General features: G+C 75.0%; 54 protein-coding genes and 2 pseudogenes (1 of these 56 only partly in view). 31 read left to right on the top strand and 25 right to left on the bottom strand.

Annotation, left to right across the window (positions count from 1 at the left end):
* Positions 1 to 191, bottom strand: partial view of a hypothetical protein gene (locus ACVMYR_RS31525; protein WP_043968703.1) — the 5' portion only. 346 nt of this gene lie to the left of the window's left edge; 191 of the gene's 537 nt are visible here — the first part of the coding sequence; its start codon is at positions 189 to 191; the stop codon falls past the left edge of the window.
* 189 nt (positions 192 to 380) lie between these two features.
* Between ACVMYR_RS31525 and ACVMYR_RS31520 the strand changes: the two genes are divergently transcribed.
* The 4 genes from ACVMYR_RS31520 (at position 381) to ACVMYR_RS31505 (ending at position 6,029) form a co-directional block, all read left to right on the top strand.
* A complete protein-coding gene (locus ACVMYR_RS31520; RefSeq protein ID WP_077939913.1) occupies positions 381 to 1,505 on the top strand; it encodes a baeRF2 domain-containing protein in 1,125 nt (374 codons plus the stop codon).
* On the top strand, positions 1,498 to 3,258 hold the full coding sequence (locus tag ACVMYR_RS31515) for a thiamine pyrophosphate-binding protein (protein WP_077939914.1): 1,761 nt from the start codon (positions 1,498 to 1,500) through the stop codon (positions 3,256 to 3,258). The genes ACVMYR_RS31520 and ACVMYR_RS31515 overlap by 8 nt, the downstream gene beginning before the upstream one ends.
* A 286-nt stretch (positions 3,259 to 3,544) precedes the next feature.
* Complete coding sequence (locus ACVMYR_RS31510; protein ID WP_457123535.1) at positions 3,545 to 4,897, top strand: hypothetical protein; 1,353 nt, start codon at positions 3,545 to 3,547, stop codon at positions 4,895 to 4,897.
* Between the two features lie 277 nt (positions 4,898 to 5,174).
* Positions 5,175 to 6,029, top strand: coding sequence for a SigB/SigF/SigG family RNA polymerase sigma factor (locus ACVMYR_RS31505; RefSeq protein WP_074473317.1), 855 nt, complete (start codon positions 5,175 to 5,177; stop codon positions 6,027 to 6,029).
* A 75-nt stretch (positions 6,030 to 6,104) separates the two neighbouring features.
* On the opposite strand, the gene ctaD is transcribed toward ACVMYR_RS31505, so the two are convergent.
* The 5 genes from ctaD to ACVMYR_RS31480 all read right to left on the bottom strand — a co-directional run bounded on the left by ctaD (position 6,105) and on the right by ACVMYR_RS31480 (position 11,976).
* Positions 6,105 to 8,108, bottom strand: a complete 2,004-nt coding sequence (gene ctaD, locus ACVMYR_RS31500; RefSeq protein WP_457123526.1) for an aa3-type cytochrome oxidase subunit I — start codon at positions 8,106 to 8,108, stop codon at positions 6,105 to 6,107.
* A 161-nt stretch (positions 8,109 to 8,269) separates the two neighbouring features.
* On the bottom strand, positions 8,270 to 9,001 hold the full coding sequence (locus ACVMYR_RS31495) for an ATP-binding protein (RefSeq protein ID WP_091284175.1): 732 nt from the start codon (positions 8,999 to 9,001) through the stop codon (positions 8,270 to 8,272).
* Positions 9,002 to 9,078: 77 nt separating this feature from the next.
* Positions 9,079 to 9,531 (bottom strand): DUF4383 domain-containing protein, encoded by a 453-nt coding sequence (locus ACVMYR_RS31490; protein WP_043969536.1) that lies wholly within the window; start codon positions 9,529 to 9,531, stop codon positions 9,079 to 9,081.
* 188 nt (positions 9,532 to 9,719) lie between these two features.
* Positions 9,720 to 10,874 carry a glycosyltransferase gene (locus ACVMYR_RS31485; protein ID WP_353901730.1) on the bottom strand — a complete coding sequence of 385 codons (1,155 nt, stop codon included), beginning with the start codon at positions 10,872 to 10,874 and terminating at the stop codon, positions 9,720 to 9,722.
* Between the two features lie 121 nt (positions 10,875 to 10,995).
* On the bottom strand, positions 10,996 to 11,976 hold the full coding sequence (locus ACVMYR_RS31480) for a glucosyl-3-phosphoglycerate synthase (RefSeq protein ID WP_228986841.1): 981 nt from the start codon (positions 11,974 to 11,976) through the stop codon (positions 10,996 to 10,998).
* Between the two features lie 229 nt (positions 11,977 to 12,205).
* Here ACVMYR_RS31480 and ACVMYR_RS31475 point away from each other — a divergent pair, with 229 nt between their 5' ends.
* The 6 genes from ACVMYR_RS31475 (at position 12,206) to ACVMYR_RS31450 (ending at position 18,969) form a co-directional block, all read left to right on the top strand.
* Positions 12,206 to 13,231 (top strand): Gfo/Idh/MocA family protein, encoded by a 1,026-nt coding sequence (locus ACVMYR_RS31475; RefSeq protein WP_077939930.1) that lies wholly within the window; start codon positions 12,206 to 12,208, stop codon positions 13,229 to 13,231.
* Positions 13,224 to 14,312 (top strand): zinc-binding dehydrogenase, encoded by a 1,089-nt coding sequence (locus ACVMYR_RS31470; protein WP_457123525.1) that lies wholly within the window; start codon positions 13,224 to 13,226, stop codon positions 14,310 to 14,312. Before ACVMYR_RS31475 ends, ACVMYR_RS31470 begins: the two co-directional genes overlap by 8 nt.
* Before the next feature lie 43 nt (positions 14,313 to 14,355).
* Complete coding sequence (secA2, locus tag ACVMYR_RS31465; protein WP_077939920.1) at positions 14,356 to 16,650, top strand: accessory Sec system translocase SecA2; 2,295 nt, start codon at positions 14,356 to 14,358, stop codon at positions 16,648 to 16,650.
* Positions 16,651 to 16,793: 143 nt separating this feature from the next.
* Positions 16,794 to 17,534: a GAF and ANTAR domain-containing protein gene (locus ACVMYR_RS31460; RefSeq protein WP_457123534.1), complete on the top strand. Its 741-nt coding sequence runs from the start codon at positions 16,794 to 16,796 to the stop codon at positions 17,532 to 17,534.
* A gap of 128 nt (positions 17,535 to 17,662) precedes the next feature.
* The gene (locus ACVMYR_RS31455) at positions 17,663 to 18,163 is read left to right on the top strand and encodes a DUF2231 domain-containing protein (protein ID WP_457123524.1); all 501 of its coding nucleotides are present in this window, start codon (positions 17,663 to 17,665) and stop codon (positions 18,161 to 18,163) included.
* A gap of 44 nt (positions 18,164 to 18,207) precedes the next feature.
* Positions 18,208 to 18,969, top strand: a complete 762-nt coding sequence (locus ACVMYR_RS31450; protein WP_396788485.1) for a class I SAM-dependent methyltransferase — start codon at positions 18,208 to 18,210, stop codon at positions 18,967 to 18,969.
* A gap of 88 nt (positions 18,970 to 19,057) precedes the next feature.
* Here the strand turns inward: ACVMYR_RS31450 and ACVMYR_RS31445 are convergent, their stop codons facing one another.
* Positions 19,058 to 19,984 carry a DUF3500 domain-containing protein gene (locus ACVMYR_RS31445; RefSeq protein WP_091284161.1) on the bottom strand — a complete coding sequence of 309 codons (927 nt, stop codon included), beginning with the start codon at positions 19,982 to 19,984 and terminating at the stop codon, positions 19,058 to 19,060.
* A 117-nt stretch (positions 19,985 to 20,101) separates the two neighbouring features.
* Between ACVMYR_RS31445 and ACVMYR_RS31440 the strand changes: the two genes are divergently transcribed.
* The 8 genes from ACVMYR_RS31440 to ACVMYR_RS31405 all read left to right on the top strand — a co-directional run bounded on the left by ACVMYR_RS31440 (position 20,102) and on the right by ACVMYR_RS31405 (position 25,528).
* Positions 20,102 to 20,485 (top strand): cupin domain-containing protein, encoded by a 384-nt coding sequence (locus ACVMYR_RS31440; protein WP_043968725.1) that lies wholly within the window; start codon positions 20,102 to 20,104, stop codon positions 20,483 to 20,485.
* Positions 20,486 to 20,599: 114 nt separating this feature from the next.
* Positions 20,600 to 21,061, top strand: a complete 462-nt coding sequence (locus tag ACVMYR_RS31435) for a cysteine dioxygenase (protein WP_077939925.1) — start codon at positions 20,600 to 20,602, stop codon at positions 21,059 to 21,061.
* 38 nt (positions 21,062 to 21,099) lie between these two features.
* Positions 21,100 to 21,597, top strand: coding sequence for a rhodanese-like domain-containing protein (locus tag ACVMYR_RS31430; protein WP_091284157.1), 498 nt, complete (start codon positions 21,100 to 21,102; stop codon positions 21,595 to 21,597).
* Between the two features lie 52 nt (positions 21,598 to 21,649).
* Entirely contained in the window at positions 21,650 to 22,357 is a 708-nt protein-coding gene (locus ACVMYR_RS31425; RefSeq protein WP_091284154.1) for a winged helix-turn-helix domain-containing protein, read from the top strand.
* Positions 22,358 to 22,688: 331 nt separating this feature from the next.
* Entirely contained in the window at positions 22,689 to 23,294 is a 606-nt protein-coding gene (locus ACVMYR_RS31420) for a winged helix-turn-helix domain-containing protein (RefSeq protein WP_043968732.1), read from the top strand.
* 80 nt (positions 23,295 to 23,374) lie between these two features.
* Entirely contained in the window at positions 23,375 to 24,013 is a 639-nt protein-coding gene (locus ACVMYR_RS31415; protein WP_077939933.1) for a nucleoside/nucleotide kinase family protein, read from the top strand.
* A 190-nt stretch (positions 24,014 to 24,203) separates the two neighbouring features.
* The gene (locus ACVMYR_RS31410; RefSeq protein WP_043968735.1) at positions 24,204 to 24,602 is read left to right on the top strand and encodes a TraR/DksA family transcriptional regulator; all 399 of its coding nucleotides are present in this window, start codon (positions 24,204 to 24,206) and stop codon (positions 24,600 to 24,602) included.
* 50 nt (positions 24,603 to 24,652) lie between these two features.
* On the top strand, positions 24,653 to 25,528 hold the full coding sequence (locus tag ACVMYR_RS31405) for a DUF72 domain-containing protein (protein ID WP_457123523.1): 876 nt from the start codon (positions 24,653 to 24,655) through the stop codon (positions 25,526 to 25,528).
* Positions 25,529 to 25,744: 216 nt separating this feature from the next.
* Here the strand turns inward: ACVMYR_RS31405 and ACVMYR_RS31400 are convergent, their stop codons facing one another.
* Both ACVMYR_RS31400 and ACVMYR_RS31395 read right to left on the bottom strand, forming a co-directional pair.
* A complete protein-coding gene (locus ACVMYR_RS31400; protein ID WP_457123522.1) occupies positions 25,745 to 25,996 on the bottom strand; it encodes a hypothetical protein in 252 nt (83 codons plus the stop codon).
* A 69-nt stretch (positions 25,997 to 26,065) separates the two neighbouring features.
* Positions 26,066 to 26,308 carry a hypothetical protein gene (locus tag ACVMYR_RS31395; protein ID WP_457123521.1) on the bottom strand — a complete coding sequence of 81 codons (243 nt, stop codon included), beginning with the start codon at positions 26,306 to 26,308 and terminating at the stop codon, positions 26,066 to 26,068.
* Positions 26,309 to 26,470: 162 nt separating this feature from the next.
* Between ACVMYR_RS31395 and ACVMYR_RS31390 the strand changes: the two genes are divergently transcribed.
* Positions 26,471 to 27,100 (top strand): hypothetical protein, encoded by a 630-nt coding sequence (locus ACVMYR_RS31390; protein ID WP_457123520.1) that lies wholly within the window; start codon positions 26,471 to 26,473, stop codon positions 27,098 to 27,100.
* An 11-nt stretch (positions 27,101 to 27,111) separates the two neighbouring features.
* On the opposite strand, the gene ACVMYR_RS31385 is transcribed toward ACVMYR_RS31390, so the two are convergent.
* The 4 genes from ACVMYR_RS31385 to ACVMYR_RS31370 are packed head-to-tail and all read right to left on the bottom strand — an operon-like array spanning position 27,112 to position 30,572.
* Positions 27,112 to 27,822 carry an ABC transporter permease subunit gene (locus ACVMYR_RS31385; protein ID WP_077939938.1) on the bottom strand — a complete coding sequence of 237 codons (711 nt, stop codon included), beginning with the start codon at positions 27,820 to 27,822 and terminating at the stop codon, positions 27,112 to 27,114.
* A 5-nt stretch (positions 27,823 to 27,827) separates the two neighbouring features.
* Positions 27,828 to 28,787, bottom strand: a complete 960-nt coding sequence (locus ACVMYR_RS31380; RefSeq protein WP_457123519.1) for an ABC transporter ATP-binding protein — start codon at positions 28,785 to 28,787, stop codon at positions 27,828 to 27,830.
* Complete coding sequence (locus ACVMYR_RS31375) at positions 28,784 to 29,665, bottom strand: ABC transporter permease (RefSeq protein WP_077939940.1); 882 nt, start codon at positions 29,663 to 29,665, stop codon at positions 28,784 to 28,786. Before ACVMYR_RS31375 ends, ACVMYR_RS31380 begins: the two co-directional genes overlap by 4 nt.
* On the bottom strand, positions 29,658 to 30,572 hold the full coding sequence (locus ACVMYR_RS31370) for an ABC transporter ATP-binding protein (RefSeq protein ID WP_077939941.1): 915 nt from the start codon (positions 30,570 to 30,572) through the stop codon (positions 29,658 to 29,660). Before ACVMYR_RS31370 ends, ACVMYR_RS31375 begins: the two co-directional genes overlap by 8 nt.
* 194 nt (positions 30,573 to 30,766) lie before the next feature.
* Between ACVMYR_RS31370 and ACVMYR_RS31365 the strand changes: the two genes are divergently transcribed.
* Both ACVMYR_RS31365 and ACVMYR_RS31360 read left to right on the top strand, forming a co-directional pair.
* Complete coding sequence (locus ACVMYR_RS31365) at positions 30,767 to 31,444, top strand: hypothetical protein (RefSeq protein WP_431897527.1); 678 nt, start codon at positions 30,767 to 30,769, stop codon at positions 31,442 to 31,444.
* 341 nt (positions 31,445 to 31,785) lie between these two features.
* Positions 31,786 to 32,214, top strand: a complete 429-nt coding sequence (locus tag ACVMYR_RS31360) for a DUF2267 domain-containing protein (protein ID WP_077939943.1) — start codon at positions 31,786 to 31,788, stop codon at positions 32,212 to 32,214.
* 222 nt (positions 32,215 to 32,436) lie between these two features.
* On the opposite strand, the pseudogene ACVMYR_RS31355 reads toward ACVMYR_RS31360, so the two are convergent.
* A pseudogene (locus tag ACVMYR_RS31355) lies at positions 32,437 to 33,510 on the bottom strand (MFS transporter); the annotation flags it as partial.
* 234 nt (positions 33,511 to 33,744) lie between these two features.
* Here ACVMYR_RS31355 and ACVMYR_RS31350 point away from each other — a divergent pair.
* The 3 genes from ACVMYR_RS31350 (at position 33,745) to ACVMYR_RS31340 (ending at position 36,973) form a co-directional block, all read left to right on the top strand.
* Positions 33,745 to 35,232 carry an endo-1,4-beta-xylanase gene (locus ACVMYR_RS31350; protein ID WP_228986833.1) on the top strand — a complete coding sequence of 496 codons (1,488 nt, stop codon included), beginning with the start codon at positions 33,745 to 33,747 and terminating at the stop codon, positions 35,230 to 35,232.
* 154 nt (positions 35,233 to 35,386) lie between these two features.
* A complete protein-coding gene (locus ACVMYR_RS31345) occupies positions 35,387 to 35,692 on the top strand; it encodes a hypothetical protein (protein WP_077939946.1) in 306 nt (101 codons plus the stop codon).
* 9 nt (positions 35,693 to 35,701) lie between these two features.
* The gene (locus ACVMYR_RS31340; protein WP_457123518.1) at positions 35,702 to 36,973 is read left to right on the top strand and encodes a cupin domain-containing protein; all 1,272 of its coding nucleotides are present in this window, start codon (positions 35,702 to 35,704) and stop codon (positions 36,971 to 36,973) included.
* Between the two features lie 82 nt (positions 36,974 to 37,055).
* Here ACVMYR_RS31340 and ACVMYR_RS31335 read toward each other — a convergent pair whose 3' ends face one another.
* From ACVMYR_RS31335 to ACVMYR_RS31315, 5 genes are all read right to left on the bottom strand, one after another.
* Positions 37,056 to 37,721, bottom strand: coding sequence for a hypothetical protein (locus ACVMYR_RS31335; RefSeq protein WP_457123517.1), 666 nt, complete (start codon positions 37,719 to 37,721; stop codon positions 37,056 to 37,058).
* Positions 37,718 to 40,402 carry an FtsK/SpoIIIE domain-containing protein gene (locus tag ACVMYR_RS31330; RefSeq protein WP_077939949.1) on the bottom strand — a complete coding sequence of 895 codons (2,685 nt, stop codon included), beginning with the start codon at positions 40,400 to 40,402 and terminating at the stop codon, positions 37,718 to 37,720. The genes ACVMYR_RS31335 and ACVMYR_RS31330 overlap by 4 nt, the downstream gene beginning before the upstream one ends.
* The gene (locus tag ACVMYR_RS31325; RefSeq protein WP_457123516.1) at positions 40,395 to 41,438 is read right to left on the bottom strand and encodes a hypothetical protein; all 1,044 of its coding nucleotides are present in this window, start codon (positions 41,436 to 41,438) and stop codon (positions 40,395 to 40,397) included. Before ACVMYR_RS31325 ends, ACVMYR_RS31330 begins: the two co-directional genes overlap by 8 nt.
* Before the next feature lie 8 nt (positions 41,439 to 41,446).
* On the bottom strand, positions 41,447 to 41,707 hold the full coding sequence (locus ACVMYR_RS31320; RefSeq protein ID WP_007076395.1) for a hypothetical protein: 261 nt from the start codon (positions 41,705 to 41,707) through the stop codon (positions 41,447 to 41,449).
* Positions 41,708 to 41,979: 272 nt separating this feature from the next.
* Positions 41,980 to 42,357, bottom strand: coding sequence for a PIN domain-containing protein (locus ACVMYR_RS31315; protein ID WP_043968756.1), 378 nt, complete (start codon positions 42,355 to 42,357; stop codon positions 41,980 to 41,982).
* Between the two features lie 231 nt (positions 42,358 to 42,588).
* Between ACVMYR_RS31315 and ACVMYR_RS31310 the strand changes: the two genes are divergently transcribed.
* Genes ACVMYR_RS31310 through ACVMYR_RS31300 form a run of 3 tightly spaced genes read left to right on the top strand, consistent with a single transcriptional unit; the run spans position 42,589 to position 45,685 of the window.
* Entirely contained in the window at positions 42,589 to 45,144 is a 2,556-nt protein-coding gene (locus tag ACVMYR_RS31310; RefSeq protein WP_077939950.1) for an ATP-dependent Clp protease ATP-binding subunit, read from the top strand.
* 17 nt (positions 45,145 to 45,161) lie between these two features.
* A complete protein-coding gene (locus tag ACVMYR_RS31305) occupies positions 45,162 to 45,335 on the top strand; it encodes a hypothetical protein (RefSeq protein ID WP_158229503.1) in 174 nt (57 codons plus the stop codon).
* Complete coding sequence (locus ACVMYR_RS31300) at positions 45,335 to 45,685, top strand: DUF3140 domain-containing protein (RefSeq protein ID WP_043968760.1); 351 nt, start codon at positions 45,335 to 45,337, stop codon at positions 45,683 to 45,685. Before ACVMYR_RS31305 ends, ACVMYR_RS31300 begins: the two co-directional genes overlap by 1 nt.
* 98 nt (positions 45,686 to 45,783) lie before the next feature.
* On the opposite strand, the gene ACVMYR_RS31295 is transcribed toward ACVMYR_RS31300, so the two are convergent.
* The 3 genes from ACVMYR_RS31295 to ACVMYR_RS31285 all read right to left on the bottom strand — a co-directional run bounded on the left by ACVMYR_RS31295 (position 45,784) and on the right by ACVMYR_RS31285 (position 47,791).
* The gene (locus tag ACVMYR_RS31295; RefSeq protein WP_077939951.1) at positions 45,784 to 46,020 is read right to left on the bottom strand and encodes a hypothetical protein; all 237 of its coding nucleotides are present in this window, start codon (positions 46,018 to 46,020) and stop codon (positions 45,784 to 45,786) included.
* Between the two features lie 19 nt (positions 46,021 to 46,039).
* Positions 46,040 to 47,053, bottom strand: coding sequence for a LysR family transcriptional regulator (locus tag ACVMYR_RS31290; protein ID WP_091284119.1), 1,014 nt, complete (start codon positions 47,051 to 47,053; stop codon positions 46,040 to 46,042).
* A 123-nt stretch (positions 47,054 to 47,176) separates the two neighbouring features.
* A complete protein-coding gene (locus tag ACVMYR_RS31285; RefSeq protein WP_457123515.1) occupies positions 47,177 to 47,791 on the bottom strand; it encodes a hemerythrin domain-containing protein in 615 nt (204 codons plus the stop codon).
* A 195-nt stretch (positions 47,792 to 47,986) separates the two neighbouring features.
* Between ACVMYR_RS31285 and ACVMYR_RS31280 the strand changes: the two genes are divergently transcribed.
* Both ACVMYR_RS31280 and ACVMYR_RS31275 read left to right on the top strand, forming a co-directional pair.
* Complete coding sequence (locus tag ACVMYR_RS31280; RefSeq protein WP_077939954.1) at positions 47,987 to 49,315, top strand: M20/M25/M40 family metallo-hydrolase; 1,329 nt, start codon at positions 47,987 to 47,989, stop codon at positions 49,313 to 49,315.
* Positions 49,316 to 49,375: 60 nt separating this feature from the next.
* The gene (locus tag ACVMYR_RS31275) at positions 49,376 to 50,056 is read left to right on the top strand and encodes a hypothetical protein (RefSeq protein ID WP_077939955.1); all 681 of its coding nucleotides are present in this window, start codon (positions 49,376 to 49,378) and stop codon (positions 50,054 to 50,056) included.
* A 66-nt stretch (positions 50,057 to 50,122) separates the two neighbouring features.
* Here ACVMYR_RS31275 and ACVMYR_RS31270 read toward each other — a convergent pair whose 3' ends face one another.
* Both ACVMYR_RS31270 and ACVMYR_RS31265 read right to left on the bottom strand, forming a co-directional pair.
* A complete protein-coding gene (locus ACVMYR_RS31270; protein ID WP_043969542.1) occupies positions 50,123 to 50,314 on the bottom strand; it encodes a DUF5703 family protein in 192 nt (63 codons plus the stop codon).
* A 91-nt stretch (positions 50,315 to 50,405) separates the two neighbouring features.
* Positions 50,406 to 51,377, bottom strand: a complete 972-nt coding sequence (locus tag ACVMYR_RS31265; protein WP_457123514.1) for an aldo/keto reductase — start codon at positions 51,375 to 51,377, stop codon at positions 50,406 to 50,408.
* A 183-nt stretch (positions 51,378 to 51,560) separates the two neighbouring features.
* Between ACVMYR_RS31265 and ACVMYR_RS31260 the strand changes: the two genes are divergently transcribed.
* Together ACVMYR_RS31260 and ACVMYR_RS31255 are read left to right on the top strand one after the other, a co-directional pair.
* Entirely contained in the window at positions 51,561 to 52,613 is a 1,053-nt protein-coding gene (locus ACVMYR_RS31260) for an LLM class F420-dependent oxidoreductase (protein ID WP_077939956.1), read from the top strand.
* The gene (locus tag ACVMYR_RS31255; protein ID WP_077939957.1) at positions 52,610 to 53,446 is read left to right on the top strand and encodes an undecaprenyl-diphosphate phosphatase; all 837 of its coding nucleotides are present in this window, start codon (positions 52,610 to 52,612) and stop codon (positions 53,444 to 53,446) included. Before ACVMYR_RS31260 ends, ACVMYR_RS31255 begins: the two co-directional genes overlap by 4 nt.
* A gap of 139 nt (positions 53,447 to 53,585) precedes the next feature.
* Here the strand turns inward: ACVMYR_RS31255 and ACVMYR_RS31250 are convergent.
* Positions 53,586 to 53,787, bottom strand: a pseudogene (locus ACVMYR_RS31250) (hypothetical protein); the annotation flags it as partial.

Below are 53,787 nucleotides of genomic sequence, written 5' to 3'. Positions count from 1 at the left end.
CCGCTGGACAGCAGCGAACGGAACGCCAGCAGCAGCAGCCCCATCACGCTGGCGGCCGTCACCACGGCGACGAGCACGGGCTGGCCGATCTTCAGCTCACGCGGATAGCCGTCGAGCAACCGGACGACGCGGCCGGTGACGATCCGCTGCGTCGGGCGAGCGATCCGCCGGTAGTCGAGGTCGCCGTCCATTGTCCACCACCGAGAGTCGTTCACCACGGAGAGTCCGATTCGCTGCACCGATCGTATCCGGCGGCGCGGCCGAACGACATGAATGAACGCGAGTCATGTTCGTGGCGCGCTTGCGTACGGGGCCGCCGGGTGAGGTGACAAGGCGACCGGCGCGGGTATGCGGGGGGCCGAGCCGGAAAGGGGTCGAGCATGCAGCTGTCCTTCCTGCGCCCGCTCTACGACCGTCCCGGGCCGTGGTGCTCGGTCTACCTGGACGCCTCCCGGGACACCCACGACGCCCGACCCGCGCTGGACCTGCGCTGGCGGGCCCTCAAGGGGCGACTGCTGGAGCAGGGCGCCGACGCGCCGACCGTGGACGCCGTCGAACGGGTCGTCCGCGGCCACGACCCGATGGCGGGCGACTACGGCATCGCCGTGTTCGCCACCCGGGGCCGCGCGGTGCTCACCGAGTACCTGTCCGCCCCGCCGCTGCGGGACCTGGCGACCGTGTCGGAGCTGCCGCACACCATGCCGCTGCTCGCCCAGCGCGGTGAACAGGTCGCCTGGGTGCGAGTGCTGGCCGACCGCAGGGGCGCGGACGCCGTGGCCGTCAGCGCCGGCGGGGTGCCCCGCCGCGCCCACGTCACCGGGCGGGAGGACTTTCCGCTGCGCCGCGTCAGCCCGGGCGGCTGGTCGCAGTCGCGCTACCAGCGGGCCGCCATGGAGGCCTGGCACCACAACGCCGGCGACGCGGCGGCGGCCACCGTGGAGCTGGCCGAGAAGGTCGGCGCGGAGGTGGTGGTGGTCGCCGGCGACGTGCGGGCCACCGGCATGATCGCCGCCCAGCTACCGGAGCGCTGGCAGGACGTGCTGGTGCGTACCGACGCCGGGTCGCGGCACGCCGGGGCGGACCCGGCGCTGATGGACGACGTCACCGTGCAGACCATCGCCGAGGTGGCCGACCAGCGGGTCACCGCGACGCTGGACCGCTTCGGCGTGCAGGAGGACGTCGGGGCGGGCCTCGACGCGGTCGTGTCGGCGCTGCGCCGCAACCAGGTCGACACGATGCTGATCGTGGACGACCCGTCGTCGACGGCGCAGCTGTGGGTCGGCCCCGAGCCGACCGACATCGCCATCGACCCGGGCCAGCTCACCGCCGTGTCGGTGGCCGACCCCCGGCGGGTACGCGCCGACGCGGCCCTGGTGCGGGCGCTCGTCGGCACCGACGCCGAGCTGACCGTGCTCGCGCCGGACGAGGCGCCCGAGCTGACCGACGGGGTGGGCGCGGTGCTGCGCTACGTCGACGCCGGCACCCCCGGCCGGTCACATGGCTGAGCGTACGGTCGCCGACCTGGTGGTGGAGCGGCTACGGGCGTGGCGGGTGCCGCGCGCCTTCGGGTGCCCGGGGGCCGCCGTCGCCCCGCTCGTCGCCGCCCTGGACCGTGCGGGCGGGGACCCGGAGTTCGTCCCCGCCCGGCACGAGGAGACGGCCTCGTTCATGGCCAGCGGGCACGCCAAGTTCACCGGCGAGATCGGGGTCTGCCTGGCCACCCAGGGCCCGAGCGCCGTGCACCTGCTCAACGGCCTGTACGACGCCAAGCTGGACAGCAAGCCGGTGGTGGCGATCGTCGGCGAGGACATCGGCGGCCCGCTCGGCGGCGCCCACGAGGAGATCGGCCTGAGCCGCCTCTTCGGCGACGTCTGCAACCAGTTCGTCCGCTACGCGCGCGCCCCCGCTCAGGTGCCCGCCGTGCTGGACCAGGCGTTCCGCACCGCCGCCGCCACCCGCAGCCCCACCTGCGTGGTGCTGCCCCGCGAGTTGCAGGTGGCCCCGGTGCCCGACCTGGTCCCGCAGTTCGCCGGGGTGATGTCGGCGACGCCGGGGGAGCCCCTGGCGCGGGTGCTGCCGCACGACGCCGACCTGGCCGCCGCCGCGTCGGTGCTCGGCATCGGCGACCGGGTGGCGATCCTGGTCGGGCAGGGCGGCCACGGCGCGGGCGACGAGATCGTGGCGCTGGCCGACCGGCTCGGCGCGGGGGTGGCCGCCAGCCTGCTCGGCAAGCCGGTGCTCGACGAGCGGCTGCCCTTCCATGCCGGGGTGCTCGGCGAGGTGGGCACCACCGCAGCGGCCCAGCTCATGGGCGGCTGCGACACCCTGCTGCTGGTCGGCACCAACGATCCGTGGACCGACTACTATCCGCTGCCCGGCCAGGTCCGCACCGTCCAGATCGACATTGACGGCCGGCGGATCGGCAACCGTTACCCGGTGGACGTGCCGCTGGTCGGCGACGCCACCGAGACACTGCGGGCCCTGCTGACCCGCGTTGCGGACCGGCCCCGGCGGGCGTGGCGGGAGACGGTGGAGGCGTCGGTGGACCGGTGGCGGCAGGCGGCGGCGGCCCGCGCCGCCGAGCCCGCCGGGCCGGTCAACCCGCAGCTCGTGCTGCACGAGCTGTCCGCCCGGCTGCCCCGGGAGGCGGCCGTCGCCGTCGACGTCGGCTCGGTCGTCTACTGGTACGCCCGGCATCTGGAGCTGCCGCCCGGCGTCACCGCCCACCTCTGCGGCACCCTCGGGTCGACCGGCTGCGCCCTGCCGTACGCGGTGGCGGCGAAGCTCGCCCGCCCCGACCGGCCGGTGCTCGCTCTCGCCGGCGACGGCGCGATGCAGCTCAACGGGCTGGCCGAGCTGATCACGGTGGCCCACCACTGGCGGGAGTGGTCGGATCCCCGGCTGGTCGTGCTGGTGCTCAACAACCGCGACAACTCCGGGGTGGGCGACGGCCGCCCGCCGGCCGGCGTGGCCGACCGGCGCCCCGACGTCCCGTACGCCGGTTGGGCCCGCCTGCTCGGCCTGCACGGGGTCCGGGTGGATCGGCCGGAGCTGGTCGGCGCGGCGTGGGACGAGGTCCTCGCGGCGGACCGGCCGAGCGTGCTGGAGGCCGTGGTCGACCCGACCGTCGCGCTGCGCCCCCCGGAACCGGCCCTGGCCGACCTGCGCGGCCTGTTCGCCGGCGGCGACGCGGCCCGGCGGATCCACGGGCGGATGCTCGACAACCGGGTCGCCGTCGAGGCGGAGGACCTCGTGTAGCCCGCCCCGGGCCAGGCGCGTGACCCACCTACGACACGCCGGGCGGCGTGGCGGTCTCGGGATTCCGGGGCCGCCACGCCGCCCGCGCGTACGTCCCGGGCCGGCTCGCGGTCCCGGCTCCGGACGACCCGCCCAGCGGGCACGCGCGAGGGCGGACGCCCCGTTTAGACCCCATCGGGACGGGAAGCCGGGCCGCGTGGTGAGCGAACGAGGCGGGTCCGGACCGGCGCACACGGTGCGCCCGGACCTCACGGCGGACGGGGCCGGACTTGCCGGCGACCGGGTGATGACGGCGGGCAGCACGGCCCGGATCATGGTCGCCGCCGCGGTGCGCGCCCTGCGCGGGGAGGACTGCGCCGACCTACGGAACCCGGGCGTGCCGTCCCGCTTCCCGGGCGCCCCCGAGCCGGTGCGCCGGGGCGCGGCCGCGCGGGCGGCGGGGCGGGTGGCCCTCACCCCCGACCAGGCGGCCGAGGTCGACGCCGACCGGGTCGCCCGGTGGATCGTCGACCAGTACCCGCGCCGGTGCTACCCGGGCGTGGTGCTCGGCTCGCCGCACGGCGCGGCCGTGCACCTGGCGGTCGCCCTCGGGGTGCCCTGGCTGCCCGCCGCCTTCGAGACGACGGTGCACTGGAGCGGCGGCGCGGTGGACCGGCCCGACGCAGCCCTCGACCACGGCGCGGCGCTCGCCGGCCGGCTGCTGGCCGACAACCCGGACGTGCACGTACGCCAGGTGCACTGCCCGGCCAGCCGGGGCCCGCTGTCCGGGGCGACCGTCTCCCTCACGGTGCGCTGGCAGTCGCTGCCGACGGCGTACGCCCGGTTCCTCGCCGACCGCCTCGCGCCCGACGCCCCGGTGCTGCTGCTGCGCGACGCCCGCACCTGGCCGGTGTACGACGCCGGACGGGGGCACAGCTTCCAGGCCGGCTCCCCGGCCAGCGGCCTGGACCCGGTGGACTTCCACCCGGACTCGCACGTCCTGCGCCAGGTGCTCCGCTGCGTCGGCGGCGACGGGGCCCGCTGGCAGCCCCCGGAGGTCGCCTGCCCGCAGGGCTACGCCGAACACGGCGTGGAGCCCGGTTTCGAGCTCGCCGTCCGGGACTGGGCCGGGCGGCGGGGCAACGGCGTGCACCGGGTGCTCTTCCCCCGGCCGGAGGCGCTCAGCGCCGCCGTCGCCGACCTGTACCGGGGATGGCTGCGGCGGGCCGGCAAGACGGGCGACCGCCTCGTCGTGGAGTGCGGGCGGCTGCTCGACCCGTGGCAGGTGGTGCGGGCGGGGCTGGTGCCGTACTGGTGCGAGAACGCCACCCGGCGCACCGTCGACGCCGCCGAGTGGTGGCTGGCCGGCAGCGAGCCGTTCAGCTCCGTGGACGTGCTCCCGGAGTCGCCGGGGATGCGCTCGCCGGCCCTCGCGGGCCTGCCGCAGTGGCTGGCCGTGGCCGCGTTCGGCCGCCGCCGCCGGGCCCTGGACCGCACCGCCGCCCGGGGCTACCCGGTCGCGACGGTGCCGACCCGCCGGGCCACCGAGGTGCTCCGCGCCCAGCCGTACGACCTGCCGGCCCCGCCGCCGCTGTCCGCCGCGACCGCCGTCGAGGCGTTCCGGGCCGGCGGCGCCCGGCACGGCCTGGTGGTCGGCTGACCGGTTCGTCCGCCGCGCCGCGGGACGTCCCGGGCGGCGCGCCCAGTCGGTCGCACCGACCGGCCGAAACATCCTCGCGAACCCGGGCCGGCGTGATTGAGTACCTACGGAGCGGGAACACCGCTGGCTGCGACGGCCGGGCAAGGCTGCGCAGCCTGCTGTCGCCGCTCCTCGACGGATCCCGTCATGTGACCCACTTCCGGCCCGGTGCGTGGCTCGACCACGCGCACGTCCGGTTTCCCGACCCGGGCGGGGGACCTTCCTGAGGGAGGCGCGGATGTTCGGACAGCCCAGCACGACCACGGCACCACCCCCCACCGACCGGGGGCTGGAGGATCTCGACGCGGCGGCGCTGGCGTACGCGGCGCGGATCGAGGGCCTGCCCCCCGAGCGGCGGCAGGAGGCCCGCGACGACCTGGTGCGCTTCGCGTTGCCGTTCGCCGGCCGGCTCGCCCGCCGCTACCGGGGGCGGGGCGAGCCGCTGGAGGACCTGGAGCAGGTGGCCCGCCTCGGTCTGGTCAACGCGGTCGACCGGTACGACCCGGAGCGGGGCTCGTTCACCGCGTACGCGGCGATCACCATCGTCGGGGAGATCAAGCGCCACTTCCGGGACCGCACCTGGGGGGTGCACGTGCCCCGCCGGCTGCGCGACCTGATCCTGGAGGTGGGGCAGGCCACCGCCGCGCTGACCAGCGAGCTGTCCCGGGCCCCCACCGTCGCCGAGCTGGCCGAGCGGCTGGAGACGCCGCAGGAGGAGATCCTCGCGGCCCTGGAGTCGGCGGCCGGCTACAGCCCGGCCTCGCTCAACGCGCCCGTCGGCGGGGAGAGCTCCGCCGAGTTCGGTGACCTGGTCGGCGAGAGCGACAACGCGCTGGAGTCGGTCGACGACCGGGTGACCGTCAGCGGGCTGCTGCACCGGCTGCCCTGGCGGGAGCGGCGGATCCTCGCCATGCGCTTCTACGGCAACCAGACCCAGGCCGAGATCGCCGCCCGGTTCGGCATCTCGCAGATGCACGTGTCCCGGCTGCTGTCGCGGGCGCTGACCTGGCTGCGGCAGGCGATGCTGGCCGACGCCCCGCCGCCGTGGCAGAACGGCCCGGCCGAGACGGAACCGGTGACGAAGCGCGGCTGAGGCGCAAGGAAGGGCCCCCTGTTAACGCCTGAGGTAGAGAGGGGCGCCCTTCTCACACCCCGGAGCCCGGCGGGCTCAGTGCTCCGTCGAGTCGCCGCGGCTGTGTGGGTGCCGCCACCGCTCGTTCTCCTGCGGGGCCCGCTCCGCGCCGAGCCCGCCCGGCTCCGGGGCGTCGGACTCGTCGAAGCTGGGCCGGCGCACCTCCTCCGGCTCCGGCACGTCCACCGGCCGCGCGCCCGACTGCGGCGCGGGCTGGTACGCGACGGCCTCCCGGGCGCCGTGCGCGCCCTCGGCCGCCGGCGACTCGGGCGCGTGCCGCTCGTGGTGCAGCTCCTCGGCGAAGCTCTGCGGCGGCTTCGTGGTGCGCTGCGGCAGGTCCCGGCCCAGGTCGGAGACGAGGCGGCCGTACTTGGCGTCGAAGGCGGGGCGCTCGGAGCGGATCCGGGGCATCCGGTCGAAGTTGCGCAGCGGGGGCGGGCAGGTCGTCGCCCACTCCAGCGAGTTGCCGAAGCCCCACGGGTCGTCGACCGACACCATCGCCCCGTACCGCCAGGACTTCCACACGTTGTAGATGAAGAACAACGTGGACGCGCCGAGCACGAACGACCCGACCGTGGAGATCATGTTGAGCGTGGTGAAGCCGTCGCCGGGCAGGTAGTCGGCGTATCGGCGGGGCATGCCCTCGTTGCCGAGCCAGTGCTGCACCAGGAACGTCGCGTGGAAGCCGACGAACATCGTCCAGAAGTGCAGCTTGCCCAGCCGCTCGTCGAGCAGCCGCCCGGTCATCTTCGGGAACCAGAAGTAGACCCCGCCGAACGCGGCGAAGACGATGGTGCCGAACAGCACGTAGTGGAAGTGCGCCACCACGAAGTACGAGTCGGTGACGTGGAAGTCGACCGGCGGGCTGGCCAGCAGGACCCCGGTGAGCCCGCCGAGCAGGAAGGTGACCAGGAAGCCGACGGCGAACAGCATCGGCGTCTCGAAGGTGAGCTGCCCCTTCCACATGGTGCCGATCCAGTTGAAGAACTTCACCCCGGTGGGCACGGCGATCAGGTAGCTCAGGATGCTGAAGAACGGCAGCAGCACCTGCCCGGTGGCGAACATGTGGTGCGCCCAGACGCTCATCGACAGCACGGTGATGGCGACGGTGGCCAGCACCAGCCCGGTGTAGCCGAAGATCGGCTTGCGGGAGAAGACCGGGATGATCTCGGTGATGATGCCGAAGAACGGCAACGCCACGATGTAGACCTCGGGGTGGCCGAAGAACCAGAACAGGTGCTGCCACAGCATCGGGCCGCCGGTGGCCGGGTCGAACACGTGCGCGTCGAGCAGCCGGTCGGCGGCCAGGGCGAACAGGGCGGCGGCCAGCAGCGGGAAGACCAGGATCACCAGGACGCTGGTCAGCAGCATGTTCCAGGTGAAGATCGGCATCCGGAACATGGTCATGCCGGGGGCGCGCAGGGTCAGCGTGGTGGTGATCAGGTTGACCGCGCCGAGGATGGTGCCGAGGCCGGAGATGGCCAGGCCGACGATCCACAGGTTCCCGCCGATGCCGGGGGAGTGTTCCATCCGGCTCAGCGGCGTGTACGCCGTCCAGCCGAAGTCGGCGGCCCCGCCCGGGGTGGCGTAGCCGCCGACGACCAGGGTCCCGCCGAACAGGTAGAGCCAGTACGCGAAGGCGTTGAGCCGGGGGAACGCCACGTCCGGCGCGCCGATCTGCAACGGGACGATGTAGTTGCCGAACGCGAACACCAGCGGCGTCGCGAACAGCAGCAGCATGATCGTGCCGTGCATGGTGAACGCCTGGTTGTACTGCTCCGGGGAGAGGAACTGCATGCGCGGCTGGGCCAGCTCGGCCCGCAGCAGCAGGGCCAGCACCCCGCCGATGAGGAAGAAGACGAACGAGGTGACCAGGTAGAGCAGGCCGATCTGCTTGGCGTCGGTGGTGCCGATCAGCTTGATCAGCTTGGCTCCGGGCAGGGCCGGGCGGACCGGGCCGGGAAAGCCGCCGAAGCGGGCCGGCGCGAGGATCGCGGGCCCTCGGTCTCGGGCAGGCTCCGTGGTTACCCGCTTGGGCATGCTTCTCACCCCGTCGTGGCGACAGAAAGGGACGGGCGTGCCTACCCGCCCCTCTCCCTATGTAACCAGGCGAGAGCGGTAATTTCGGTCAATTCGCGGGTGGGCGGGTCTCCGTCACCGTGAACACGACCGCGTCCACCGACAGCCGGGCGACCGGCGGGTCAGGTGGCGGGCAGCATCGCCCAGACCACCTTGCCGTCGACCACCGGCGCGCTGCCCCAGCGCTGGGCCAGCTCCCGCACCAGCAGCAGGCCCCGGCCGCCCTCGGCCCGCAGGTCCGTCCGCGTCGCCGCGCGCGCCGCGGCGCGGCTGCCGTCCGCGACGGCCACCTGCAGGTACGGCCGGCGCAGGGTCAGCGTGACCTGCATCGGGGTGCCGGCGTGCCGGACCACGTTGCCGACCAGCTCGCTGAGCACCACCGAGGCCGGGCCGACCAGCTCCGGCAGGTGCCACCGGCCGCAGGCGTCGGCGACCAGCTCCCGGGCCCGCCGGCACGCGCCCGCCACCGGTTCCAGGCGGACCCGCAGCCGGGGCGCGGCGGCGGCCCCCGCCGTCCGGGTCGCCTCGGCGCAGTCCCGCTGCACCGGCAGCCCCCGGCACACCCTCGACTGGGTCAGCCAGCTGGCCGTTCGCGCCGGTGGCGCGCAGAGCACGACGGGCACCGCCGGCCAGCCGGCCGCCTGGCGGGCGGCGGCGGCGAAGACCGACAGCGCGAGCCCGTCCCGGACGGTGAGGTCGTGGAGGTCGACCACCAGCGCGTCCGGCTGGGCGGTGAGGCAGCGGTCGAGCACCCGGTGCACCGTCCGCATCGTCGCCAGGTCGAGCGCGCCGGCGATGCGTACGACGGTCACGGGCGACTCGTCGCGGACCTCGCAGGTGATCCGGCTCGGCATGCGTGGTCCTCGTTTCCGTCTCGGGGTGACCCGGACGTACCCGGCGTGGTGCCGGGTGAAACGGAACGGCGGCGCGCTCAGCGGGGCCGGCGGTCACGCGTCGTGAGCACGCCCAGCGCGATCATGCCGGCGCCGAGGACCAGGTGCAGCCAGTTGTCGGCGTTGTTGACGGGGATGAAGTTGGCGCCGCTGCCGTGGTCGACGACCAGGCCGTAGAGCCACAGCACGAGGTAGATCGCCCCGCCGCCGATCAGGAACGTCCGCGCCCCGTCCCACGTGCGCGACAGCGCCAGGCCGGCCAGCCCGAAGGCCAGGTGCACGGCGTTGTGCAGGACCGAGACCTGGAACACCCCGAGCAGCTTCGCCCCGGAGCCGTGGCCGGCGAAGCGCAGGTCGCCGAAGTCGGTGGTGATCCCCGGGACGAAGCCGAGCAGCCCGACCAGGAGGAAGACCACGCCGACGGTGGCTGCGGCACGCCGCACCGGCGCCCGGCCGTCGGCCGGGTTGCGTCGGGCCCGCGCGTGGGCCATCGGACCGGCCACCACGACCTCCTCACCGCGACTGTCCGACCGCCGGGCGGGAGCCCCCGGTCGGGCGGCGCGTTCCCGCCACCGCCCCGCGCAAACGCGGGCGGTCCGCGCCGGCAGTGTCGGCAGTGTTTGCAGGGGGCCCCTGCTATGCAGAAAGCGTTAATAGGGTGCCCTTCCTTACCCCGCCGTCAGGCGGGTTGCAGGGGGCGGGCCGCGGTCTGCCGGACCTGCTCGTACAGCCCGACGTACGCGCGCGCCATCACCGCCGGGGTGAACCGCGTGGCGGCCTCCCGGCGGCACTCGTCGCCGTCGAGCACGCTCGCGGCCAGCAGCAGGTCGGCCAGCTCGTCCTCGTCGGCGGTGAGCAGCCCGGTGCGGCCGTGCTCGATCAGCTCCGGCAGGCAGCCCCGGGCCGTCGCCACGACCGGGGTGCCCAGCGCCAGGGACTCGACCACGGCCGTGCCGCCGGGCTCCTCCCAGCGCAGCGGGAACAGCGAGGCGCGGGCCCCGGCCAGCAGGTCGTCGCGCTCCTGCCCGGCGACCGTGCCGACCCAGCGGACCAGGTCGCCGTCGACGTGCGGGGCCACCTCGTCGTAGAAGAACCGCACGTCCGGGTTCTGCCGGGCCTCGTCGCCCGCCGCGGCCAGGTCCTGCGGCCGGTGGTAGGGCCCGACCGGCCCCGCGAGCACCAGCGGCACGCCGACCCGCCGCGCCAGCCGGGCGCCGACGTCCTGACCCTTGCCCGGATTGATCCGGCCCAGGATGATCAGGTAGTCGCCCTTGTCCGGCCGGGGCCGCCGGTCGGCGTCGACGGCGAGCGGGGTGGACAGGTGCACGTGGCCGACGGAGTGCTCCCGCAGCGCCCGGGGGGCGCGGGCCAGCTGCGCGGCGGACACCCCGTTGACCCGGACCCGGTCGCCGCCGTCGAGGTTGCCGTACAGGTCGGGGTGCTTGGCCAGGTCCCAGTGCAGGGTGTGCAGCACCGGCGGGGCCTGCGGGCCCATCGCCGCGAGGGTGGCCAGGCCGACGGCCTCCACGTGGTCGTGCACCAGATCGATGTCGTCGCGGGCGTGCAGCGCGCGCACCACGCCGCCCAGGTGCGCCTGGGAGATGCCGCAGACCTGGTTGTACGGCCGTTGCAGGGCGTGGAACTGGCCGTCGTCGAAGACGGCGATCTTCTCGTCGACGGGCAGGGTGCTGCTGTCCACGGAGGCGAGGACCACCCGCACGCCCAGCCTGCGCAGCTCCGGCACGAGGGTGGCCACGACGTTCTCGATCCCGCCGTAGCCGGGCGGCGGCACGGACAGCCACGGGCCGGCGTTCATCAGGACGGTGAGGCTCATGCGGGATTCCTTCCCTCGGCGGGCCGTCGGGTCGCGCCGGCGGACGCTCCGGCGCGCCGCCACCCCGTTCGTGTCGGCGCACCGGCATCCGGCTTCGGCGCGCCGGCTACCGGTGGCTTCGTCACGCGGGCACCCGGCGCCGCGGCACCCGGTGCCGCAGCTCCGCCAGGGGCGGGCGCTCCTCGACCGAGACGTCACTGACGACGATCTCCCGGTCGAGGTTCGGCAGCGCGTCGGAGCCGCCCCGCCGGAACTGGGTCAGCAGGGCGGCCGGCACGGTGCCGGGGTTGGCCCAGCCCCGGCGCTGCAACCGGGACCAGGCGGTCAGCATGATCTGCGCCGACATCCGGCCCAGCGCCGCCGTGTCCTGGTGGCGGTGCCGGCGCTCACCCAGGTCCACCTGGGCGAGCGCGTCCAGGCCGACCAGGTCGAGCAGGTCGATCAGCATCGCCGTCTCCACGCCGTACCCGGAGACGAACGGCACCCGCTCCAGCACGTCGCGGCGGCCGGCGTACTCGCCGGCGAGGGGCTGGACGAAGCCGGCCAGCTCCGGCCAGAACAGGTTGAGCAGGGGGCGGGCCATCAGCTCGGTGACCCGGCCGCCCCCGTCGGCCTCCACGCTGGCCGCCCCCACCAGCGGCCGGTGGTAGAACCCCTTGACGAAGTCGACCGACGGGTCGGTCAGCAGCGGACCGATCAGGCCGGTGACGAAGTGCGGGCGGAACTCGTGCAGGTCGGCGTCGACGAACGCGACCACGTCGCCCTCGGCCGCCGCCAGCCCGGCCCACAGCGCGTCGCCCTTGCCGGTCAGCCGGGGCAGCCCCCGCGTCATCTCGTCCTGGCCGACGACCTCCGCGCCGGCGGCCCGGGCCACCTGCGCGGTCCGGTCCGTCGACCGGGAGTCCACCACGATCAGCTCGTCGACCAGGGCCACCCGGTCCATCAGGTGCTCGCGGATGGTCGACACGATCGCGCCGACCGTCGCCTCCTCGTTACGCGCCGGCAGGACCACGCTGACCCGGCTGTCGCCCTTGGCGCGCAGCAGCCGCCGCGACGTCCACTCGGCCGCCGAACTGGTCCGATACGTCGCCCATGCCTCCACCACCGGTGTCACACTCGCCTCTGCATCCCGCACTGACGCACCCCCAGATCGTGGTGGAAAACGCGGAGGACGGAATTCCCAGTTCCGTCCGCGCGCTAACCGGATTGTCGCTAACAGCTTGATCACGGGCCGCGCCCCCACCGGTTTTCGGCAGGTGAACGTTTGATTGCGCGCCCCACCGGGGAGTGTGCATCGCGCGAATGCGACAGCGTGGCGAAAGGGTGTGCCGATGCGCGGGTGCCGGGTGGGACTGGTCGGGGCCGGCGGGGTGGCGCAGCGCCACGCCCGGGTGCTGGACGGCTTCGACGACGTCGAGATCCTCGGCGTGACCGACGTGGCGCGCGACGCCGCGACCGCCCTGGCCGACGCGCACGGGGCACGGACCTTCGCCGACGTCGACGAGTTGCTCGCCGCCGGCCCCGACGCGGTGTACGTGTGCGTGCCGCCGTTCGCGCACGGGCCGGTGGAGGAGGCGGTGATCGCCGCCGGGGTGCCGATGTTCGTGGAGAAGCCCGTCGCGGTGGACCTGGACACCGCCGAGCGGATCGCCGACCTGGTCGCCCGGCGCGGGCTGCTCACCGGCGTCGGTCACCACTGGCGGTACCTGCACGTGGTCCGGCACGCCCGCGAGCTGCTCGCCGACCGGCCGGTGCGGATGGTCGGCGGCGCCTGGCTGGACAAGGTGCCCCCGGTCGCCTGGTGGGCGCGGCGGGACCGCTCCGGCGGCCCCGTGGTCGAGCAGGCCGCGCACGTGCTGGACCTGATGCGGGTGCTCGTCGGGGAGGTGACGGAGGTGACCGCGTACGGCGACGGCACCCCGCCGCCGGTCGACGGCGCCGACGTCGACTCGGTGACCACCGCCGCCCTGCGCTTCGCCGCCGGCGCGGTCGGCACCGTCTCCGCCGCCTGCGTCCTGGGCTGGAAACACCGGGCCGGGCTGGAGATCCTGGCCGACGGCCTCGCCCTGAGCCTGACCGAGGACGGCCTGACCGTCCGCGACGCCGACGGCGAGCGCCACCTGTCCGCCGATCCCGACGCCGCCCGCACCGCCGTCGACCGGGCCTTCGTCGACGCGGTCCGGCGCGTGGGCGACGACGTGCGGGTCCCGTACGCCGAGGCGCTGCGCACCCAGCGGCTGGCCCTCGCGATCGCCGAGTCGGCCCGCACGGGGCGACCGGTGTCCCTGCCGACCGGTCCCGCCGCGTCCCCCCACGCCGCCGTGCCGACCGCGACGCGGGTGGGCGTCGATGCGTGACCGGGTGGTGGTGGTCAGCGGCCCGGGGCGGGTCGAACTGGTCGAGCAGGACGCCGACGAGCTGCGCGACGGCACGTTCCGGGTGCGGACCCTCTACAGCGGGGTCTCCGCCGGCACCGAGCTGAGCTTCGTCAAGGGCACCAACCCGTACCTCAACGTCACCTGGAACTCGGGGCTGGGGCTGTTCCAGCCGGGGGAGGCGAGCACCCCCTACCCGGTGACCCGGCTGGGCTACATGCAGGTGGGGCGGGTGGTCGAGAGCCGCACGCCGGCGGTCGCCGTCGGCACGGTCGGCGCGATGACGTACGGCCACCGCACCGGCCACGTCGCCGACCCGCTCGCCGAGCGGTTCGTCCCGCTGCCCGACGACCTCGACCCCCTGCTCGGCGTCTACGTCGCGCACATGGGCCCGATCTGCGCCAACGGGCTGCTGCACGCCGCCGCCGACCTGCGCGGCACCGACGTGCGCTCCCTCGGCGACGGGGTGGCCGGCCGCCGGGTCGCGGTGGTCGGCGGCGGCGTGGTGGCCCTGCTCACGGCCCTGTTCGCCCAGCACCACGGCGCGGCGTCGGTGGTGGTGCTCGACCCGACCCCGCAGCGGCGGGCGGTCGCCGAGGCGCTCGGCCTGCAGACCCTCGACCCGGCCGCCGACGACCCGGCGGTGGTGCTGAAGACCCGGTGGAACCACGCCGCGGGCGACCGGGGCGCCGACGTCGTCTTCCAGTGCCGGGGGCAGGCGTGGGCGTTGCAGCTCGCGCTGCGCCTGCTGCGCCCCCAGGGCGCCGTGATCGACCTGGCCTTCTACCAGGCGGGCGCGGACGCCGTCCGCTTCGGCGAGGAGTTCCACCACAACGGGCTGTCGCTGCGCTGCGCCCAGATCGGCCGGGTGCCGCGCGGGCTCGCCCCGACCTGGGACCGGGAGCGGCTGTCGGCCGAGACCGTCGACCTGCTGCGGGCGTACGGTGATCGGATCCGCACGCATCTCGTGTCGGCGGTGGTGCCCTTAGATGAGGCTCCGGAGCTGCTCACCGACCTGGCCGAACGCCGCCGACAGGAGTTGCAGGTGGTGTTGACCGGCTGACCGGGCCGCACGATCCGGCCCGGGTCGCGTACCGTTGCGGCTCATGGGTGTGTCGCAACGGTTGAAGAGCAGGTTCCGTCGGTTCCTCCAGCGCCCGGGGACCACGGTCGACCTGGGCCCGCTGGAGAAGCTGCTGCCGGCCATCGAGGGCCGTGAGGAGGAGCTGTCGGCGCTGACCGACGCCGAGCTCACCGAGGCCGCCGGCTCCGCCACGGGCTACGAGGAGATCTGCGCGATCGGCCGCGAGGCCGCCCGGCGCGGGCTGGACCAGCGGCCGTACGACGTGCAGCTGCTCGGCGCGATGGCCCTGCTCTCCGGCAAGGTCGCCGAGATGGCCACCGGTGAGGGCAAGACCCTGACCGCCACGATCGCCGCGTACGGGCACGTCCGGCTCGGCAACGGCCCGGTGCACGTGCTCACCGTCAACGACTACCTGGCCCGCCGTGACGCCCGCTGGATGGAGCCGGTCTACACCCTGCTCGGGCTGACCGTCGGCTCGGTCAGTGAGGCGTCCACCCCGCAGGAGCGCCGCGACGCGTACGCGTGCGACGTCACGTACGTCTCGGTCAGCGAGGCCGGTTTCGACTACCTGCGCGACCAGCTCGTCACCGACCTCGACGACCGGGTCCAGCCGGCGCTGCGCACGGCGATCGTCGACGAGGCCGACTCCATCCTGATCGACGAGGCCCGGGTGCCGATGGTCCTCGCGGGCGCGGTCGGCGGCGAGCAGGACCCGGTGCACGCCGCCGCGGCCCTGGTGCGCGGTCTGCGCAAGGGCAAGCACTACACCGTCGCCGAGGACGGCCGCAGCGTCGCGTTCACCTCCGCCGGCCTGGCCGCCGTGGAGGCCAAGCTGGGCGGCATCGACCTGTACGACACTGAGCACGTGGGGCAGCTCTCGGCCGTCAACGTGGCCCTGCACGCGCACGCCCTGCTGCACCGCGACGTCGACTACATCGTGCGGGACGGCTCGGTGGAGCTGATCGACGAGATGCGCGGCCGGGTGGCCCAGCGCCGCCGCTGGCCCGACGGCCTCCAGGCCGCCGTGGAGGCGAAGGAGGGGCTCGACGCCACCGCCGAGGGTGAGGTGCTGGGCACCATCGCCGTGCAGGCGTACATCGCGCTCTACCCGAAGGTGTGCGGCATGACCGCCACGGCGGTGCTGGTCGGCGACCAGCTGCGCGAGTTCTTCGGCCTGGAGGTGGCGGTGATCCCGCCGAACACCCCCTGCGTGCGCGAGGACGAGCCGGACCGCATCTACGCCACCCGGGCCGAGAAGGACGAGGCGCTGGTCGACGAGATCAGGCGCTGCCACGACAAGGGCCGGCCGGTGCTGGTCGGCACCCTCGACGTCAAGGAGTCCGAGCAGCTCGCCGTCGGGCTGGAGGCCGCCGGGGTGCCCTGCGTGGTGCTCAACGCCAAGAACGACGACGACGAGGCGGCGATCATCGCCGAGGCCGGCGCGTACGGCGCGGTCACCGTCTCCACCCAGATGGCCGGGCGGGGCGTCGACATCCGGCTCGGCGGCAGCGACTCCGCCGACCGGGACCGGGTCGCCGAGCTGGGCGGCCTCTACGTCATCGGCAGCGGCCGGCACGACAGCCGCCGCGTCGACGACCAGCTGCGCGGCCGCGCGGGCCGGCAGGGCGACCCGGGCGGGTCGGTGTTCTTCGTCAGCCTGGAGGACGACCTCGTGGTCCGGCACGCCAGCGACGCCATCCCGGCGTCGCCTCGGATGAACGCCGACGGCCTGGTCACCGATCCGCAGGTCGACTACGCCGTGGAGCACGCCCAGCGGGTCGCCGAGGGCGTCAACCACGAGATCCACCGCAACACCTGGCGCTACAGCGTGGTGATCGAGCAGCAGCGCAAGGCCCTCGCCGAGCGGCGGGAGCGGCTGCTGACCAGCGACATCGCCGCGCTGATGCTGCTGGAGCGGGTGCCGGAGAAGGCCGAGGAGATGGACGAGGACCTGCTCGCCCGGGCGGCCCGGTCGATCGCCCTCTTCCATCTCGACCGGCTGTGGGCCGAGCACCTCGCCGAGCTGTCCGAGGTGCGCGAGGGCGTGCACCTGCGCGCCCTGGGCCGGCTCGACCCCCTCGACGAGTTCCACCGGGCGGCAGTGCCGGCGTTCAACGCGCTGGTGCCGGAGATCGAGGCCCGCACCATCGCCACGTTCACCGAGACCGAGTTCGACGAGGACTGGGAGCCGGACGCCTCGACGCTGGTGCGGCCGTCGGCGACGTGGACGTACCTCGTCCACGACAACCCGTTCGGCTCGGAGCTGGACCGGCTCATCGCCTCGGTGGGGCGTCGGCTCAGCGCCGCGCCGCGCTGAGGTGCGACTTTTCGGCCGTTTCGACCCGGCTTGCCGGGGGTACTAGCGCGCGTCGAAAGAATCGGGAGAGCACAGACGATGAGACAGCGCAGGGGCGGTACGGGGCGCCGGTGGTCGGCGTTCCCGGCGGGGGCAGTGGCCCGGTGAACCTGGAGGCGCAGGCCGCCGGCACCGAGACCCTGAGCGTGCTGGAGACGGCGGCGCTGCTGCGGGAGCTCACCGCCGGCCTGATCGAGGTGACGGATTTCGACGCGGCGCTCGTCCAGTTGGTCGGGCTCACCCAGGCGGCCGTCGCCGGGGTCGCCTGGTGCGGTTTCACCGCGCTGCGGGCCGGCGAGCCGGCCGGGGTGGCCGCCTCCGACCCGGCCCTCGCCGGCCTGGACGACCTCAGCGACGGCCCCGACACGCCGGCGATGAGCGCCATCCACCGCCGCGAGATGATCCTCGCCGAGGACCTCGGGCGGGAGTCGCGCTGGCCGGCCTGGACGGCCCGGGCCCAGCAGGCGGGGGTGCGTGGCGTCATCTCCGCGCCGGTCGACGTCGACGAGCAGGTCATCGGGGCGATCAACCTGTACGCCTCGACGCCGGACGCGCTGACCACCCGTCACCAGCTCACGGCGATGCTCCTCGCCGAGCACGCCGGGCTGCTGCTGGCCGCCGTCCGGGGCCGGGAGCGGCGGGCCGCCGAGGCCACCGAGCGGGACGCCGCGCTGCTCGGCGAGGGGGTGGTCGGGCAGGCGATCGGCGTCATCATGACCCAGCGCGGCTGCCCCGCTCCGGAGGCCCTGGAGGTGCTGCGCAGCGCGGCGACGTCGCTGGACATCCCGCTGCGCGAGGTCGCCGAACGCCTGGTGGCCACGGTCGCCCGGCCCCGGGAGGGCTAGCGCCGGGCCGGGGCGGTCGGGCCCGTCGGCCACCAGCCTGTCGGCGATCCGACGGCCGGCCGTTTCCCCACGGCGACCGGCGGGTAGCACCCTGGACTGGTGAGCTGAAGCGACCAGGGGAGGGCGCGATGGAGAGCCGACTGCGGGTGCACGGGCATCCCATCCAACCGATGCTGGTGACGTTCCCGTTCGGGCTCTTCGTCAGCGCCACCGTCTTCGACCTGGCCGACGTCGCGGGCGGTCCCGCGTTCCTCGGCGAGGTCGGCTACTGGACCTCGGTCGCCGCCCTGGTGGCGGCCGCGCTGTCCACCGTCGCGGGGATGGTCGACCTGTGGGACGCCGCGGGCGAGTCGACCCGCCGCACCAAGATCACCTTCAACCTGGTCAACGCGGCGATGGCCGCGCTGTTCCTGCTGACCTGCCTCATCCGGGCGCACTCGCCGCAGCGGGGCGCGACCGGCGTCCTGCTCGCCGCCGAACTGGTCGCGCTCGGGCTGGGCGGGGCCGGCGTGTGGCTCGGCGCCCGCCTGATGCGTCAGTTCGAGGCGGGGCGCGCCGAGACGGGCACCCTCGACGCGCTGGGCCCGGTGGCGGGCTCCACTGTGGAGATCGTCCGGCCCCGCGCCTGAAACCCGGTTGTCCCGGCGCGGTGGGTGCGGCGATGCTTTCGCCCGTGAGCGGAAAGCGGGGATTCGAGGAGCTGCTCGCCGAGGGCGCGTCCGTGCCCGTGCAGGGCTGGGACTTCTCCTGGCTGCTGGGGCGGGCCAGCGAGGAACGACCGCCGTGGGGCTACGCCCGGCTCGTGGCCGACCGGATGGCCCGGGCCGACGCGGCGCTGGACATCGAGACCGGCGGCGGGGAGGTCCTCGCCGAGGTGCCCCGCCCGCCTCGGGTGCTGCTGGCCACCGAGGCGTGGCCGCCCAACGTGGAGGTGGCCCGGCGCAACCTGCGCGCGGTCGGCGCGAGGGTGCTCCAGGTCGCCGAGGGCGGCGGCCTGCCCGTGGCCGACGCCACCCTGGACCTCGTGGTGAGCCGACACCCCGTGCACACCCCCTGGGACGAGATCGCCCGCGTGCTGCGGCCCGGCGGGACGTTCCTGTCCCAGCAGATCCGCGGCGGCACCATGCGGGAGCTGAGCGAGGCGATGCTGGGTCCGCTGCCCCCGCCGCAGCGGCAGCTCCCCGGCCAGGCCGTCGCCGCCGCCGAGGCGGCCGGGCTGACGGTGCTCGACCTGCGCGAGGCGCGGCTGCGCACCGTGTTCCACGACGTCGCGGCGGTGGTCTACTTCCTGCGCAAGGTGGTCTGGACGGTCCCCGGGTTCACCGTCGAGCGCTACCGACCCCAGCTCGCCCGCCTGCACGACCGGATCGAGGCCGACGGCCCGTTCGTGGCCCACGCCCGGCGCTTCCTGATCGAGGCGGTCCGGCCCGCCTGAGCCTGCCTGGGCCGACCCGCGGCCGGCGTCGCCTGCGCCGGCCGCGGGGACCGCTGCGGTGCCCTGCCCGCGGTCGGCGTGGCTGTGGTCAGCCGTGCGCCTCGGCGTGATGCGCGGCGAGCACGTCCGCGCCGAAGTCGCTGGCCGGGCGGCGCAGCACGGTGTGGGCGTGGTTGCCGTCGTCGGCGGTGTTGTCGTACTCGATGAGCAGGTCGTCGCCCTGCACCCGGTAGTAGTGGCGCTGCCCGGGCCCGGTGGGGCCGGCCCAGGCGAAGTGCAGCGGCCCGCCGGCGAGCCGGCGGGCCTCCCGCGCGGCCAGCTGCGGCGGCAACCGGTCCAGGTACACGGCGACGAGCTGGTCCAGCAGGGCCCGGCCGGTGGGGCCGAGCCGGTCGGCGGGCACCCCCAGTGGCGCGATCTGCCCGGCGACGCGGGGACGGGTGGCGCTGACGATGTCGGCGGGGGCGTCGTCGGCGACGATCGCCGCCGCCCGTCCCGCCGGACCGATGGCGTCGAGCAGGGCCCGCCCCAGGTCCTCCTCGACCCCGAGCGGCCGGGACACCGGGTGCCCGGCGTGCCGGACGGCGGCCGGGTTCGCGCCGAGGAAGACGGGCGCGGGGGAGACCTGGTCGTCGACCACGGTCATGCTCACCGACAGGTGGTGTCCCTCGAACCGCCAGGCCCACCGGTCGTCGCGGGCCGGGTCGCCGAAGACCGCGACCCAGTAGTCGCCGCTGTGCCGCCCGCGCCGCCAGCCTTCGGCCCGGTCGAGCACCTCCTCCAGCGCGACGACGGCCATCGCCTGCGCGTACGCCGCCGGGCTCAGGGCCGTGGCCAGCAGCCGGTGCGCGGCCTTGCGGCCGGCGCGGTCCAGGTCGGCCAGGCACACCCCGGGGCGCGGCCGGGGACGGTACTCCAGCCACCGCCGGGCCCCGTCGTCGTCGAACCGGTGCGTGGCGCGGGCCCGCGCCGACTCGTCCAGCGCGCCGAGCAACGCGGTGCCGGCCGCGCGCATCTGTTCGGGTAGGGAATCGTCCACCGACCCTGTATACCCGGGCGGGACGCGGCCAGCGCGCCGCGAGCGGGGCCGGCGCGTCGCCTGGTAGCTTGCCGGGCCGGCGCGGGAGGGGCGATGGGCGACGACAGGGTGTACGTGGGCAAGGCGGACGTGGACGGCCCCCGGGAGGGCGGCTGGCTGCTGGGCCACTTCATGCCGGAGGGCGATCCGCGGCGCAGCGGCGACGTGGAGGTGAAGTGGGGCGTGCACGCGGCGGGGGAGGCCCGCTCGCGGTGGGCCACCGGCGAACGGCGCACGGCGCTGCTGGTGCTGGTCAGCGGCGGCCGGTTCCGGGTCGAGCTGCCGGACCGCACGGTGCTGCTCGCCGAGCCGGGTGACTACGTGGTGTGGGGGCGGGGCGTGGACCACTCCTGGTACGCCGAGCGCGAGTCGGTGCTGCTGACCGTGCGCTGGCCGTCGGTGCCGGGCTACCGGGTGGAGCCACCGGTGCGCCGCTGAGGCGCGCGCCGGGCCCATGGGATGTCCCAGCATGTGGTATTACCTACTAAACCTATAGGCTTTACCTCCTATGCTGGTGGTTGCACGCTCCGTACCGATCCCGTGAGGTCCCGCATGGTAGTCAGCCGCCGTCCCGAGCCCGACCTGCTCGCCGTCGCCGCCCGGTACGCCGCCGACCCGGCCGGCTGGTCGGTGCCGCTGCGCTTCCATCCCGAACACCGGTGGTACGCGCGCCTCGCGGTCGCCGCCGACCACGAGGTCTGGGCGCTGAGCTGGCTTCCCGGCCAGGGCACCGACCTGCACGATCACGGCGGCTCCTCCGGGGCCTTCCTGGTCGTGGACGGCGTCCTCACCGAGGAGACCGTCAGCGGCGGCCGGCTGCGCCCGCACCGCCTCGCCGCCGGGGCCGGCCGCCGCTTCGGCGCCCGCCACGTGCACGTGGTCACCAACCGCGACGACCAGCCGGCGGTCAGCGTGCACGTCTACCGTCCCGCGTTGACCCGGATGACCCGCTACCGCCTCGTCGACGGCCTGCTGCGGGTGGCCGAGGTCGCCGAGGCCGGCGTCGCGTGGTGACATCGTTGACCACCTCGACTCCCTGGAAGGACCCGATGATGCCGCACCACCCCGCCCGCGCCGAGAGCTGTCCACGTCCCGTGCCACCCCCCGGCTCCCGGGGCATCGACGAGATCCTCGCCGAGGCGCGCTCCCGGCTGCGGCGGCTCGACCCCGAGCAGGCGCACCTGGCGTACCGCGAGGGCGCCCTGCTGGTCGACATCCGGCCGGCCGCGCAACGCGCCGCGCACGGCACGGTGCCCGGCGCCCTGGCGATCGAGCGCAACGTGCTCGAGTGGCGCTTCGACCCCCGGTGCGCGGCCCGGCTGCCCCAGGCCGTCGGCTACGACGTGCCCGTGGTGGTGCTGTGCCAGGAGGGCTACACCTCCTCGCTCGCCGCCGCCGCGCTCCAGGACATCGGCCTGCACCGCGCCACCGACGTCGTCGGCGGCTTCGCCGCCTGGCGCATCGCCGGCCTGCCCACGCTCGGCCCCACGCCCCCGCCCCGTTCCCCGTCCGTCGCGCCGCCGGTGACCGCCGGCCGGGCGCACCACTGACCGCCGCGCCCCACCGGACGCGGCGGTCGGCACCGCCATCTGAGGAGGCACCATGTCCGTCGTCGCCATCTCCTCGCGCCCCCACCCGCCGGGCCGGGCCGAGCGGGCCCCCCAGTGCCGCCCCGACCGCGCGCCGGCAGGCCGGGTCGACCGGGTCCCGTCGCCGGGACACGCCCGGTCCGTGCCGACACTGACCGTCACCGTCGAACTCGCCCCCGGCCAGCTGACGCCCCGCCTCGCCCGGCTGGTCGAGCTGCTGGGGGAGCTGGCCGAGTCCGGCGAGGGCACGCTGCTGGCGGGCTCCACGGAACAGGGTCGCCGCGCACCGGAGCCGTGGGCCCCGGCGGAGCGCCGGCCCCGCCCGGTCGAGTTCCGGTCGGCGCAGGCCGACCCGGCGGGGCCGCGACCGCTCGTGCCCCGGGTCTCCGCCGCCGCCCCGCCGCCCCCCGAGGACCCCGAGGAGGTACGCATCCTGGCCGCCTCGCGGGTGGTGCGGCAGGGCCCCCGGGTCATCCCGCTGACCCGCATCGAGTTCGACCTGCTGCACTTCCTGGCCGAGCACCCCCGCCGGGTCTTCACCCGGTTGCAGCTGCTCAGCAACGTCTGGGGCTACGAGCACGCCATCGCCCGCACCGTCGACGTCCACGTCCGACGGCTGCGCGCGAAGCTCGGCGCCGCCACCCCGTTGGTCACCACCGTCTACGGGGTCGGCTACCGGCTCGCCGACGAGGCGCGGGTCAGCGTCGACCCGCACCGCTGAGACGTCCGCCGCGCAGCCGGCGACGCGGCGCACCCCGGCTCCGGGGTGCGCCGCGTCCGCGTGTCGGACGTCCGCGCCGCCTGGCCGGTCACCCTGCGGCCCGAGCGCGAACGGCGGGCCGCGCGGGTACCCCCCCGTATCCCACGATCATGGTGACTCTGCTGTAATCATCAGGCCTCGTACGCAGAGCGAGCATCCGGCTCCGATGTGTTCGTCAATTGTCACATTCATGCAACGTAGCCGCCCCTTGACCGCCAGGTGGGCGCCGGGAAGCATCGATGCAGCGGCGTCCCGGGCCGTGGGGAGATACCCGGACCAGCCAAGGAGGACCATGTCGGTCAGCCCCGCATCGCCGCGCGCCGGATGGCATACGTCCCAACCCGCGGTTCCCGGTCGGCCCCCCGGCGGTCAGCGCCGTCCCGTCAACGGCACCACGCCCGTGCTCACCGTGACCCTCAGCATCCCGCTCGTGGCCGAGGAGACCCTGACCCCGGCGGCCCGCCGCCTGCTCGACGCGGCCCGCGAGATGCTGGAGCGGGGCGAGGGGGTCGTCACCGCCGGCCCCGCTCCCGAACGGCGGCCCGACCAGGTGCCCGCCGGGCGCACGCCGCCGCGTCCCCTGGCCCCGACCATCCCGGCGCTGCACATCCTTGCGTCGTCTCGGTCGGTGCTGCGCGACAACGAGCCGCTGCCCCTGACCCGGCTGGAGTTCGACCTCCTGCTGCACCTGGTCGCCCACCCCCGGCGGGTGTTCACCCGGCTGCAACTGCTCAACGCCGTCTGGGGCTACGAACACGCCGGGGTCCGCACCGTCGACGTGCACGTGCGCCGGCTGCGCGGCAAGGTCGGCGTGGACGTGCCGTTGGTCACCACCGTCTACGGCGTCGGCTACCGGCTCGCCGACGACGCCCGGGTGACCATCGACCGCAGCGGCTGACGACCCCACCGGCCGGGCCCGTCAGGGCCGGCCCCGCCGCCCGGCCCGCGTCGTGCCCGGCGACCGGGCACGATGGTCGGATGCGCGTGCGTCCCATCTCCCCCGACCGCCTCGTCACCGAGCTGACCGAGCGGCTCGTCGCCGCCGACCCGCCCGGCCGGCTCCGCGTCGTGGTGGACGGCGCCCCGGCGGCGGGCCCCGACGAACTGGCCGCCGCGCTGGTCGACCCGCTGCGCGCCCTCGGCCGCCCCGTGCTGCACGTGCGGGCCGCGGACTTCCTCCGTCCGGCCTCCGTGCGGCTGGAGTTCGGCCGGACCAATCCCGACGCCTACTACGAGGGGTGGGTCGACGAGCCCGGCCTGCGCCGCGAGGTCCTCGACCCGGCGGGGCCTGGCGGCTCGGGCCGGATCCTGCCGTCCCTCTGGGACCCCCGCACCGACCGGGCCAGCCGGGCCGGCTACGTCACGCTGCCGCCCCACGGCGTCGTCCTCGTCAGCGGGGCGCTCCTGCTCGGCGGCGGGCTCCCCGTCGACCTCGCCGTGCACCTGGAGCTCTCCCCGGCCGCCCTGGCCCGGCGCACCGACCCCGCGCTGCGCTGGACGCTGCCGGCCTTCGCCCGCTATGCAGAGGAGGTCGCCCCGGCCGGCTTCGCCGACGTGGTGGTGCGCGTCGACGACCCCCGCCACCCCGCCCTCGTGGAGCCGGACGCCGCCCGGTGACCCCGGGGCCGCACGCCCCCTGGGGCGCCGCCCCGGGAGGCGGGCCGCAGATTCCAGAAATTCGGTGGTTTGGCGCGGCCGTACCCGGGGTAATCGCCCGGCTCACAGAGCGCGAGTGATCTCCACCCGCCTCACGCAGCGACCGGGCCGGGCACCACCCCGGCGCACCAGCCAGGAAAGGCAGGCAGCGATGCTCGTCCACGACACGGTAGCCACCGGCCGATCGCAGGCGGACACCGACCAGATCCGGGCGTCCCTGCGGGCTCGCTACGAGGAGCTCTCCGCCGAGTACGAGCAGGCGGTGCTGCAGAGCCAGGTGCTGCGCCTGGTGGAGGTCGGCGACACCGCCGGCGACGACCAGGCCGACAGCGGCACCAAGACCGCCGAGCGGGACACCGCGCAGTCGCTGCTGCGCACCATCCTCGACCGCCGGGCCCAGTTCGAGCGGGCCCTGGGCCGGCTCGACGAGGGCACGTACGGCTTCTGTGAGGGCTGCTCGGCCCCGATCCCGGTGGAGCGGCTGGAGATCTTCCCCTCCGCCACCGCTTGCGTCACCTGCAAGCAGAGCCGGGAGCGGCGGGCCGCCTGAGGCGGCCCCCTCCGGTTGCCGGTCGGTAGCGGACGCGGTGCACTCCACCCATGGGTGAGATCAAGGTGGGCACCGCGTCCTGGACCGACCGGACCCTGCTCGACTCCGGGTGGTATCCGCAGACGGCGGACAACCCGGAGAAGCGCCTGTCGTACTACGCGAAGCAGTTCCCGCTGGTCGAGGTCGACGCCACCTACTACTCGCCGCCGGCCGAACGCACGGCGCGACTGTGGGCCGAGCGCACCCCGGCCGGGTTCACCTTCAACGTCAAGGCCTTCAGCCTGCTGACCGGCCACCCGACGCGGGTCTCCGCGCTCTACAAGGACCTGCGGCCGGACACCGACAAGCGCAACGTCTACCCCGGCGACCTGCCCGCGCAGGCGTACGAGGAGGTGTGGACCCGGTTCCTGTCCGCCCTCGACCCGCTCGTCGAGGCGGGCCGGCTCGGCGCGCTGCTGTTCCAGTTCCCGCCGTGGTTCACCATCAAGCGGGACAACAAGCAGTACCTGTTGGAGGTGGCCCGCCGGTGCGCGCCCCTGCGGCCGGTGTTCGAGTTCCGGCACGCCTCCTGGTTCGCCGGGGACAACCGCGACGAGACGCTCGGCTTCCTGCGCGAGCACGAGCTGGCGTACGTCTGCGTGGACATGCCGCAGGGCCACCGGTCCTCGGTGCCGCCGGTGCTGGCGGCCACCGCCGACCTGGCCGTGGTCCGCTTCCACGGCCACAGTGCCAGGTGGACCAGCAAGGACATCCACGAGAAGTTCGGCTACGACTACTCCGACCGGGAGTTGCGCGACTGGGCCCCGAAGCTGCGCGCGCTCGCCGACGACGCGGGCGAGACCCACGTGCTCATGAACAACTGCTACCGGGATTACGCCCAGCGCAACGGCCAGCGCCTCCAGTCCCTCCTGGACGCCGGCCCCTGACGCCGGCCTGTCTCTCGCGCGGGGAACCGGGTTCGAGATCGCGCTCGATCCGGGAATGAGTGGCATCCGCCCCCACACGCGTCGCAGACGGGTAGATCTTGGAAGCGGATGGCCCCTCCAGGGGCCGAAATCTTCCAAGATCCGCCCGGCCCCGGCTTGTCGCCGTGGTGCCGGCGCGCGTTCGAGGGCAACCGGGTAGGGAGTCCTGAGCCGGGGTCAGCCCGCCTCGACGCCGCCGGCCCGGAGGATCTGCCTGACCCGCTCGCGGGTGTAGCCGGTGGCCCGGACGATGTCGACTTGGCGCATGCCGTTGCGGGCTGCCTCGACGATGGCTCCCGCGAGGCGGGACCGCGCCGTGGCGATGTTGCCTTTGGCCTCGGCGATGATCCGGTCCGCCTCGGCCTGCGCATCGGTCATCGCCGCCCGCGACTCTTCGTAGGCCCGGACCGACGCAGCGAGGTCTGTCACGACGCAATCGTTCCACAGTGAGTTCGGCTGTCCGCGCGGGCAGCGCCAGGTCTTATGCCCGGCTGGTCCTCAGTCGGGCTCCACGCCGGCCTGGCGCAGGAGGGTGCGGATCCACTCGCGGGACAGGCCCGTGGTGGCGACGAGGTCCCGCATGCGGGTGCCGGCCCGTGCTTCCGCCACGATCGCTTCGCCGAGGTCCCGCCGCGCTTGACGCAGCGCGTCCTGGCTCGTGCGCACCTGAGCCTTGGCGGCGTCCACGGCGTTCTGGGCAGCCCGGTAGGCCGCCGTCACCGAAGCCAGATCCTTCGCCACGCCGTCACACTGTCACACCAGCGATCTTGGCCATTTGTCGGTCGAGAAACTGGCCAGCTAAGTGTTCTAGTATTGGCCAGCAAGAGGCTATTCTATTGGCATAGAAGGACTGGGGTCGACAGGGGAGGTTCTCACCGTGAGTGTGTTGCCGCCGTTGCCCGGGTGCGGGGGTCGGCCACCGTCCGGATCGAGGTGTACGGGGCAGGCGGCCTCGACGCCGCCGCGTACGCATGCACTGGGCACGCGGCCCCGATCGCCGTGACGATCGAGGCCGCCGGGTGGTCCGCCTGCCCGGTGCCGCGCGTCCCCGAGTCGGGCCGGCCCTGCGGGCACGTCTACCGGTACCCGACCGGCGGGTTGGCCGACCCGCCCGGCGACGCCCATCCTCGCTGGTGCGACCGGGACGGCTGCGCCGCGAGGCGGCGGCACCGCTCCGTGCGGCTCCCGCTGACGCCGCGCTCGCCGGCACCGCCTGCCGGCCCCCTGGCCGCCGAAGACCCGACCGCCGAAGACCCGGCGGCCGAAGGCCCCATCGCCGGAGGCCCGGCGATCGGAGCCCTGCCCGCCGAAGCCGCCGCCGACGTGGCGCTGGCGCAGGCGCTCGTGCCCGGCGCGGGCCCGGTGCTCGTGGTCGCCGTCGGCGGGGCCGAGCCCGGCGAGCTGATGCTCACCCTCGACCAGGGGCGGGTGCTGTCCTACCGGCTCCGCCGCCTGCTCGACCTGGCCGCCGCGACCCACGCCCGCCGCGCCGGCCCCGGCGTGCGCCCCCGCAACCGGCGCGGCTGCCCCTGACCGGGCAGGGGTCAGCTCGTCTCGCCGGCCACGCTGAACGAGCGGAGCCGGTCGATCGCCAGCGCGGTGAAGCCCACGCTGATCAGTGCGCTCATCACCGCCGCCACCGGCACCGACACGTCACCCAGCAGCAGCTCGGTGGGGGCGATCCGGTCGGCGAGGGCGATCACGTACTGCTGGATGGAGAGCACCCGCGTGCCGCTCACGACGCTGCCGAGCAGCCCCTCCCAGATCAGCACGTAGACCAGGCCGAGCAGCACCGGCCGGCGGGTGAGCAGGCTGAGCGCCAGGAACAGCGCCGAGTACGCCAACGCGCCGACCGCGGACGCGGCGGCCAGGGCCAGGCCGAGGCGTGCGGAGTCGGCCAGCAGGCCGGCGGCGTAGAGCGGCACGGCGACGGTGACCCCGGTGACGGCGGTGGCCACCGCCAGCTTGGGCAGCACGATCTGCCAGCGGGGCAGGGGCTTGGTCAGGATGTGCACGACCGTGCCGTCGTCGATCTCGGCGCCGAGCACGCCGGTGCCGACGATCAGGGCGACGACCGGGAGCACCACGGCCAGGCCGAGGCCGACCAGCACCGGCGGGGCCCAGTCGCGCGGGGTGACCCCGAGCGACCGGGAGAGCACCGCCAGGCCGACCAGCACCACGGGCAGCGGCAGCAGCAGGAGGAAACGGCGACGCCCGAACAGCCCGCGCAGGGTGAGCCAGGAAACGGTGGACATGGGGTTCAGGCCTCCACGAGGTAGGAGAAGACGCTCTCCAGGGACTCGTCCTCGGGCACCAGCTGGCGCACCCGGACGCCCTCCCGCAGGGCGATCTTCGGCAGCACGCGGGTGAACGCGCCGTAGTCGCCGGCGCGCACCGTCAACCCGGCGCGGCCCAGCTCGACGCCCGTCACCGACGCCTCGGCCATCAGCGCCACGGCGAGCGCCCGGCCGTCGGTGGAGCGCACGGTGAACACGTGCGGCCGGTTGGTCATCAGCCGGCGGATGGTGCGGAAGTCACCGGAGGCGGCCAGCCGGCCGGCGACCATCACCTGGACGGTCCCGGAGACCTGCTCGACCTCCTCCAGGATGTGCGAGCTGAACAGGATGGTGCGGCCGGCGTCGCCGAGGCGGTGCAGCAGCTCCATCATGTGCAGCCGCTGCCGCGGGTCCATCCCGTTGAACGGCTCGTCGAGCAGCAGCACCTGGGGCTCGTGCACCAGCGCGGCGGCCACCCGGGCCCGCTGCCGCATGCCCTTGGAGTACGTGCCGATCCGGCGGTCCTGCGCGCCTTCCAGCTCCACCAGGGCGATCGCCCGGCGGGCCGCCGCGGCCGGCTCCGCCAGCCGGTGCAGCTTCGCGCTGGCCAGCACGAACTCGTACGCGGTGAGGTAGGTCTGCACCGCCTCGCGCTCGCTGACCAGGCCGAGCCGGCGGTAGACCTCGGGGTTGCGCCAGGTGGGCTGCCCGCCCAGGGTCACCATCCCGCGCGACGGGGCCAGGAAGCCCGCCATCATGTGCAGCAGGGTCGTCTTGCCCGCGCCGTTGGGGCCGAGCAGCCCGGTGACTCCGGAGCCGAGGCTCATGCTGACGTCGTTGACGGCCACCACGTTGCCGTACCAGCGGGAGACGCCCGCGAGGTCGAGGGCGCCGGTGGCGGCCGTGGGCGTCCCCGTCGCCGGGGCGGCGCTGGTCGTGGTCATCGGGCGGCCACCTTCCGGTATCGACGCAGCAGCAGGGCGACGCAGCCGGCCACGAGCAGCACGGCGGCGACCGCGTAGACAGGGCCGAAGCCGCCGATGGGGACTCCGCTCTGGCCCTCGGACGTCAGCAGGTCGCCGAGCGCCCAGGAGCCCACGCCGCCGACCAGCGTCGACGGCGAGGCGAGGAAGGCCAGCTCGTTGACCGTTCGCGACGGCATGACCGACAGGGTGCCGACGATCGGCGTGGTCATCAGGAACACGGCGACGATCCCACCGGCCGCGAACGCCCGCTTGCCGGTGAGGGAGGCGACCAGCAGCCCGACCGAGGCGAAGACCGCCGCCCACAGCCCGGCGTAGAGCAGGCTCGGCAGCAGGTCGAGCAGCTCCTCGGCGACGCCGCTCATGCCGTCGCCGGTGCTGAACGCGGCGCCGAGGAACATCACGAACTGCGGGCCGCCGAGCAGCAGCCAGAGCGCGGTCGCCAGCGCCAGCAGCTTGGCCAGCGGGTAGTCCGCGCGCGGCAGCGGCCGGGAGAAGTAGAGCGGCAGCACCCCGCTGCGCAGGTCACGGGAGACCAGTTCGGGCGCGGCCACCGCGACGAAGAAGATGACCAGCCAGCTCATGTTGTCGGCGAACTGGGCGTACGTCATCACCGCCTCGCCGATCTGGGCGCGGATGGCGGTGAGGGCGGCGGCGACCGCCGTGACGATGCCGACCACCAGCCACGGGAAGATCTTGGCCTTGGCGCTGCGCCCCAGGCCGAAAGCCGTCCGCAGGCCGTGCAGGTAGAGCGCGCCGAAGACGGCCCGGCGGCCCAGCCGGGGGCCGGTGTACCGCTGGTAGCCGATGTCGTGGATGACGCCGGTCGGCTCAGGCATGGCTGGGCTCCCTCGTGGCGAAGAGTTCGGCCACCCGGTGCCGGCGCTGGTCCAGCCGGTGCAGCGGCAGGTCCAGCTCGGCGACCGCGCCGAGGATCAGGTCGTAGGTGGCGTCGTCGACGAGCTCGACGAGCAGCAGCCGGCCGTCCCGGCGCACCGGCAGGCCGAGCGCGCCCAGCCGGGCGGCCAGCTCCTCGGTGCCCTCGCTGACCTCCACGGCGAGCACGTCGGTCGCGGAGGTCATGGCGGAGATGTGGTCGGCGCGCAGCAGCCGCCCGCCGTCGATGGCGACGAGGGTGTCGCAGATCCGTTCCACCTCGCCGAGCAGGTGCGAGCAGACCAGCACGGAGATGCCGAACTCGGTGCCGATGCGGTGCACCAGCGTTAGCATCGCGTCCCGGCCGGCGGGGTCGAGGCCGTTGGTCGGCTCGTCGAGCAGCAGCAGGTCGGGGTCGTGCACGAGGGCCTGGGCGAGCTTGACCCGCTGCTTCATGCCGGTGGAGTAGCCGCCGACGGGGCGGTAGCGCTCCTCGTAGAGCCCGACGTGCCGCAGCGCCTCCGAGGCCCGTTCCCGGGCGACCGTGCGCGGCAGGCCGCTGATCCGGCCGAGGTGGGTGACCAGTTCCGCGGCGGAGAGGTCCGGGGGCAGGGCGTCGTGCTCGGGCATGTAGCCGACCCGGGCGCGCACCCGGGCGGAGTCGGTGGTCGGGTCCAGGCCGAGCACCCGGGCCCGGCCGCTGGTCGGGGTGAGGAGGCCGAGCAGGATCTTGATCAGGGTGGACTTGCCGGCGCCGTTGGCGCCGACCAGCCCGATGATGCCCGGTTCGACCGCGACGGTCAGGTCGGCCAACGCCGTGACCCCGCCCCCGTACGTCTTGGTCAGCGACTCGGTCGCGATGAGTGTCACGCCGTACAGCGTAGGGACCGGGGGTCGCTTGTGGCCGGCGGCCCGTCCCGGGCGGATCCCTGAACTTCCTGGCCGGCTACCCCTAGGGTCCCGGGCCGACGCGGGCGGCATCAGCCTGGCGCAGCGGACTATCGACTAGAACCAGCGGAGAAAGCTACGCTGCGACCGAACTTTCGTCGGCCTGAGGAGAAGTCGTGTCGCGCCGTACCGGCAAGCCCTCCTACCTGCTGGCGGCGTCCGACACGCGTCGCCGTAGCAAGGCCCGTCTGGCCGCCATCGTGGCGGCGATCGGGCTCGCGGGCGTTCTCGTGGGCGGTGCCACCGGCTACACGGCCAGCCGACCGGACGGCGTCGAATCGGCTGTGGCGGACATGCGCAGGGCCGAGGTGGAGCGTGACACCCAGCAGGTGGCCGAGCTGACGACGACGGCCCGACGCCTTCGTGACGAGATCTCTCCCATTCTCAGCGCCATCCGGGCGGCTCCGTCGGACGGTGGGCAGCCGGGCCCGGAGCAGGCCCGCCAGTGGCGACAGACCCTGCTTCGGGCCGCGGAGCCGTTCGCGAACCCTCCGTCGGGCACCACCGCCACCAACGTGGCGCGCGCAGGGCTGAAGGGCGCTGTGGAGCAGGCGTCCCTGGCTGTCGAGTCGTATCTCCTCGCTGTCACCGGGCCGCCGACCCAGCGGGGTGCTCTGACGGAGCTGGCGAAACGACAGGCAACGCAGGCGGTGGCGGCCTGGTCGGTCGCGGCCACCCAGCTCGATCAGGTCAACATCGACACCGGCCAGGGCCACCAGCATGTCCACCTGGACGCCGGTCCGGGCGGCGACGCCTTCGCCCCCGACGGCGCGGCGGAGGGCTCCGGCGGCTGACCCTGCGCCCGCGCCCTGCGAGCGGCCGGTCTCACCCCCACGGGGTGAGGCGGCCTCACCCGGGCGGGGCGCAGGGTGGGCGGTGTGCGTGGCCCGTCGGTGGGCCACCCGAGCTGGGCAGGGGGTGCGCACGATGACGGTTCGGGACGTGCCGGATCGACGGCGCGGCGACGTGTTGCACGTGGTCGGGTCGGCCGGCGGCCGCCCGCGCGCGGTGGCGCGGCCCGGTCGGGTCAGCCCCGTTCGGCAGTGGCGCGGCCCGGCCGGGCCGCCGCGCCGCGAAGACCACCGACGGTGAGGGTCACCGACACCGGACACGACCGACCTACGGGGGTGGGCAGATGGCTGAGCAGCTGATCTCGGCGTTCGAGAGTTCGCTGGACAAGACCAACCTGATCCTGAAGGACATCGAGGCGGCGTACGGCTGGCCGAAGGAGCAGCGCAACCAGTCGTACGCGGCCCTGCGCACGGTGCTGCACCTGCTGCGCGACCGGATGCCGGTGCAGGAGAGCGTGGAGTTCGCCGCGCAGTTGCCGGTGCTGCTGCGGGGCATCTACTTCGACGGCTGGCAACCGTCGGACGTGCCGATCAAGCTGAACCGGGACGACTTCCTCTACGAGGTCCGCCAGGGCTTCCCGTACGACGTCGAGGGCGGCCCGGAGCGCGTGGCCCAGGTGGTGCTGGACACCCTGCGCCGGCACGTCACCCAGGGGGAGTGGGACGACGTCCGCTCCACCATGCCCGAGGACCTGGCCCAACTCGTTCCCTGACGCCCGGACGCCGGCCGGCCGACCCGACGACGGGGGTCGGTCGGCCGCGTCGGCTCCGGCGGGGTCGCCCGCGTCGGGCGGGCGGGTCGTGGGACGGGCGTCGACGGTGAGGCCGTGCAGCACCGCCACGGCGGCCAGCGGGAACAGGGCGGCGACGGCGAACCCCGGCCCGAAGCCCAGCCCCGCCACGGCCAGCCCGAACAGCGGCGGGGTGGCCGTGGCGGCCACGTTCTGCAGCACGGTCTGTGCGCTGGTGGCCCGACCCGCCCAGCTCGCCGGGGCCACGTCCGCGACGGCCGCGTACGCGACGCCGTGCCAGCTGACCGTGGCGACGAGGGCGACCAGCAGCAGCGGGGCCGCCGGCGGGGCGTGCAGCGCCTCGGCCACGGCGAGGGCCCCGAGGGCGGCGGCGGTGCCGGCGGCGATGACCCGCAGCGGCCGGAGCCGTTGGGCGGACCGGTCCGACCAGCGGCCGGCGAGCACCCGCGCCGCCGCCGCGACGAGCTGCGCCCCCGCGATCAACGGCCCGGCGGTACGCACCGGCCAGCCGCGTTCGGTGACGAGGTAGTCCAGCGCGTACGCGCCGACGACGAACTGCGCCACGACCAGCAGGGCGCTCGCCCCGTGCACCCGCCACAGCGTCGGCGACCGGTACGGCGACCGCGCGCGGGTCCCGCCGGCGCCGGGCGAGTCGGCGGGCCCTGCGGTGGTGGGCGAGCCGCTGGCGGGCGAGCCGGCGGTGGCCCGGCCGGCGGCGGTCCTCGGCCCGTCGACCAGCAGCAGGGCGGCCACGATCCCGGTCAGCGCGGAGACCACGGCGGCGACCAGCAGCGCCAGGCGGGGGCCGCCGGAGTCGGCCAGCACCGGCAGGACCGCCGAGGCCGCCGCCACGCCCAGCGGCTGAGACGTCTGCCGGATGCCCATCGCCAGGCCCCGCTCGCCGGGCGCGAACCAGCCGGTCACCACCCGGCCGCTGGCGGCGTACACGGCGGAACCGGCGGCCCCGGCGAGGGCCAGGAGCACGAACAGGGCCGGCCCGGCGGCGGAGGCGGCCCCGGCCAGGAACGCGGCCCCGCCGGTCAGGCCCAGGCCGATGACGAGGCGCTCGCCCCGCCGGTCGGCGAGGACGCCCCAGCCGATGAGGGCGAGCACCATGCCGAGGCTGGGGCAGGCCACCAGCAGGCCCAGCTCCCACAGCGGCAGGTCGGTGGTGCGGCGTAGCGCGGGCAGCAGGAACGGCAGCCCGTACAGGTAGAGGGTGCCTGCGGTCTGCGCGGCGGTGCCGATGCCGAGCATGACCCACCGGCGGGAGTCGGCCATGGCCCGAGGCTAGCCGCCATCCCGATATGAGAGACGATTATCTTGCTATCTGGGAAGCCGGTCCGGGCTCGGCAGTGGCCCGTCGCCGGGCGTCGCATGCGGCGGGCCGGTCGGTTGACGACGGATGTCGATGCTGACAGGATATCGGGAGCGCTCCCATCGTCTCGTCGTCGCCGTGGCTGGCGACCCGTAACGAAGGACAGGGAACGCATGCGCATCCACCACCACATCGGTCGGCGCACCAGGTCGGGCCTGCTGGCCGGCCTGCTCGCCGCCACGAGCGCGCTCGCCATGGGCATCGCCGTCGCCCAACCCGGCACCGCCGAGGCCGCCGCCAGCCTGAGGAGCCTCGCCGACGCCAAGGGCCGCGACATCGGCTTCGCCCTGGACCCCGGCCGGCTCTCCGAGAGCCCGTACAAGCAGATCGCCGACACCGAGTTCAACCTCGTCGTCGCCGAGAACGCGATGAAGTGGGACGCCACCGAGCCGAACCGCAACCAGTTCTCCTTCGGCCAGGGCGACGCGGTCGTCAACTACGCCGCGGGCAGCAACAAGAAGGTGTACGGCCACACCCTCGTCTGGCACAACCAGATGCCCGGCTGGACGTCGAACCTCTCCGGGACCGACCTGCTCGCCGCGATGAAGAACCACATCGCCGGGGTCGCCGGCCACTTCAAGGGCAAGGTCTTCGCCTGGGACGTCGTCAACGAGGCGTTCGCCGACGGCGGCTCCGGCGGACGCCGCGACAGCATCCTCCAGCAGCGCATCGGCAACAGCTGGATCGAGGAGGCGTTCCGCGCCGCCCGCGCCGCCGACCCGGGCGCGAAGCTGTGCATCAACGACTACAGCACCGACGGCATCAACGCCAAGAGCACCGCGATCTACAACCTGGTGAAGGACTTCAAGTCCCGGGGCGTGCCGATCGACTGCGTCGGCTTCCAGGCGCACCTGATCATCGGGCAGGTCCCCGGCGACATGCAGGCCAACCTCCAGCGCTTCACCGACCTCGGCGTCGACGTGCGGGTCACCGAGCTGGACATCCGGATGTCCACCCCGGCGAACTCCTCGAAGCTGGCCACGCAGGCCGCCGACTACAAGAAGGTCTTCAACATCTGCCTCGCCGTGGCCCGGTGCCAGGGCGTCACCGTGTGGGGCATCACCGACAAGTACTCCTGGATCCCGGGAGTCTTCCCCGGCGAGGGCGCCGCGCTGATCTGGGACGACAACTACGCGCCGAAGCCCGCGTACCAGGCGGTCGCCGAGGCCCTCGGCAGCGGCACCACCCCGACCACGCCCGCACCGACCACCCCGGTCCCGACCACGCCGGCCCCCACCACGCCCGCGCCCACCACGCCGCCCCCGACCACGCCCGCCCCGAACGGCAGCTGCACGGTGACGTACGTGCCGAACTCCTGGGGCAACGGCTTCACCGCCGAGATCCGGATCCGCAACGACGGCCCCGACCCCGTCAACGCCTGGAGCTTCGGCTTCTACTTCACCGCCGGGCAGCAGGTCACCAACGCCTGGAACGCCACCGTCAGCCAGTCCGGCACCCAGGTGCTGGCCCGCAACGCCAGCTACAACGGCGCCGTGGCCGTCGGCGGCACGGTGAGCTTCGGCTTCCAGGGCACCCACACCGGGTCCAACCCGTCGCCCACCAGCTTCACGTTCAACGGCAAGGTCTGCGCCAACGGCTGACCGCCCGCGTCCCGCCGGCACACCGGGCGAACCGGACGTGCCGGCGGGACGCGCCGTCTACGGTGGGGTTAGAGAAGATCGTGCCGGGGGTACCACCCGTCGCACGACGAACCCCCGCCGCGCGGCGGGGCGGGAACCTGGCGAGGAGCACCGCATGGCACTCAACGACGACGACATCCAGACGACCAGCGGCGGCGGCCTGGAGGGCCCGGCCGACGGTGGTGCCACCCCCGGTCAGCAGGACGGCGGTGCCGACGGTGGCGCGGAGGGCCCGGCCGACGGCGGGGCCACCCCGGGCCAGCAGGACGGCGGTGCCGACGGCGGTGCCGAGGGCCCGGCCGACGGCGGCGCGACCCCCGGTCAGCAGGACGGCGGTGCCGACGGTGGCGCGGAGGGCCCGGCCGACGGCGGGGCCACCCCGGGCCACCGGGACGGCGGCGCCGACGGCAGCGCCGGCTGACGCCTCGCGATGACGATCACCGACCCGCCGGGCGGCCACGGCCGCCCGGCGGTCCCGTCTGCCGCCGCCCGCGCCCTCGCGCGCTGCGTCGCCGTCGAGCCGGGCAAGTTCGCCGCCGCACACTGGGGCCGGGCGCCGCTGCTGTCCCGCGCCGCCGAGCTGCCCAACGCCGACGGCTTCACCGACCTGCTCGGCCCCGCCGACGCCGACGAGCTGCTCAGCCGGCGCGGGCTGCGTACCCCCTTCCTGCGCATCGCCAAGGACGGCCAGCTGGTGCCGGCGGCGCGCTGGACCGGCGGCGGCGGCGCGGGCGCCGAGATCGGCGACCAGGTCCTCGACGAGCGGGTCCTGGAGCTGTACGCCTCCGGCGCGACCCTGGTGCTGCAGGGCCTGCACCGCACCTGGCCCGCCCTGATCGACTTCGCCCGCGACCTCGGCACCGCCCTCGCGCAGCCGCTGCAGGTCAACGCCTACCTGACCCCGGCCGGCAGCCAGGGCTTCGCCACCCACTACGACACCCACGACGTCTTCGTGCTCCAGGTCGACGGGCGCAAGCACTGGCGCATCCACCCGCCGGTGCTGCCCGACCCCCTCGAACGGCAGCCCTGGGGCGGCCGGGCCGACGAGGTCTCCGCGACCGCCCAGGGCCCCGCCGCGCTCGACGTGGTCCTCGAACCGGGCGACGCGCTCTACCTGCCGCGCGGCTGGCTGCACAGCGCCCAGGCCCAGGAGACCAGCTCCCTGCACCTGACCGTGGGCATCCGGGCGCTGACCCGGTACGCCATCGTCGAGGAGCTGCTCGCCCTCGCCGCCGCCGACGCCCGGCTGCGCGCCGGCCTGCCGTTCGGCACCGACGTGGCCGACCCCGACGCGATCGAACCGGAGCTGACCGAGACCGTCGAGGCGCTGCGGGACTGGCTGCTGCGCGCCGACCCGGCCGCCGTGGCCGCGCGGCTGCGCCAACGTGCCTGGCCGGCCGCCCGGCCCGCCCCGATCCGGCCCCTCGCCCAGGCCGCCGCGCTGGCCGCAGTCGACGCCGACACCCGGCTCGCGCCCCGGCCAGGGCTGCGCTGGCGGCTCGACCCGACCGGGGACGACAAGGTCGCGCTGCGCCTCTTCGACCGGGTGCTCACCCTGCCCGCCGGCTGCGAGCCGGCGCTGCGCGCGCTGCTCACCGGCGCGGTGGCCCGGGTCGGCGACCTGCCCGGCCTCGACGACGCCGACCGGGTCGTCCTCGCCCGCCGCCTGCTGCGCGAGGCGATCGCGGTTCCTGCGGAGTAAGGAAGGGCACCCTGTTAACGCTTTCGGTATAGGAAGGGCCCCTTCCTAACCGCGCGGGGGGCTCGGCACCGCGCGGCGCGGCTCAGCGGGCGAGGACCAGCAACACGCCGGTCGTCACCAGGCCCGCCACCAGGACGACCGTGACCGGCCGGGGCGACAGCACCGCGTGCCGACGGTCCGCGAGCCGCTTGGCCAGGGCCAACCCGACCAGCGGGCCGAGCAGGGTCACCACCAGGGCCAACACCGGCAGGCCCACCGCCAGGTCCCCGCTGTTGCGGGCCCCGAGCGCCCGGGCGCCCAGGCCGAGGGCGAACATCAGCGCCGCGCCCACCACCCCGCACAGCGCCAGCAGCGGGTTCGCCGAGGCGGGCAGCTCACCGGGCTGCCGGGTGCGGTCCAGCAGCCCGCGCACCCCGTGCAACAGCAGCAGCGGGTCGCCCGAGGCGTCCCGGGCCGGGCCGGGCGGGTCGCCGAGCCGGCGGGCGCCCGCGCCCAACCGGGCCCGCAACTGCTGCCACAGGTGGGCCGCCTCGGCGTCCACCCGCTCCACCAGCTCCCGCGCGTCGGCCGCCTCCCGCTCGGCCTCGCGCAACTGCTCGGCGGCCTCGGCGACGGCCCGCTCGGCGGCGGCGCACTGCTGCTCGTGCCAGGCGTGGGCCTCGGCGCGCTGGGTGCGCACCCGGTCGGTCAGCTCGGCCAGCCGCCGCACCTGCGCCGCGTACGTCTCACTGGTCACCGGTTCGTTCACGCCGACGGTCCGTAGGGGATGATGACCTGCCCGGTGCGGTGTGCCGCCCGGTCGAAGAAGAGCCCCCGCCACGGCCGCGGATACCAGTCGGGGCCGCCGCTGCCCGGGTACAGCGACGAGCCCAGCTCGCCGCCCTGCACGTCGAGGGCCACCCACGCGCCGATCTGGTCGGTGCGGGCGGCCGGCCCGCCGAGGTCGACCCGCATCCGGGCCACGCCGCGCCACCAGGCCAGCACGTGCGTGCGCCGCTCCGGGCCGTCGTGCAGGATGCGCCGCAGGTGCTCCAGTCCGGTGCGCCCGCCGACCCGCGCGGCCAGCCGCCCCGCCGCCGCGTCGACCGCGTACAGCAGCAGGTAGTGCGGGGTGGCGGGGGTGCCCGGCCGGTCCAGGGCCGCCGCCGTCTCGGCCATCAGCTCCGGTACGGTCTCGTCGTCGTACCAGGCGGCGTCGTCGGCCAGGTCGGCGTAGAGCTCCCGGGCGGCCGGGTCGGCGTCGGGGTCGAGGCAGGCGATGGAGTACCGGGCGGTGCCGGGGCGGTGCTGGCGGGCCAGCGACCGGGCGGCGGCGTCCAGCACGGCGCACGCCTCGTCGACGCGGGTGCCCAGCACGGCGAGGTTGCGCCCGGGGGCCCGGGGCAGCCGCAGCGCCGCCGAGCGGGCCTGCACGTCGATGATCTCCCCGAGCAGGGCCACCGGGGTGCGCGGCACCCCGTCGCCCTCGGGCGGGGTGAGCGCCCGGAAGTCGGGGGCGTCGGCGAGCCGGGGGATCGCGTCGCCGTCGAAGAGCCGGGCCGGCTTCGCGTCGGCGGGGCGCATCCGCCACAGCCGGTGCTGCAGCTCGCTCCACGCGTCCCAGTCGCTGGCCGACGGGATGCGCGCCACCTCGTTGCCCTCGACCAGGCCCGACTCGGCGTTGACCACGGCGTGGTGGCGGGGCAGCGACTGGGCGGCGTCGTTGCGTTCGGCGAGGATGCGCAGCGCCTTGGGCAGCGCGATGCGCAGGGTGAACTGGGCAACCAGCGCCGGCCGCCCCCACAGCGCCTCGATGCCGCGCACGTCCTGCGAGGCCAGCACCAGGTGGATGCCCTGGGAACGGCCCCGGCGGGCCAGGTCTTCGAGCAGGTCGGCGGCCTCCCGGGCGACCACGTCCCGGCCGGCCAGCAGCGCCTGGAACTCGTCGACCACCGCGACGATGCGGGGCCAGTGCCCCGTCGGGTCGACCGCCCGCAGCTCGGCGAGCTTGGTCACCTCGTGCTTCTTCGCCGCGTCGGCGCGCCGGCGCAGTTCCTCGGCGAGGAACCGCAGCAGGGCCAGCCCGAACTCCCGGTCGGTGTTGACGTTGATCCCGACCAGCCGCATGTGCGGCAGCCAGCTCGGGTCCCGCCGGCCCTGGGCGAACCGGGCGAAGGACACCCCCTCCTTGAAGTCGAGCAGGTAGAACTCCAGCTCGGCGGGGGAGTAGCGGGAGGCCAGCGCCCCGATCCAGGCGAAGATCAAGTTGGTCTTGCCGGTGCCGGACGGCCCCCCGATCAGCGCGTGCGGCGGATAGTCGCCGAGATTGAGCAGCACCGGGCGGCCGTGCGGGCCCTCGCCGATGGGCGCGGTCAGCCCCGTCGAGGAATCCTCCCGCCACATCTGCTCCGGCGGCGGCAGCAGGTCGGTGAACGGGGCCGGCGGGGGGCCGGCGTTGACCCGGGCGGCGACCTGCCGGCACGTCTCGGTGACGAGCGTGGCCGGCGGCGGCGGGTCCAGGGTCACCGGCAGGCCGGGCGGGCCGCCCACCCGGGCGCCGTCGGGGCCCACCACGACCCGGGTCACCGTCGGGTCGTCGGGCACCGGGACGCCGCGTACGACCAGGTGCACCCCGCACGCCGCGCCGGTGCGTACCACCCGGTCGAGCTGGCCGCGCTCGTGCCGAGACAGCTCGTCGCCGCCGAGCAGCACCGCCACCCGCCACGGCTCCGGTCGGCGGCCCGTCGCGGCGGCAAGCTCCCGCAGCGAGCGGTACTCCCCGGCGAGCACGGTCTCGTTGATCCGGCGGATCTGCTCCACCAGGTCGTCCAGCAGCCGGCCCAGCCCGCCGGGGCCGACGAAGGTGAGCAGCCCGGCGGTGCCCAGCGGGGCGAAACCGGCCAGCCCGCCGCCGAGGTGCTCCGGGTCGTAGCCGAACAGCCGCACCGCGCCCGGGTCGGCCCGGCCCAGGCTGCGCAGCAGCAGCGCCGGCACCACGGCCGCCCCGCCGTCGGCCCCGGCCCCGCTCAGGTGCACGTGCCCGGCGTCGAGCAGCGGCACCAGCGCCGGCACCGGCTCCGCGCCGGGGATGCGCACGGTGCCGACGCGTACGGCGCCGGGGGTCTCGCCGCGACCGGCCGGCGTCACGGTCCACCGCGCCCAGTCGGCGCTGGCCGCGCCGGGCGCCTCGCGGCGGGCGGCGTCGACGGCCCGGCGGGCCAGCTCGGCGATCCGGGCGGTGTGCCGCGCGTCGATCTCGGCGAGCCGCCGGTCCCGCTGCGCCCCCACCTTCTCCGGAACGGCCGCCGCGGCGCGCTGCACCCGGGCTAGCCGGTCCCGGGCGGCGGCCAGCTCGGCGTCGGCGACGGCGAGCCGGTGCCGGGTGGCGCCCAGCGCCTCGGAGAGCATCCCCCGCACCCGGGTCACCAGCTGGGTGCGGCGGTCAGCCATCGGACCCCCGGCCGGCGCGCCCGGTGGGCGGCGCGGGACGCACGGGGGGCAGGCCCTGCGCGGCCCGCTCCCGGGCGGCGCGCTCGCGGTCCGCCCGCTGCCGCGTCGCCTCGTCCCAGGCGTCGCGTTCGGCCTCGCGGCGTTTCTGCTGCGCGGGCCCGCTCTCCTTGTCGGCCTGCCCCTCGTCGCGGGGAAGGTCCTTGCCGAGGCGGGCCAGCAGCACGGCGGTGACCACGCCGGCGGTGACGGCCGCGTCGGCGGCGTGCGGCTGCTCCTCGCCGCTGCCGCGCGGCGGCGGGGGCATCCGGCAGACCCGGGTCAGCAGCGTCTCCAGCACCGGCGGGGGCAGCCCGGGCAGCAGGTCGCGCACCCGGCCGTCCAGCTCCCGACGCAGCCGGGGCAGGTCGTCGGCGCGGGGCGGGTGCCCGAGCAGCTCCCCGGCCAGCTCGCGCAGCAGCGGCGGGGCGAGCGCGGCCAGGCCGAGGCCGACGTCGGCGTGCGCGGCACGCAGCTCGCGGTGCAGCCGGTCCCGGTCGCCGCCACGGACCCCGTCGGCGACCCGGCGCAGCAGCTCCCGGGAGTCACCGATCCGCTCGTCCGGCTCGTCCGGCGCGCCCTCCCGGCCGCCGGTCAGCTCCGCCACCCGCACCGCCCACCAGCGGCGCAGCACCGGGTTGTCGTCGCGGGCCGGGGGCGGTCCGTCGCCGGGGGCGGGCGGCGCGTCGCGCGGGGCGTCGTGCACCTGCCGGTCGCCGGCCGGGCGGGCCGGCGGCGCGCCGTCGGGGGCCAGGCCGATGGCCGAGAGGTACGTCGACAGTTGCTCCTGGGCCACCCGCAGCGCGTGCCCGGCGGCCTCGGCGTGCTCGACGGCCGCGGACAGCTCCGGCACCCCCATCGGGTTGGCCGACTCCTGCCGCACCCAGCGCAGCCGCTCGGTGGCCTGACCGAACTTCTCCAACGCGAGGGCGAGCTGGGCCAGCGGGAACTCCTCCGCGGCGGCCCGCACCTGGGCCCCGACGTCCTCGATGATGGACACGCCCGCCCCTACAGGGTCGAAACGTAGAGTTGCGCCTGCTCCACCGCGACGAGGGTCGCCGCGAGGCACTCCTCCAGCTCCTGACTGGCCTGGGTCAGTGACGCCTGCGCCGCCTCGACGGTCTCGTGCCCGCTGCCCTCCAGCGCCCCGGCCAGTGTCTGCTGCGCCTCGGCCAGCTTCTCGCCGGCGGCCTGCACCGCGGTCTGCCCGTCACCGATCTGTTGGAGGGCGACATCGATGGCTGCCTTCAGCTCGGCGACGCTCGCCACGGGGACCTCCTGGGGGCGGGGAGATCTCCATTACAACCCATCCCCCGTGGGCAGAGAACATCCGCCCTGTCGGTGTTGCTGCCCGGCTGTCCGATTACGTCACTGACGTGCGCAAACCGCGCCCGAATGTCTCGCCCGTGCGTCACCCGATCCCACCCACGGGACTCGCCCCCCTCGGCCGGGCGTCCGGTGATCAAGAGGTTTGCGTCATCGTCGAGATCAACCCTGACGCTTCTCTCTTGATCACCGACCGGGGTGGGGTTGGGGGTAGGTCAGGTGGGGAGCCAGCGGGGGCCCTGGACCTCGGCGCCCAGCGCGCCCACCCGGGAGCGCAGCTCACGGTCGGCGGTGACCACGAGGCGGCGGCGGCCCGGGGCGGCTCCGACGAGGCCGACGATGGTGTCGTCGCCCGAACCCGGGGCGGCGACCACCCGCACGCCCGGCACGGCCGGGACGCCCCGCGCGGCGCCCTCCACCACCAGCACCACCTCCGCCGGCCCGGGCAGGTGCGGCGGGACCCCGGACTCGGCCAGCGGGACGAGGGCGTCGCGCAGCCGGGCGGTGGCCCCGGCCCGGTCCCGCCACCACCCGTCGGGGCGTGAGCCCACCACGTTGGCGGCGTCCACGATCAGCAACGGCGTCGGCTCCATGCCCCCAGCCTGCCACCGCCGTGCGGTCGTCCCCGCCCGGCCCGCCGGGGCACCCGCCCGCGTCGCCGCCCCGGTGCTGGCCCACCGCCCGCGCTGCGCGCCTCCGCCCCGCTCCCACCCGGCCCGTCCCCGCCCCGGCCGCGTTTGTCGCGCCGACCGCCGGGTAGCCACCGCCGACCGTGCCGGCGGCGACCGCACCGGCGAGCGTGCCCGACCCGCGGGAGGACAACGATGATGGGACCCGGCGACCTCGGCTCCGACCCGTGGGACGAGTTCCTGGCCCGGTACTTCGGCCGGGGCGAGGGGGGACGCCGGCCGGCGCACCGGGTCGACATCACCCGGCTGATGACCGCCGACGCCCGGGAGATGCTCGCCGACGCGGCCCGCCGGGCTGCGCAGCGGCACAGCAACGACCTCGACACCGACCACCTGCTCTGGGCGGCGTTGCAGCGCGAGGCGCTGCGTGACCTGGTACGCCGGGCCGGCGCCGACCCGGACGCCCTGGTCAACGCCCTCGGCGGGCGCGGCGAGGGCAAGCCCGGGGGAGAGGTGCCGCCGAACCTGTCCCTGACCCCGGCCGCGAAGCGGGCGCTGCTCGACGCCCACCAACTGTCCCGCGCGATGGGCGCCAACTACATCGGCCCCGAGCACATCCTGATGGCGCTGCCGCTGAACCCGGAGTCGCCGGCGGGCCGGATGCTGGCCGCCGGCCGGATCCAGCCCGAGTCGTTGCAGGCGGCCAGCGCCGAGCGCGGCCCGATGTCCGGCCCGAAGCCCGACCACGGCACCCCGACCCTCGACCAGTACGGCCAGGACCTCACCGAGCTGGCGCGCAACGACCAGATCGACCCGGTGATCGGGCGGGCCGCCGAGATCGAGCAGGCCGTGGAGATCCTGTCCCGGCGGACGAAGAACAATCCGGTGCTCATCGGCGAGGCCGGCGTCGGCAAGACCGCGATCGTGGAGGGCCTGGCCGAGCGGATCTGCGACGGCGACGTGCCGCAGACGCTGATCGGCAAGCGGGTGGTGCAGCTCGACCTGGCCGGCCTGGTCGCCGGCACCCGCTACCGGGGCGACTTCGAGGAGCGGCTCAAGAAGGTCATCGAGGAGATCCGCGCCCACCGCGACGAGCTGATCATCTTCCTCGACGAGATCCACACCCTGGTCGGCGCGGGCGGGGCGGGCAGCGAGGGCGGCATGGACGCGTCCAACATGCTCAAGCCGGCGCTGGCCCGCGGTGAGCTGCGGGTGATCGGCGCGACCACCCTGGACGAGCACCGCCGCAGCATCGAGAAGGACGCCGCGCTCGCCCGCCGGTTCCAGCCGGTGCTGGTGCCCGAGCCCACCGTCGAGGACACCGTCGCCATCCTGCGCGGCCTGCGGGACCGCTACGAGGCCCATCACCAGGTCCGGTTCACCGACGAGGCGCTGGTCGCCGCCGCCGAGCTGTCCGACCGGTACGTCACCGACCGGTACCTGCCCGACAAGGCCATCGACCTGATCGACCAGGCCGGGGCCCGGGTGCGGCTGCGCACCCGCACTCCCGCCTCCGACGTGCGGGAGCTGGAGCAGCAGCTCGACGAGGTGCGCCGGGACAAGGAGCAGGCGGTCGCCGACGAGCAGTACGAGCGGGCGTCGGCCCTGCGCGACCGGCTCGCCGAGCTGGAGGCGCAGATCAGCCGGGCCAAGGGCGACGACGGCAGCGGCTCCCAGGTCCCGGCCGTCGGCCCGCAGGAGATCGCCGAGGTGGTGTCCCGGGCCACCGGCATCCCGGTCGCCCAGCTCACCGAGGAGGAACGCGACCGGCTGCTGCGCCTGGAGGGACACCTGCACCAGAAGGTCGTCGGCCAGGAAGACGCGGTCGGCGCGGTCGCCGAGGCGGTGCGCCGCTCCCGCACCGGGCTGGCCGACCCGAACCGGCCGATGGGCAGCTTCCTCTTCCTCGGCCCCACGGGCGTGGGCAAGACCGAGCTGGGCCGGGCCCTGGCGGAGGCGCTGTTCGGCGAGGCCGACCGGATGATCCGGCTGGACATGAGCGAGTTCCAGGAGCGGCACACCGTCGCCCGGCTCGTCGGTGCGCCCCCCGGCTACGTCGGCTACGAGGAGGCCGGCCAGCTCACCGAGGCGGTGCGCCGCCGCCCGTACGCGGTGGTGCTGCTCGACGAGATCGAGAAGGCCCACCCCGACGTGTTCAACATCCTGCTCCAGGTGCTCGACGACGGCCGGCTCACCGACAGCCAGGGCCGGACGGTGAACTTCAAGAACACCGTACTGATCATGACGAGCAACCTCGGTTCGGAGCTGATCACCGGCACCCAGCGCGCCGTGGGCTTCGGCGCGGGCGAGCCCGGCTCCGAACGGGAGAGCGACGAGCTGCGCGAGCGGCTGATGCGTCGGCTCCAGGAGAACTTCCGCCCGGAGTTCCTCAACCGCATCGACGAGGTGATCATCTTCCGGCGGCTGGAGCAGCAGCAGCTGCGCCAGATCACCGAGCTGCTGCTGGAGGAGACCCGCCGCCGCCTGCACGCCCAGGACATCGACGTCGCGTTCACCGTCGCCGGGATCGACTGGCTCGCCGAGCACGGCTACCAGCCGGAGTTCGGGGCCCGCCCGCTGCGTCGGGTGATCCAGCGCGAGGTGGACAACCGGCTGTCCCGGATGCTGCTGGAGAGTGCCGTCTCGCCCGGGCAGCGGGTCACCGTGGACGCCCGCGACGGCGCGCTGGCCTTCGAGGTGGGCGCCGGCGACCGGGGCTACACCGCCGCCGCGACGTCCCACCCCCGGTGAAGGGGCGGAGGCCGCAGATGACCGAGCCTGAGGAGGCCGCCGAGGAGGCCGGGACCGACCCGGACCGCAGCGAGCCGATCGAGGCACCGCCGACGGCCAACCCCGCGCGGGTGCGGGTGCCGCCGGAGGGCCTGGGTTCCCACACCGGCGATCCGGAGCCGTCCGGGCCGCCGCCCGGAGAGGAGGCGTGATGGTACGCGAGGCGCGACTCGATCCCGAGGTCGAGGTGCTCTGGGAGGACTTCCACGCCGAGGTGAACGTGACCTCCGAGCAGCTGCGCAGCTGGCTGCTGACCCGCGGCTCCGGCACGGAGTCGTTCGGGGCGGGGCCCGACCTCGACCTGCCCGAGCCGGGCCGGCAGATCCTGGCCGTGCTGCGCAAGCGCAAGGTCGACCTGACCCGCGAGGACATCGAGGTGATGCGGGAGGCGGTCGACCGGATCCGGTCCCTGACCGCCGCCCGCCCGGCCGACGGCGTCGCCGACGACGAGTGGCGGCGTGCCCTGCTCGACCTGGGCCACGACGCCCTCGTGGAACGCTGACCTCCCGTCCGTCGGCCCGCCGGGCCCGCGTGCGACGGGCCCGACCGGCGAAGGCCCCGCTGCCCGGTGACGGCGGCGGGGCCTCGGCCGGGCCGGGCTCACTCCGGTTCCAGGCTGCCGATCTGCAGGCCGAAGGCGTCGGCGGCGGCCTGGCGTTCCCCGCGCGCCCGCTCCTCGCGGCTGAGCAGGGTGGCGTACTCGGTCACGTCGGCGGGGCCGGGGACCTCGGGCAGGCGGCGCAGGAACGCCTCCACGTCCCGGGCGGCGGCGCTGTGCGCGGCGGCCGCCACGCGCAGGGTCTCCCGGTCGTCGGCGGTCGGCTGGGCATCGGTCATGGGCCCGTGATACCCACCGTCAGGCGATTCGCACCCCGGAACCGGCGCCCCCGGCGAGCGGCCCGGCCGGGGCCGACCGGCGTACCCCGAAGTCGGGGTGCCGCAGCAGCCAGGCCAGGTAGTCGGGGTGCGTGGCGAGCGAGTCGTCGTACACGGCCACCGCCGCCTCCAGCACCTCCTCGGCGAAGCTCGCGCCGGCCGAGTCGGGGTGCCAGCCCAGCAGCAGCCGCCAGCGCAGCGGCGCCCCGGCCAGCCGGCGGGTGACCAGGCCGGGCACCGGGCGGAAGGTGGCCTGGCACAGGGCCACCGCCGCGCCGGCCTCCACCAGGTCGATGCAGCCGCGCACGTCGGCCTCGTACACCTTGCGGGGGGTGAAGCCGGCGCGGGCGCAGGCGGCGGCGAAGCAGTCGCCGAAGCAGCCGTCGCCCGGTGCGGCGACCCACTGCTCGGCGCGCAGGTCCACCAGCCGCACCTCGTCGTGGTCGGACATCGGGTGCTGCTCGGGCAGCAGCACCTGCACCGGCTCCAACGCCACCTCCCGCCAGGCCAGCCCGTATCCGGCCGGCGGAACGGCGTCGCCGCAGACCCCGACCAGCGCGTAGTCCAGCCGGCCGCCGCCGACGAGCTGGGCCAGCTCGTCGGCGGACCAGGAGGCGTACGTGGTGATCTGGGCCTGTGGGTGCGCGGCGGCGAGCCGGTGCACCAGGCGGCCGAGGATGGGGCTGTTCACCCCGCCGAAGCGGTACCGGGCGGGGGTCGGGCCCGCGCCGGCCAGCCGGGCCGCCTCGTCCTGGAGGCCCTGCATGGCCGGCAGCAGCACCCGGGCCCGGGCCAGCACCAGCTCGCCGAGCGCGGTGGGCCGGGCGCCCCGGCGGTCCCGTTCGAACAGCGGCCCGCCCAGCGCCCGCTCGATGCGTTGGAGCTGGGCGGTCAGCGCCGGCTGGGCCAGGCCGAGCGTGGACGCCGCCTTCGTCACGCTCCCTGTCTCCGCGATGGCGCAGACCACCCGCAGGTGTCTCAGCTCCAGATTCATACGGTGACGGTATGACCACGGAAGGATCGATGGAAGGGCTCTGGCGGATAGGAGTTGGCCAATGTCTATTGGTGACCGCCCGGTATCCGGTCGGTGACCCCGTCGTAACCGTCCGGTATCCGGTCAGTCGCCGGGTGGAAGCAGGTCCGACGCGTACGTGGGCCGACCCGTCACGGCGTCGCGGACCTTGTCCACCACCCCCACCGCCGGCTCGACGATCCGGTTCCACGGCGGGCTCGCCGGCGTCCCCGGGTGCGGCCGGGTCGGCGCGGCCTCCTCGGCGATCTCCCACCGGTTGCCCAGCCGGATCAGCTCGGCGGCGGTGGCCACCTCGCGCAGCGACGCCAGCAGCGCCGCCGTCCCGGCGACGTGCCGGCGCACCCTGTCGGCCACGTCGGTCAACGCCGGATCCGCCGGCCCGGCCAGCGCCTTCAGGGCGGCCAGCAGCTCGGCCGCCGCCCCGACCTCCCGGTCGACCGCCGCGGCCGCCCCGGGCACCGCCGCCCGGACGGCGGGGAACAGGTACTGCTCCTCCGCCGACAGGTGCCGCGACACCACGGCGGTCAGCACCTCGACGACCTCGGCGAGCCGCTGCGGCACGGCGTCCGGGCCGGTGACCCGGTCGACCAGGCCGAGCAACTGCCGGTGCTCGCGCTCGACGAGGTCGACCACGCTCGGGCCGCCGGGTCGGTAACCCTCCTCGGGTACGGGCGGCAGCGGCGGCAGGGGAACGGTCATGATGCCCTCCTCGGCGGGCGGGCGCGCGCTGCGAGGAGGAGGCGGCCCGGTGAGCGGTGCGGGACGGCAGCGGCGGTACCCAGACCGCGTACCGCCGAAACGGCGGGCCCGCGCGACCAGGCCGCCCGGGGAGCCGGCGGCGGTGTCGGGCGGCCGGGGGAGCTGCCCGACCGACGCGGCTGGTATGAAGAACCGATGACGAGCGACGCCGCCTCCGCCCCGCCCGACCCCACCGCCGAGGTCGTCGACCTCTGCCGCGACCTGCTGCGCATCGACACCACCAACACCGGGGACAACGCCACCAGCGCGGGCGAGCGCGTCGCCGCCGAGTACGTCGCCGAGAAACTCGCCGAGGTGGGCGTCGAGTCCCGCATCCACGAGTCCGCCCCCGGCCGGGCCAACCTCGTCGCCCGCATCCCCGGCGCCGACCCCGGCCGGGACGCCCTGCTCGTCCACGGCCACCTCGACGTCGTCCCCGCCGACGCCGACGAGTGGTCGGTGCACCCGTTCTCCGGCGAGCTGCGCGACGGCTACCTGTGGGGCCGGGGCGCGATCGACATGAAGGACTTCGACGCCATGGTGCTGGCCGTGGTGCGGAACTGGCAACGCACCGGCGTCCGGCCCGCCCGCGACATCGTGCTGGCGTTCACCGCCGACGAGGAGGCCGGCAGCGACTACGGGGCGCACTACCTCGTCCAGCACCACCGCGACGCCTTCGACGGCTGCACCGAGGCCATCGGCGAGGTCGGCGGCTTCTCCTACACCGTCGACGACTCCCAGCGGCTCTACCTCATCGAGACCGCCGAGAAGGGCATCGACTGGCTGCGGCTGCACGCCAAGGGCCGCCCCGGCCACGGCTCGATGGTGCACGACGACAACGCCGTCACCGCGCTCGCCGAGGCCGTCGCCCGCATCGGCCGGCACCGCTTCCCCGTGGTCGTCACCGACACCGTGCGGGCCTTCCTGGAGGAGGTCTCCGACCTGCTCGGCGTCGAACTCGACCCCGAGGACCCGGAGACGGCCATCGCCAAGCTCGGCCCCATCGCCAACATCATCGGCGCGACCATCCGCAACACCGCCAACCCGACCCGGCTCGCCGCCGGCTACAAGGACAACGTCATCCCCGGCCGGGCCACCGCCACCATCGACTGCCGCAGCCTGCCCGGCCAGTCCGAGCTCCTCGAACAGCAGCTGCGCGAGCTGGTCGGCCCCGACATCGCCATCGAGTACGTCCACCGCCAGCCCGCCCTGGAGACCACCTTCGACGGCGACCTCGTCGAGGCCATGTCGGCGGCGCTGCGGGCGGAGGACCCGGGCGCCCGGCCCGTGCCCTACATGCTCTCCGGCGGCACCGACGCCAAGGCGTTCTCGCAGCTCGGCATCCGCTGTTTCGGCTTCGCCCCGCTGCGGCTGCCGCCCGACCTCAACTTCTCCGGCCTGTTCCACGGCATCGACGAGCGGGTGCCGGTGGACGGACTACAGTTCGGCGTGCGGGTTCTCGACCGCTTCCTCCGGAATTGCTGACCGTGTCCGCCGCCCCATCCCGCCCGGCACGGATCGTCCCCCATCGCGAAGGGAACGCACATGACCGACCAGCACGGTGAGCTGGACGCCGCCCTGGAGCGGGTGATCGACGCCGCCCGCCACCACCTGGCCGCCGTCCGCGCCGCACAGGGCCGCATCGACGACGACGACGTCTGGCAGGCGTACGTCGCCCTGAACAACGCCTCGTTCGCCTACGACGAGCAGTTGCTCGACGCGTTCGGCGAGGTCACACCCTGGGACGTCGAGTCCATCGACCCCGACGAGGCCGACGAGCGCTTCGGCGCGGCCGACGGCGTCGAGGCGACCGACCCGCACCCCCGGGTCATCTCGGTGCGCCAGCGCCGCGACTACCGGGTGCCCAGCGTCGCCGCGCTGATCCGGGCCGCCGAGGCCGCCCGCCGCGAGGGCACCCCCGAGGAGGACGAGGCCGCACCCGTCGAGGGCGTCGGCGAGGCGGTGCTGGAGCTGCTGCAGAGCGGCGACGGCTCGCTGTCCGCGCTGGACGTGCCGGAGCTGGAGCCGCTCGACGGGGTCGTGATGGTCAGCGAGGTCGGCACCCCCGTCGACCTGGAGTCCTTCGACGACGACGATCCGGTGGGCCCGTTCCAGCCGGCCGCCGACGACCGCCTCGTGGGCCGCCTCGACGAGCACCCGTTCCTCGACCTGACCGACGAGGAGCACGACCACGCGGGCCACGACCACGCGGGGCACCACCACTAGGCCGGGCTCGTCCCGGGGCCCGGCCAGCCGGCCGGGCCCCGGGACGCCGGGCTCGTGCCGCCCGGGTCAGTACGACAGGCCGGGCTGCGGCTGGTTCACCACGCGGCGCCGCAGCACCACCTGCCGCGTGCCGTCCCGGTACAACCGCACCCGGGCCAGCTCCCACCCGGAGAACTCCGCCTGGATCGCCAACTGCGCCGCGGCGGTCAGCCGGTCGACGTTCGAGGGCAGCCGCAGCGGCGCGTATTCGTAGTCCATGCGTTCCATGCTGCCCAGCCCGGCGGCCGTCCGCCACCCTCCGCGCCCCGCCCGGCCCAGCCCGGCAGCGCGGGGGCCTGGCCGGATCCGCTCAGCCGTCCCGCTCGGGATAGCCCACCGGCACCGCCGACACGTCGTCGAGCGCGACGATGATCTCCGCCGGCAGCGTCATCCGCTCCACCTGGAGCGCGCCGAGCAACTGCCCGACCGTCCGCGCGCCGAGGATCGGCGCCGTCACGCCCGGCCGGTCCCGGATCCACGCGAGCGCCACCTCCAGCGGCGACACGCCCAACCCCCCGGCCGCCGTGGCCACCGCCTCCACGATGCTGGAGCAGCGCGGCTCCAGGTACGTCGCCACGAACGGCTCGAAGTGCGGCGACGCCGCCCGCGAGTCCGCCGGCCGGCCGTGCCGGTACTTGCCGGTGAGCACCCCCCGCCCCAACGGCGACCAGGGCAGCACCCCCAGCCCCAGCGCCGAGCACGCCGGCAGCACCTCCCGCTCGACGCCCCGCTCCAGCAGCGAATACTCCACCTGGGCGGCCACCACCGGCGCCCGCCCCGGCCAGGCCGCCTGCCAGGCCGCCGCGCGGGCCGTCTGCCAGCCCGAGAAGTTCGACACCCCGACGTAGCGGACCCGGCCGCTGGCCACCGCGTGGTCCAGCGCCGCGAGGGTCTCCTCCAGGGGCGTGTCCGGGTCGTACCCGTGCACCTGCCACAGGTCGACGTGGTCCGTGCCGAGCCGGCGCAGCGAGGCGTCCAGGGTGCGCAGCAGGTGACCCCGGGAGCCGTCCCGGCGCCGGCCGCTGCCCGGCCGCAGCCCCGCCTTCGTCGCGATCAGCAGCTCGTCGCGGGGAACCAGGCTGCCCAGCAGCGACCCGATGACCGACTCCGCGTCCCCGTCGCCGTACACGTCGGCGGTGTCCACCAGGTTGCCGCCCGCGTCGAGAAAGCTCTTGAGCTGGGCGGCCGCGTCGTCGGCGTCGGTGTCCCGGCCCCAGGTCATGGTGCCGAGCGCGAGCCGGGAAACCGCCAGCCCGCTTCGGCCGAGCGGTCGCTGTTGCATGGGTGAACCTTATTTCGAACCCGCCGCCACGGATATCCTCGCTCCCGTCAAGTTCCTGCTCGCCCTCCGGGCGACACCCTGCACCCGGCCGGGCGGCGGGTTCGGGGGTGAGCCGGTGATCGGCCGGGCCGCCCGCATTGCGTAACCTGATGCGACCTGTGGTGCGCCGATGGGGGAGGACCAGTGCGACTCGGGCTCAGTCTCGGATACCAGACGGCGTGGAGCACACCCGCCGACCATGTGGCGCTCGCCCAGGAGGCCGACCGGCTCGGCTATTCGGTGGTGTGGGCGGCGGAGGCGTACGGCTCCGACTCGCCGAGCATGCTGGCCTGGATCGCCGGCCAGACCGAACGGATCGACGTCGGCAGCGCGGTGATGCAGATCCCCGCCCGGACCCCCGCCATGACCGCCATGACGGCGGCGACCATCGACGCGCTCTCCGGCGGCCGGTTCCGGCTCGGCCTGGGCGTCTCCGGCCCCCAGGTCTCCGAGGGCTGGCACGGGGTGCGCTTCGCCAAGCCCCTCGCCCGCACCCGCGAGTACGTCGACATCGTCAAGCTCGCCATCGCCCGCAAGGAGGTCGCGTACGACGGCGAGTTCTACACCCTGCCGCTGCCCGACGGCCCCGGCAAGGCGCTGCGACTGGGCTTCCACCCGCCGCGCGAGCAGGTCCCGATCTACCTCGCCGCCGTCGGCCCGAAGAACCTTGAGCTGGCCGGCGAGATCGCCGACGGCTGGCTGGCCGTCTTCTACGCCCCGGAGTTCGCCGACGAGCAGCTCGCCGCCGTGGCCGCCGGCCGGGCGAAGGCCGGCAAGGAGCTGGCCGGCTTCGACGTCGTGCCGTCGGTGCCGGTGGTCGTCGGCGACGACGTCGCGACCTGTGCCGAGCTGGTCCGCTGGTACGCCGCCCTCTACGTCGGCGGCATGGGCAGCCGGCAGCAGAACTTCTACAACCAGCTCGCCACCCGGATGGGCTACGGCGACGCCGCCCGCGAGGTGCAGGACCTCTACCTGGCCAAGCGGCAGCGCGACGCGGCCGCCGCCGTGCCGATGGAGTTCATCGACCGCACCTCGCTGCTCGGGCCCAAGGAGCGCATCGCCGAGCGCCTGCGCGAGTACGCCGCGGCCGGCGTCACCACCCTGTCGGTGACCCTCTTCGTCGCCGACCGCGACAGCGGCGTGCAGACGCTGCGCACCGTCGCCGAGGCCCTCGAGATGTCCGGGGTCGGCGAGTGACCTGGATCGAGGCCATCGTCCTGGGCGTCGTCCAGGGGCTCACGGAGTTCCTCCCGGTCAGCTCGTCGGGGCACCTGCGGATCACCTCGGCGATCTTCTTCGGCCGGGACGCCGGCGCGTCGTTCACCGCCGTCACCCAGCTCGGCACCGAGGCGGCGGTGCTCATCTACTTCGCCAAGGACATCTGGAGGATCACCCGAACCTGGATCGTCGGGCTCTGGGACCGCTCGGTGCGTGCCAGCCTCGACTACCGGATGGGCTGGTACGTCATCGTCGGCTCGATCCCGATCGGGCTGTTCGGCTTCCTGTTCAAGGACCAGATCCGCACCGCCGGGCGCAACCTGTGGGTGGTCGCCACCACGCTGATCGTCTTCGCGTTCGTGCTGGCCTTCGCCGAGTACTGGGGGCGGCAGAGCCGCACCCTGGAGAACTTCCGGATGCGCGACGGCATCGTCATGGGCTTCGCCCAGGCGATGGCGCTGATCCCCGGCGTGTCCCGCTCCGGCGGAACGCTCACCGCCGGACTGCTGCTCAACCTCACCCGGGAGGCGGCGGCCCGGTACTCGTTCCTGCTCGCCATCCCGGCGGTCGTGATGTCCGGCATCTTCAGCGTCGGGGACGTCTTCGAGCCGTCCGCGCCGGGGACGTCCGCGCCGAGCGGGGCGCAGATGGTGGTGGCCACGCTCATCGCCTTCGTCATCGGCTACGCGGCCATCGCCTGGCTGCTGCGCTACGTCGCCCACCACACCCTCTACGTCTTCGTGCTGTACCGGGTGGCCCTGGGCACCCTCGTGCTCGCCCTCCTGATGACGGGCACCATCGCCGCCACCTAGGAGCGCATGCAAGGAAGGGCCCCTTGTTAACGCTTTCTGTATAGGAGGGGCCCCTTCCTAACGCTCGGTTGCCCGGGGACGCAGACGCCGCCGGCCGGGCCCCTGTTGTCGGGGCCCGGCCGGCAGCGTGTGTGGTGTGTCAGCTGTTGTTCCAGTGCTGCGCGACGAGGTCGGCGGCCTGCTGTTCCCACTGGGCGTAGGCGTCGGGGTAGGCGGAGACCTGCACGGTCTGGGCGGCGTCGGTCAGGGGCATGTTCTGCCAGCCGTCGACCTGTCGGAGGCCCTTGAGGAACGCGGTGGTCGCGTACTGCGGGTCGGTGATCTGCTCCGGGGTGCCCCAG

The organism is Micromonospora sp. PTRAS2 (assembly GCF_054052245.1).
Note: the sequence above shows the minus strand (reverse complement) of the source record. Positions and strands in the feature narration are given on the sequence as shown.

What these genes read in the sequence shown, in the direction of transcription:
- ACVMYR_RS31520 (WP_077939913.1), top strand. Translation starts at nt 381, where the DNA reads ATGCAGCTGTCCTTCCTGCGCCCGCTCTACGACCGTCCCGGGCCGTGG.
- ACVMYR_RS31515 (WP_077939914.1), top strand. Translation starts at nt 1,498, where the DNA reads ATGGCTGAGCGTACGGTCGCCGACCTGGTGGTGGAGCGGCTACGGGCG.
- ACVMYR_RS31510 (WP_457123535.1), top strand. Translation starts at nt 3,545, where the DNA reads ATGACGGCGGGCAGCACGGCCCGGATCATGGTCGCCGCCGCGGTGCGC.
- ACVMYR_RS31505 (WP_074473317.1), top strand. Translation starts at nt 5,175, where the DNA reads ATGTTCGGACAGCCCAGCACGACCACGGCACCACCCCCCACCGACCGG.
- ctaD (WP_457123526.1), bottom strand. Translation starts at nt 8,108, where the DNA reads ATGCCCAAGCGGGTAACCACGGAGCCTGCCCGAGACCGAGGGCCCGCG.
- ACVMYR_RS31495 (WP_091284175.1), bottom strand. Translation starts at nt 9,001, where the DNA reads ATGCCGAGCCGGATCACCTGCGAGGTCCGCGACGAGTCGCCCGTGACC.
- ACVMYR_RS31490 (WP_043969536.1), bottom strand. Translation starts at nt 9,531, where the DNA reads ATGGCCCACGCGCGGGCCCGACGCAACCCGGCCGACGGCCGGGCGCCG.
- ACVMYR_RS31485 (WP_353901730.1), bottom strand. Translation starts at nt 10,874, where the DNA reads ATGAGCCTCACCGTCCTGATGAACGCCGGCCCGTGGCTGTCCGTGCCG.
- ACVMYR_RS31475 (WP_077939930.1), top strand. Translation starts at nt 12,206, where the DNA reads ATGCGCGGGTGCCGGGTGGGACTGGTCGGGGCCGGCGGGGTGGCGCAG.
- ACVMYR_RS31470 (WP_457123525.1), top strand. Translation starts at nt 13,224, where the DNA reads ATGCGTGACCGGGTGGTGGTGGTCAGCGGCCCGGGGCGGGTCGAACTG.
- secA2 (WP_077939920.1), top strand. Translation starts at nt 14,356, where the DNA reads ATGGGTGTGTCGCAACGGTTGAAGAGCAGGTTCCGTCGGTTCCTCCAG.
- ACVMYR_RS31455 (WP_457123524.1), top strand. Translation starts at nt 17,663, where the DNA reads ATGGAGAGCCGACTGCGGGTGCACGGGCATCCCATCCAACCGATGCTG.
- ACVMYR_RS31445 (WP_091284161.1), bottom strand. Translation starts at nt 19,984, where the DNA reads ATGCGCGCGGCCGGCACCGCGTTGCTCGGCGCGCTGGACGAGTCGGCG.
- ACVMYR_RS31440 (WP_043968725.1), top strand. Translation starts at nt 20,102, where the DNA reads ATGGGCGACGACAGGGTGTACGTGGGCAAGGCGGACGTGGACGGCCCC.
- ACVMYR_RS31435 (WP_077939925.1), top strand. Translation starts at nt 20,600, where the DNA reads ATGGTAGTCAGCCGCCGTCCCGAGCCCGACCTGCTCGCCGTCGCCGCC.
- ACVMYR_RS31430 (WP_091284157.1), top strand. Translation starts at nt 21,100, where the DNA reads ATGCCGCACCACCCCGCCCGCGCCGAGAGCTGTCCACGTCCCGTGCCA.
- ACVMYR_RS31425 (WP_091284154.1), top strand. Translation starts at nt 21,650, where the DNA reads ATGTCCGTCGTCGCCATCTCCTCGCGCCCCCACCCGCCGGGCCGGGCC.
- ACVMYR_RS31420 (WP_043968732.1), top strand. Translation starts at nt 22,689, where the DNA reads ATGTCGGTCAGCCCCGCATCGCCGCGCGCCGGATGGCATACGTCCCAA.
- ACVMYR_RS31415 (WP_077939933.1), top strand. Translation starts at nt 23,375, where the DNA reads ATGCGCGTGCGTCCCATCTCCCCCGACCGCCTCGTCACCGAGCTGACC.
- ACVMYR_RS31410 (WP_043968735.1), top strand. Translation starts at nt 24,204, where the DNA reads ATGCTCGTCCACGACACGGTAGCCACCGGCCGATCGCAGGCGGACACC.
- ACVMYR_RS31405 (WP_457123523.1), top strand. Translation starts at nt 24,653, where the DNA reads ATGGGTGAGATCAAGGTGGGCACCGCGTCCTGGACCGACCGGACCCTG.
- ACVMYR_RS31385 (WP_077939938.1), bottom strand. Translation starts at nt 27,822, where the DNA reads ATGTCCACCGTTTCCTGGCTCACCCTGCGCGGGCTGTTCGGGCGTCGC.
- ACVMYR_RS31380 (WP_457123519.1), bottom strand. Translation starts at nt 28,787, where the DNA reads ATGACCACGACCAGCGCCGCCCCGGCGACGGGGACGCCCACGGCCGCC.
- ACVMYR_RS31375 (WP_077939940.1), bottom strand. Translation starts at nt 29,665, where the DNA reads ATGCCTGAGCCGACCGGCGTCATCCACGACATCGGCTACCAGCGGTAC.
- ACVMYR_RS31360 (WP_077939943.1), top strand. Translation starts at nt 31,786, where the DNA reads ATGGCTGAGCAGCTGATCTCGGCGTTCGAGAGTTCGCTGGACAAGACC.
- ACVMYR_RS31350 (WP_228986833.1), top strand. Translation starts at nt 33,745, where the DNA reads ATGCGCATCCACCACCACATCGGTCGGCGCACCAGGTCGGGCCTGCTG.
- ACVMYR_RS31345 (WP_077939946.1), top strand. Translation starts at nt 35,387, where the DNA reads ATGGCACTCAACGACGACGACATCCAGACGACCAGCGGCGGCGGCCTG.
- ACVMYR_RS31340 (WP_457123518.1), top strand. Translation starts at nt 35,702, where the DNA reads ATGACGATCACCGACCCGCCGGGCGGCCACGGCCGCCCGGCGGTCCCG.
- ACVMYR_RS31330 (WP_077939949.1), bottom strand. Translation starts at nt 40,402, where the DNA reads ATGGCTGACCGCCGCACCCAGCTGGTGACCCGGGTGCGGGGGATGCTC.
- ACVMYR_RS31315 (WP_043968756.1), bottom strand. Translation starts at nt 42,357, where the DNA reads ATGGAGCCGACGCCGTTGCTGATCGTGGACGCCGCCAACGTGGTGGGC.
- ACVMYR_RS31310 (WP_077939950.1), top strand. Translation starts at nt 42,589, where the DNA reads ATGATGGGACCCGGCGACCTCGGCTCCGACCCGTGGGACGAGTTCCTG.
- ACVMYR_RS31305 (WP_158229503.1), top strand. Translation starts at nt 45,162, where the DNA reads ATGACCGAGCCTGAGGAGGCCGCCGAGGAGGCCGGGACCGACCCGGAC.
- ACVMYR_RS31300 (WP_043968760.1), top strand. Translation starts at nt 45,335, where the DNA reads ATGGTACGCGAGGCGCGACTCGATCCCGAGGTCGAGGTGCTCTGGGAG.
- ACVMYR_RS31295 (WP_077939951.1), bottom strand. Translation starts at nt 46,020, where the DNA reads ATGACCGATGCCCAGCCGACCGCCGACGACCGGGAGACCCTGCGCGTG.
- ACVMYR_RS31290 (WP_091284119.1), bottom strand. Translation starts at nt 47,053, where the DNA reads ATGAATCTGGAGCTGAGACACCTGCGGGTGGTCTGCGCCATCGCGGAG.
- ACVMYR_RS31285 (WP_457123515.1), bottom strand. Translation starts at nt 47,791, where the DNA reads ATGACCGTTCCCCTGCCGCCGCTGCCGCCCGTACCCGAGGAGGGTTAC.
- ACVMYR_RS31280 (WP_077939954.1), top strand. Translation starts at nt 47,987, where the DNA reads ATGACGAGCGACGCCGCCTCCGCCCCGCCCGACCCCACCGCCGAGGTC.
- ACVMYR_RS31275 (WP_077939955.1), top strand. Translation starts at nt 49,376, where the DNA reads ATGACCGACCAGCACGGTGAGCTGGACGCCGCCCTGGAGCGGGTGATC.
- ACVMYR_RS31270 (WP_043969542.1), bottom strand. Translation starts at nt 50,314, where the DNA reads ATGGACTACGAATACGCGCCGCTGCGGCTGCCCTCGAACGTCGACCGG.
- ACVMYR_RS31265 (WP_457123514.1), bottom strand. Translation starts at nt 51,377, where the DNA reads ATGCAACAGCGACCGCTCGGCCGAAGCGGGCTGGCGGTTTCCCGGCTC.